Annotated in this window: 54 protein-coding genes (2 of these 54 running past the window's edge); 5 read left to right on the plus strand and 49 right to left on the minus strand. The window is 43.3% G+C overall.

What is annotated here, in order from left to right; translation table 11 throughout:
* Nucleotides 1-1,107 carry the 3' portion of an eicosapentaenoate synthase subunit PfaD gene (pfaD, locus tag CXF80_RS07575; protein ID WP_101032306.1) on the plus strand. The gene continues 519 nt to the left of window position 1, outside the view, so only the last 1,107 of its 1,626 coding nucleotides appear in the window; its start codon lies beyond the left edge, outside the window; it ends in the stop codon at nt 1,105-1,107.
* A gap of 50 nt (nt 1,108-1,157) precedes the next feature.
* Nucleotides 1,158-1,415, plus strand: a complete 258-nt coding sequence (locus CXF80_RS07580) for a hypothetical protein (protein ID WP_101032307.1) — start codon at nt 1,158-1,160, stop codon at nt 1,413-1,415.
* A gap of 303 nt (nt 1,416-1,718) precedes the next feature.
* Here the strand turns inward: CXF80_RS07580 and CXF80_RS07585 are convergent, their stop codons facing one another.
* Nucleotides 1,719-2,411 (minus strand): fumarylacetoacetate hydrolase family protein, encoded by a 693-nt coding sequence (locus tag CXF80_RS07585; protein ID WP_101032308.1) that lies wholly within the window; start codon nt 2,409-2,411, stop codon nt 1,719-1,721.
* 664 nt (nt 2,412-3,075) lie between these two features.
* Here CXF80_RS07585 and CXF80_RS07590 point away from each other — a divergent pair.
* Complete coding sequence (locus CXF80_RS07590) at nt 3,076-5,112, plus strand: methyl-accepting chemotaxis protein (protein ID WP_232772058.1); 2,037 nt, start codon at nt 3,076-3,078, stop codon at nt 5,110-5,112.
* Between the two features lie 387 nt (nt 5,113-5,499).
* On the opposite strand, the gene CXF80_RS07595 is transcribed toward CXF80_RS07590, so the two are convergent.
* From CXF80_RS07595 to CXF80_RS07605, 3 genes are read right to left on the minus strand one after another with little or no spacing between them, the layout of a single operon-like run.
* Nucleotides 5,500-6,519: a succinylglutamate desuccinylase/aspartoacylase family protein gene (locus CXF80_RS07595; protein WP_101032309.1), complete on the minus strand. Its 1,020-nt coding sequence runs from the start codon at nt 6,517-6,519 to the stop codon at nt 5,500-5,502.
* Nucleotides 6,519-7,424 carry a 30S ribosomal protein S6--L-glutamate ligase gene (gene rimK, locus CXF80_RS07600; RefSeq protein ID WP_101032310.1) on the minus strand — a complete coding sequence of 302 codons (906 nt, stop codon included), beginning with the start codon at nt 7,422-7,424 and terminating at the stop codon, nt 6,519-6,521. The genes CXF80_RS07595 and rimK overlap by 1 nt, the downstream gene beginning before the upstream one ends.
* A gap of 3 nt (nt 7,425-7,427) precedes the next feature.
* A complete protein-coding gene (locus tag CXF80_RS07605; RefSeq protein WP_101032311.1) occupies nt 7,428-7,859 on the minus strand; it encodes an ATP-dependent zinc protease family protein in 432 nt (143 codons plus the stop codon).
* 454 nt (nt 7,860-8,313) lie between these two features.
* Here CXF80_RS07605 and CXF80_RS07610 point away from each other — a divergent pair, with 454 nt between their 5' ends.
* Nucleotides 8,314-8,985 carry a DUF2461 domain-containing protein gene (locus tag CXF80_RS07610; protein ID WP_101032312.1) on the plus strand — a complete coding sequence of 224 codons (672 nt, stop codon included), beginning with the start codon at nt 8,314-8,316 and terminating at the stop codon, nt 8,983-8,985.
* A 323-nt stretch (nt 8,986-9,308) separates the two neighbouring features.
* Nucleotides 9,309-10,691, plus strand: a complete 1,383-nt coding sequence (locus CXF80_RS07615; RefSeq protein ID WP_101034709.1) for an RsmB/NOP family class I SAM-dependent RNA methyltransferase — start codon at nt 9,309-9,311, stop codon at nt 10,689-10,691.
* 81 nt (nt 10,692-10,772) lie between these two features.
* On the opposite strand, the gene CXF80_RS07620 is transcribed toward CXF80_RS07615, so the two are convergent.
* The 45 genes from CXF80_RS07620 to flgE form a co-directional block, all read right to left on the minus strand.
* Nucleotides 10,773-11,171 (minus strand): DUF2802 domain-containing protein, encoded by a 399-nt coding sequence (locus CXF80_RS07620; protein ID WP_101032313.1) that lies wholly within the window; start codon nt 11,169-11,171, stop codon nt 10,773-10,775.
* A gap of 76 nt (nt 11,172-11,247) precedes the next feature.
* Entirely contained in the window at nt 11,248-11,742 is a 495-nt protein-coding gene (locus CXF80_RS07625; protein WP_101032314.1) for a chemotaxis protein CheW, read from the minus strand.
* Between the two features lie 2 nt (nt 11,743-11,744).
* Nucleotides 11,745-12,836, minus strand: coding sequence for a chemotaxis protein CheW (locus tag CXF80_RS07630; RefSeq protein ID WP_101032315.1), 1,092 nt, complete (start codon nt 12,834-12,836; stop codon nt 11,745-11,747).
* On the minus strand, nt 12,820-13,614 hold the full coding sequence (locus tag CXF80_RS07635; RefSeq protein WP_101032316.1) for a ParA family protein: 795 nt from the start codon (nt 13,612-13,614) through the stop codon (nt 12,820-12,822). The genes CXF80_RS07630 and CXF80_RS07635 overlap by 17 nt, the downstream gene beginning before the upstream one ends.
* Nucleotides 13,615-13,659: 45 nt before the next feature.
* A complete protein-coding gene (locus CXF80_RS07640; protein ID WP_101032317.1) occupies nt 13,660-14,124 on the minus strand; it encodes a membrane anchored protein in chemotaxis locus in 465 nt (154 codons plus the stop codon).
* Nucleotides 14,117-15,322 carry a protein-glutamate methylesterase/protein-glutamine glutaminase gene (locus CXF80_RS07645; protein ID WP_101032318.1) on the minus strand — a complete coding sequence of 402 codons (1,206 nt, stop codon included), beginning with the start codon at nt 15,320-15,322 and terminating at the stop codon, nt 14,117-14,119. The genes CXF80_RS07640 and CXF80_RS07645 overlap by 8 nt, the downstream gene beginning before the upstream one ends.
* A 30-nt stretch (nt 15,323-15,352) precedes the next feature.
* Nucleotides 15,353-17,527 (minus strand): chemotaxis protein CheA, encoded by a 2,175-nt coding sequence (locus tag CXF80_RS07650; RefSeq protein ID WP_101032319.1) that lies wholly within the window; start codon nt 17,525-17,527, stop codon nt 15,353-15,355.
* 15 nt (nt 17,528-17,542) lie between these two features.
* Complete coding sequence (locus CXF80_RS07655) at nt 17,543-18,280, minus strand: protein phosphatase CheZ (RefSeq protein WP_101032320.1); 738 nt, start codon at nt 18,278-18,280, stop codon at nt 17,543-17,545.
* A gap of 13 nt (nt 18,281-18,293) precedes the next feature.
* On the minus strand, nt 18,294-18,677 hold the full coding sequence (cheY, locus tag CXF80_RS07660) for a chemotaxis response regulator CheY (RefSeq protein WP_101032321.1): 384 nt from the start codon (nt 18,675-18,677) through the stop codon (nt 18,294-18,296).
* A gap of 44 nt (nt 18,678-18,721) precedes the next feature.
* Nucleotides 18,722-19,441, minus strand: a complete 720-nt coding sequence (locus tag CXF80_RS07665) for an RNA polymerase sigma factor FliA (RefSeq protein ID WP_101032322.1) — start codon at nt 19,439-19,441, stop codon at nt 18,722-18,724.
* Entirely contained in the window at nt 19,434-20,315 is an 882-nt protein-coding gene (locus CXF80_RS07670; RefSeq protein WP_101034710.1) for a MinD/ParA family protein, read from the minus strand. The genes CXF80_RS07665 and CXF80_RS07670 overlap by 8 nt, the downstream gene beginning before the upstream one ends.
* A gap of 4 nt (nt 20,316-20,319) precedes the next feature.
* Complete coding sequence (gene flhF, locus CXF80_RS07675) at nt 20,320-21,705, minus strand: flagellar biosynthesis protein FlhF (RefSeq protein ID WP_101032323.1); 1,386 nt, start codon at nt 21,703-21,705, stop codon at nt 20,320-20,322.
* 29 nt (nt 21,706-21,734) lie between these two features.
* Entirely contained in the window at nt 21,735-23,834 is a 2,100-nt protein-coding gene (flhA, locus tag CXF80_RS07680) for a flagellar biosynthesis protein FlhA (RefSeq protein ID WP_101032324.1), read from the minus strand.
* A 134-nt stretch (nt 23,835-23,968) separates the two neighbouring features.
* Entirely contained in the window at nt 23,969-25,102 is a 1,134-nt protein-coding gene (gene flhB / locus CXF80_RS07685) for a flagellar biosynthesis protein FlhB (protein ID WP_101032325.1), read from the minus strand.
* Nucleotides 25,103-25,111: 9 nt separating this feature from the next.
* Nucleotides 25,112-25,915 (minus strand): flagellar biosynthetic protein FliR, encoded by an 804-nt coding sequence (gene fliR, locus CXF80_RS07690; RefSeq protein WP_101032326.1) that lies wholly within the window; start codon nt 25,913-25,915, stop codon nt 25,112-25,114.
* Nucleotides 25,916-25,918: 3 nt separating this feature from the next.
* Nucleotides 25,919-26,188 (minus strand): flagellar biosynthesis protein FliQ, encoded by a 270-nt coding sequence (gene fliQ / locus CXF80_RS07695; protein WP_101032327.1) that lies wholly within the window; start codon nt 26,186-26,188, stop codon nt 25,919-25,921.
* 12 nt (nt 26,189-26,200) lie between these two features.
* Nucleotides 26,201-26,962 carry a flagellar type III secretion system pore protein FliP gene (fliP, locus tag CXF80_RS07700; protein WP_164839508.1) on the minus strand — a complete coding sequence of 254 codons (762 nt, stop codon included), beginning with the start codon at nt 26,960-26,962 and terminating at the stop codon, nt 26,201-26,203.
* Complete coding sequence (gene fliO, locus CXF80_RS07705) at nt 26,962-27,342, minus strand: flagellar biosynthetic protein FliO (RefSeq protein ID WP_411741710.1); 381 nt, start codon at nt 27,340-27,342, stop codon at nt 26,962-26,964. Before fliO ends, fliP begins: the two co-directional genes overlap by 1 nt.
* 118 nt (nt 27,343-27,460) lie before the next feature.
* Nucleotides 27,461-27,844: a flagellar motor switch protein FliN gene (fliN, locus tag CXF80_RS07710; RefSeq protein ID WP_101032328.1), complete on the minus strand. Its 384-nt coding sequence runs from the start codon at nt 27,842-27,844 to the stop codon at nt 27,461-27,463.
* 10 nt (nt 27,845-27,854) lie between these two features.
* Complete coding sequence (fliM, locus tag CXF80_RS07715; protein WP_101032329.1) at nt 27,855-28,883, minus strand: flagellar motor switch protein FliM; 1,029 nt, start codon at nt 28,881-28,883, stop codon at nt 27,855-27,857.
* 45 nt (nt 28,884-28,928) lie between these two features.
* Complete coding sequence (gene fliL, locus CXF80_RS07720; protein ID WP_101032330.1) at nt 28,929-29,444, minus strand: flagellar basal body-associated protein FliL; 516 nt, start codon at nt 29,442-29,444, stop codon at nt 28,929-28,931.
* A 102-nt stretch (nt 29,445-29,546) separates the two neighbouring features.
* Nucleotides 29,547-31,133 (minus strand): flagellar hook-length control protein FliK, encoded by a 1,587-nt coding sequence (locus CXF80_RS07725; protein WP_101032331.1) that lies wholly within the window; start codon nt 31,131-31,133, stop codon nt 29,547-29,549.
* Between the two features lie 405 nt (nt 31,134-31,538).
* Entirely contained in the window at nt 31,539-31,985 is a 447-nt protein-coding gene (fliJ, locus tag CXF80_RS07730) for a flagellar export protein FliJ (protein ID WP_101032332.1), read from the minus strand.
* Between the two features lie 5 nt (nt 31,986-31,990).
* Nucleotides 31,991-33,331: a flagellar protein export ATPase FliI gene (gene fliI / locus CXF80_RS07735; RefSeq protein WP_101032333.1), complete on the minus strand. Its 1,341-nt coding sequence runs from the start codon at nt 33,329-33,331 to the stop codon at nt 31,991-31,993.
* Nucleotides 33,303-34,463, minus strand: a complete 1,161-nt coding sequence (fliH, locus tag CXF80_RS07740) for a flagellar assembly protein FliH (protein WP_101032334.1) — start codon at nt 34,461-34,463, stop codon at nt 33,303-33,305. The genes fliI and fliH overlap by 29 nt, the downstream gene beginning before the upstream one ends.
* Nucleotides 34,464-34,629: 166 nt before the next feature.
* Nucleotides 34,630-35,685, minus strand: a complete 1,056-nt coding sequence (fliG, locus tag CXF80_RS07745; protein ID WP_101032335.1) for a flagellar motor switch protein FliG — start codon at nt 35,683-35,685, stop codon at nt 34,630-34,632.
* Nucleotides 35,678-37,354, minus strand: a complete 1,677-nt coding sequence (fliF, locus tag CXF80_RS07750; RefSeq protein ID WP_198554816.1) for a flagellar basal-body MS-ring/collar protein FliF — start codon at nt 37,352-37,354, stop codon at nt 35,678-35,680. The genes fliG and fliF overlap by 8 nt, the downstream gene beginning before the upstream one ends.
* 62 nt (nt 37,355-37,416) lie before the next feature.
* Nucleotides 37,417-37,758: a flagellar hook-basal body complex protein FliE gene (gene fliE, locus CXF80_RS07755; protein ID WP_101032337.1), complete on the minus strand. Its 342-nt coding sequence runs from the start codon at nt 37,756-37,758 to the stop codon at nt 37,417-37,419.
* 253 nt (nt 37,759-38,011) lie between these two features.
* A complete protein-coding gene (locus CXF80_RS07760) occupies nt 38,012-39,361 on the minus strand; it encodes a sigma-54-dependent transcriptional regulator (protein ID WP_101032338.1) in 1,350 nt (449 codons plus the stop codon).
* Nucleotides 39,354-40,571: a sensor histidine kinase gene (locus CXF80_RS07765; protein WP_232772060.1), complete on the minus strand. Its 1,218-nt coding sequence runs from the start codon at nt 40,569-40,571 to the stop codon at nt 39,354-39,356. The genes CXF80_RS07760 and CXF80_RS07765 overlap by 8 nt, the downstream gene beginning before the upstream one ends.
* Nucleotides 40,572-40,960: 389 nt before the next feature.
* A complete protein-coding gene (locus CXF80_RS07770; protein WP_101032339.1) occupies nt 40,961-42,391 on the minus strand; it encodes a sigma-54 dependent transcriptional regulator in 1,431 nt (476 codons plus the stop codon).
* A 430-nt stretch (nt 42,392-42,821) separates the two neighbouring features.
* On the minus strand, nt 42,822-43,226 hold the full coding sequence (gene fliS / locus CXF80_RS07775; RefSeq protein WP_101032340.1) for a flagellar export chaperone FliS: 405 nt from the start codon (nt 43,224-43,226) through the stop codon (nt 42,822-42,824).
* Between the two features lie 6 nt (nt 43,227-43,232).
* Complete coding sequence (locus tag CXF80_RS07780) at nt 43,233-43,577, minus strand: flagella biosynthesis chaperone for FliD, FliT (RefSeq protein ID WP_101032341.1); 345 nt, start codon at nt 43,575-43,577, stop codon at nt 43,233-43,235.
* 81 nt (nt 43,578-43,658) lie between these two features.
* A complete protein-coding gene (gene fliD / locus CXF80_RS07785) occupies nt 43,659-45,023 on the minus strand; it encodes a flagellar filament capping protein FliD (protein ID WP_101032342.1) in 1,365 nt (454 codons plus the stop codon).
* A 65-nt stretch (nt 45,024-45,088) separates the two neighbouring features.
* Nucleotides 45,089-45,559 carry a flagellar protein FlaG gene (locus tag CXF80_RS07790; protein ID WP_101032343.1) on the minus strand — a complete coding sequence of 157 codons (471 nt, stop codon included), beginning with the start codon at nt 45,557-45,559 and terminating at the stop codon, nt 45,089-45,091.
* A gap of 254 nt (nt 45,560-45,813) precedes the next feature.
* Complete coding sequence (locus CXF80_RS07795; protein WP_101032344.1) at nt 45,814-47,289, minus strand: flagellin; 1,476 nt, start codon at nt 47,287-47,289, stop codon at nt 45,814-45,816.
* A 246-nt stretch (nt 47,290-47,535) separates the two neighbouring features.
* Complete coding sequence (locus CXF80_RS07800; RefSeq protein WP_101032345.1) at nt 47,536-49,014, minus strand: flagellin; 1,479 nt, start codon at nt 49,012-49,014, stop codon at nt 47,536-47,538.
* A gap of 152 nt (nt 49,015-49,166) precedes the next feature.
* Nucleotides 49,167-50,378, minus strand: coding sequence for a flagellar hook-associated protein FlgL (gene flgL / locus CXF80_RS07805; RefSeq protein ID WP_101032346.1), 1,212 nt, complete (start codon nt 50,376-50,378; stop codon nt 49,167-49,169).
* 10 nt (nt 50,379-50,388) lie between these two features.
* Nucleotides 50,389-52,308 (minus strand): flagellar hook-associated protein FlgK, encoded by a 1,920-nt coding sequence (gene flgK, locus CXF80_RS07810; protein WP_101032347.1) that lies wholly within the window; start codon nt 52,306-52,308, stop codon nt 50,389-50,391.
* The gene (gene flgJ, locus CXF80_RS07815) at nt 52,308-53,492 is read right to left on the minus strand and encodes a flagellar assembly peptidoglycan hydrolase FlgJ (protein WP_198554744.1); all 1,185 of its coding nucleotides are present in this window, start codon (nt 53,490-53,492) and stop codon (nt 52,308-52,310) included. Before flgJ ends, flgK begins: the two co-directional genes overlap by 1 nt.
* A 17-nt stretch (nt 53,493-53,509) precedes the next feature.
* Nucleotides 53,510-54,616 (minus strand): flagellar basal body P-ring protein FlgI, encoded by a 1,107-nt coding sequence (locus CXF80_RS07820; protein ID WP_101032349.1) that lies wholly within the window; start codon nt 54,614-54,616, stop codon nt 53,510-53,512.
* Nucleotides 54,617-54,626: 10 nt separating this feature from the next.
* On the minus strand, nt 54,627-55,301 hold the full coding sequence (gene flgH, locus CXF80_RS07825) for a flagellar basal body L-ring protein FlgH (RefSeq protein WP_101032350.1): 675 nt from the start codon (nt 55,299-55,301) through the stop codon (nt 54,627-54,629).
* Between the two features lie 9 nt (nt 55,302-55,310).
* Nucleotides 55,311-56,099 (minus strand): flagellar basal-body rod protein FlgG, encoded by a 789-nt coding sequence (flgG, locus tag CXF80_RS07830; protein ID WP_101032351.1) that lies wholly within the window; start codon nt 56,097-56,099, stop codon nt 55,311-55,313.
* 15 nt (nt 56,100-56,114) lie between these two features.
* A complete protein-coding gene (gene flgF, locus CXF80_RS07835) occupies nt 56,115-56,855 on the minus strand; it encodes a flagellar basal-body rod protein FlgF (protein WP_101032352.1) in 741 nt (246 codons plus the stop codon).
* A 265-nt stretch (nt 56,856-57,120) separates the two neighbouring features.
* Nucleotides 57,121-57,671, minus strand: partial view of a flagellar hook protein FlgE gene (gene flgE / locus CXF80_RS07840; protein WP_101032353.1) — the 3' end only. It continues 826 nt past the right edge of the window; the window shows 551 of its 1,377 coding nt (coding positions 827-1,377); its start codon lies off the right edge, out of view — the gene reads right to left on this strand; it ends in the stop codon at nt 57,121-57,123.

The raw sequence follows: 57,671 nt of genomic DNA on the forward strand, positions 1-57,671 counted from the left end.
CATAAAGTGCGTACCGTCGAAGCCTCTGCATTTTTGGGGTTAACCCCTCAAATTGTCTATTACCGCGCAGCAGGCTTAAGCCGTGACGTTCACGGTGATATTCAAATCGACAATAAAGTGATCGCTAAAATCAGCCGTACTGAAGTAGCGATTAAGTTTATGCAACCCGCACCAGTAAAAATGCTCCAACAACTGGTTGATGACGGTTTGATTACGCCTGAACAAATGGCATTAGCGCAATTAGTGCCAATGGCAGATGATATTACCGCAGAAGCCGACTCTGGTGGCCATACCGACAATCGTCCATTAGTCACCTTACTGCCCACTATTTTGGCACTAAAAGATCAAGTGCAAGCGCAGTACAATTACAAAACGCCTCTCCGCGTCGGTGCTGGCGGTGGTGTGGGCACCCCTGATGCTGCATTGGCAACATTTCATATGGGCGCTGCTTATATTGTTACCGGCTCCATCAACCAAGCCTGCGTGGAAGCCGGCGCCAGCGAGCATACGCGTAAATTACTGGCCACCACAGAAATGGCCGATGTGACGATGGCGCCAGCCGCCGATATGTTCGAAATGGGCGTTAAGTTACAAGTGGTCAAACGCGGCACATTATTTCCCATGCGCGCCAACAAACTATACGAAATTTATACTCGCTATGACTCAATCGAAGCCATACCAAGCGACGAGCGTGAAAAACTTGAAAAACAAGTATTTCGCTCAAGCCTTGATGATATTTGGGCCGGCACTGTGGCACATTTTAATGAACGAGATCCCAAACAGATTGAACGCGCTAAAGACAATCCAAAACGTAAAATGGCATTGATTTTCCGTTGGTATTTAGGCTTATCAAGTCGCTGGTCAAACACGGGTGAAGTGGGTCGCGAGATGGATTATCAAATTTGGGCAGGTCCTTCGCTTGGAGCATTCAATGCGTGGGCTAAAGGCAGCTATTTAGATGATTACACTCAACGTCACGCCGTCGATTTGGCCAAGCATTTAATGCACGGTGCAGCCTATTTAGCTCGAGTGAATTTATTAACGGCACAAGGTGTTAGCCTTCCCGTAGCATTACAGCGCTGGCGCCCAGTAGACCAAGTTAAATAATAGGCTTATCACGCTTCACCGCGAGATAAGTGATAAAGATAGGAACTAACATGAGCGATACCCAAAAACTCGATTTTTCGGCGGTTAACGACCCGACACTTGCGTCGTTTAACCAGCAAAAAAACCTGATTAAGCGCATGCTAAAAGGCAACAGTGCGACTTGCACCGACTGCAATAAACCACTAACACTTCTATTGCCGCCTAATACCAAAAAGGCACAAAAAAATAATAAAGCCCCAGGGATTTATTGCGCTAAAGGCTGCACGGACATCGAGCTAGACATGGAAGCTGTGGCGCTAATGAAATAGCGTTGATGACATAGCGTTGATAAAATAATGCTACCGAAATGGCCCAAACTATCTTTATCTAAAGAGGGTTTGGGCCATTTTATCTTTGCAAGTTAATGATTTGGCAGTTTGCGCCGCAATGTAATACAAGCCTGAGTGATGACATGAAGTTGTTCTACATGAGTAAGCGATCACAAAAAAAATCACAAACGCAGCCAGCGTAAACAGCCCTGTTAAATCTCTGCTCGTGATAATAAACGGTTATGAAATAGACCCAATATTCTGCTTTTGGCTAACGTATCCCACCCCTAAACCAAGTTGGGGTTATTTAGCGTGCCAGCGCGCCACAATATCAGCGGCGCCAGAGGATTGCGCAATTGTGTTGTCTCCGACTAAAGCGGTTTTAAAATCACTAAATGGCATACTAGCCCACATACTAAGCTCAAATTGGCTATTGGCCGCCACCTCACCTACGCCTTTAGGTGTTCCTGTCATCACAATGTCACCATCGTTTAAGGTCATAAATTCACTAATGGCGTTAACAATAGCTTGTGGTTGATACATCATTAATTGCTGATGCCCCAATTGAGTCACAACGTTATCAATCGTTAACTGAAAACACCCATTATGCATACCTTGAGTAATTGGAATAAAGTCACTAAACAGGGCCGAACCATCAAAGGCTTTAGCTCGCTCCCAGGGTAGACCTTGTTTTTTTAACTTAGCTTGCAGTTGCCGCTTAGTCATATCAAGCCCAACACCAACGGCACTAAACTGGCCATTACTTACCATAAAGCACAACTCGGCTTCATAATGTAAAGGCTCATCCAAATGGCTCCGTAAGGTGGTGGTAATAGCTGAATTAGGCTTAAGAAACACCACCATATCATCAGGTATTTCGTTGCCTAGTTCGTGAATATGTTCTGCATAATTACGCCCAATACAAATAATTTTTGATGGGATGATATGTCGAACTTGGCCATTAACTTGTGTTAGCGTTACTGATTGTCGATCCACATTAACCTCGAATGATTAGACATATTGAGAACAATTAACCGCTTTAGCAACAAAAGCATCACGACGTTAACACATCAAGCCTAGTATGATCGCTTGTCTATTAATATGTAACCTCAATTAAGGATGATAGACGGTTATCAACCAGCCCATTGTTCCGCTATCGAAGTGGTATCGAAGTGCTATCGACTGACAATAGGCCCGCGATTGACGCTTCAATACGCCTTGATAGCAAAAAACCGTGGCAGGTTTGATAATATGACTAACTTTAAATAACCCCCTGTTTACGCCAATACAGGTAAAGGCTGATATTGCAGATCTGAAATAACCCCCTGTTTACGCAAAGACAGGCCAAGTTTGATATTGCAGGCCTGAAATAAGCCCCTGCTTAACGATTTAGTCACTCTCTTATTCCGAGTTGAAGTTATGTAAATAACCTCTCTATATTAGCGCCTCGATTTCAATCAACGAGCACCAAATTTTGGTAAGCCCCTTGATCACAATAGTAAATATCACTATAAAAACAATGATATATTTATATAATTGTATTTACATTTTTTTAACAACGAACTAGTCTAGGTCTGTTGTACATAGACAATAAACCTGTTTCATTAACGATTAATACAGTAAGAATGACTGTCAGAAAAATAATAATAAGAGAGACTAAATGACAATGTTCGAATTGACAATTAAACAAAAAATAGCGTTAGGATTTGCCTCTATTGGCTTATTACTGCTTGTTGGAAGTAGTTTTTTTTATCATTCTCTCGATCAAATTCAAACAGCAAATACTAATATTGAAACCTTAGCGGTACCCGTTCAAAATAAATCAAATGCATTGCAAATTACCTTATTAAAAATGGCAAAAACAGATAGCTTAGCTTATTCACAAACCGGTAATGACAGTATCAATCTCAGCTTCAAACAATTTAATCTATTACAGCAAGAATTCAATAACGTATTAACGACACTATTAGTCAAAGTAGCGGATCATCCCACTATGCACCAGTCGTTAATTCAAGCAAAAAGCTCCTATCAGCAGTACGTAAAACAATCGCGTACCATGTTCAGCACTAAACTCGAAATAGAGCAAACCCGCACCCACTTCACTACCTTAAAGCAAGAGTTTGATAATGCGCGTATCAGCGCCAGTAACAATATGATTGATTTGGAACTTATCGAAGCGCCAGTTGATGAAGCACCGTTATTAGCAGAAGTCATTGGCGGCGGAGTGCGTATCGACGACATGTTGTTCGCACTTGGCAATACAATAACGGAACTCGGTCGATTAACTTCTGCCGATACGATTAATATTCATAAACAAGATGTTTCGATGTTATTAGTTAATATTACGGTTAATGGCAACTACTTAACCCAACAAGCTGACCCCTTGGGTGCAACGTCGCTATTTGCCGATTTTGACACCAACTTACGAGCCATTAAACAGTTCACAGATGAACCTGGCACCTTGTATCTCGCGCAACACAATGTCGTCAATAAGCAACGCTTAGCAGAGCAAAGTCATCTACAAGCCAACATTTTTTTTGATGCTACGAATCATCAGTTAGATCAATTAGTGACACTCGCGAACGAAAGATTCAACCAGTTACAAATGGTGGCCATAGATGAAGTGAATACAGCACAAACATTGGCTATTTCAATGGCGGTGATATTTGTATTAATGGCGATCTTTATCTATTACTTCACGTCAAAAGCCATGTTAGGCCCTCTGCAAGTCATTAACCGAGCATTATCACGGATCGCCAGCGGTGATTTATCGGGGCGATTAACCAAGACAAATAATGATGAATTTGGAGCCTTGATGGATAACATCAATAAACTTTCTGACGACCTGACTCATTTATTACAAGCCATTAGTCGTGATGCGCATTTGCTCGATGAATCCGCGATTCGCTCACAAGAGCAAAGCGAAAAGATATCCCATTCAGCCTCAGGACAAATTAACAGTATTAGCCAAGCAAAGCTGCTCGCCGAACAAATACATCACAGTTCTACTCAGGTCAGTGAGCAAGCCGCGGAATCTGAACAACATGTCAAATTAGCCTCTTTGCAAGGGGTACAAATAAAAAGTATTGCTAATAATAATCGCCTCCGCATTGAGACCTTATCAACCAGCTTGCATGACTCAGTTAAGATCATGACAAAACTTAATCAACACAGCGATAATATTGGTGGAATTTTAACGACCATCAGTGCTATTGCCGACCAAACTAATTTGTTAGCCTTAAATGCGGCTATTGAGGCGGCAAGAGCGGGTGAACATGGGCGTGGCTTTGCCGTCGTTGCCGACGAGGTACGATCATTAGCGTCTAGAACGCAATTATCAACCGCCAAAATTCAAACCATGATTAACGCCCTACAACAAGAAACAACGAATGCCGTCAATGCCATCTCACAAGGACAAATGCAAGCCAGTGAATGTGTTGAACAAAGTCAGTCGTTACACGATGCGATTAAACAAATAGAAACAGCATTGAGTACCATTAATGGCATGAGCCAAAGTATTACTCATTCGGCCAATGAACAAGTAAACCATAGCCAATTAATAGAACAAACAATGACTCAAACGGCAGATTCAGCCCAACAAAATGCACAAGAATCAACATCAATGACCAATCGAAGCCAACAATTAAATCAATTAGCCCGCTCGCTTACCACCTCCGTTGAACGTTTTAAGCTATAACCATAACGATGATCATTGACGGAATGATTATTGGGTCATTTATGCGGGGTCAGCAATATCAATAATGTGCTGATTAATATTCTCTGCCAGCATACTGCGCTACTAGATACTAGGACGCTGCGCTGCTAGAACGCTACGCGGCTAGATACTATAAAATCTTAGCAGCGAAGCGACACTAGCAGGACGTAGTCCGCCCTAGCAGCGAAGCGATACTAGCAGGACGCAGTCCGCCCTAGCAGCGAAGCGACACTAGCAGGACGCAGTCCGCCCTAGCAGCGAAGCGACACTAGCAGCGAAGCGACACTAGCAGCGAAGCGACACTAGCAGGACGCAGTCCGCCCTAGCAGCGAAGCGACACTAGCAAGACGCAGTCCGCCCTGCTGTTTATTAGGCATATTCTTGCATAAAATCGTCAAGATTATCGTTGATGATTTCTATTTCATCGCTGCTAAATTGCGCGATATGAAACAAGGCTTCGCCTTCATTCGTCACTGGAATATTACTGTTGCCCACAATAATGCCGTCTGTCGGCGCCAGTAGTTGCGATGGCGATCCTCCAAATGGATTAACGATAGTGGCTAATACCTGGCCTTTAGCCACACGTTCACCTAACTTCAGTTTGATATTCACCAATCCATCAGATTCACTGCGCACCCAATAACTGCGGCTTGCATTGACACTGGTGATTTTGGTTTTGGTTTTAATTTTACCTTTGGTCATGTTTAAATAACGGATCACATTGATAACACCATTGAGACCAGACTTAATCGACATATCACTGAAACGTAGCGCTTCACCCGCCTCATATAAAATACAAGGAATGTTCAAGCTATTAGCATAAGCACGCATTGAGCCTTCGCGCGCTTTTGAGGACATAATGACTGGCGCCCCAAAAGCATTTGCCATATCGAGCATCACTTCATCGTCTGTGTCACAGCGGATCTGTGGCAAATTCTCTCGATAGATAGCACCAGTATGCAAATCAATAATATGGGTCGCTCTTTCAACCAAAGAATGAGCAAACAAATACGCTAAACGACTCGCCAACGCACCTTTAGCAGAGCCCGGAAAACAGCGATTTAAATCGCGGCGATCCGGTAGATAACGAGATTGTTGAATAAAACCAAATACGTTAACTATGGGCACTATTAACAAGGTTCCGGTTAAGGTTTTAGCATTAACACGACCGAGCAAACGTCGACATATTTCAATACCATTTAACTCATCACCATGGATCGCTGCGCAAACCAATAAAACAGGTCCCGCTTTAGTGCCGTGAATAACTTCAACGTGCAGATCCATCGGGGTATCGTTATACAGTTTTGCTGCGGGCAATTTGACACTTTTTTGAGTGCCTGCCAGTACGCTAACATCACCAATAACAAATGGTTCGTGCTTTCTTGGCATTAACCAGCTCCTTTCGTTTTCGGGCTAGTCGATTTAACGTTTTTCTCAATAAACTGAATTATTTTTTCCGCAACATCAATCCCGGTGGCTTTCTCAATACCTTCAAGACCCGGTGATGAGTTAACTTCCATCACTAATGGACCGTGTTTAGAACGTAAAATGTCGACACCCGCTACATTGAGTCCCATTGTTTTAGCCGCACGCAATGCCGTTGAACGTTCTTCAGGGGTTAATTTGACAATGCTAGCAGAACCACCACGGTGTAAATTAGACCTAAACTCACCCGCTAATGCTTGGCGTTTCATCGCGGCAATCACTTTGTCACCAATCACGAAACAACGAATATCTGCGCCACCCGCTTCGGCAATATATTCTTGCACCATGATGTTGGCTTTTAAGCCCATGAATGCTTCAATAACCGATTCGGCCGCTTTACGGGTTTCAGCCAAAACAACCCCAATGCCTTGAGTACCTTCAAGTAGCTTGATCACACAAGGGGCACCACCGACCATATCCAATAAATCAGGAATGTCGGCAGGTTTGCTGGCAAAGCCTGTCACGGGTAAACCGATGTTCTTACGTGACAATAGTTGTAATGAGCGTAATTTATCCCGTGAACGAGTAATGGCAACTGACTCGTTTAGTGGATGCGTTCCCATCATCTCAAACTGGCGCAATACCGCTGTGCCATAAAAGGTGACCGATGCGCCAATGCGCGGAATCACCACATCAAATTTTGGCAACTCTTCACCACGGACATGAATACTGGGTGCGTTCATGTTGATATTCATATAACACTTTAATGGGTCAACAATGTTTATGACATGACCACGAGCTTCTGCAGCTTCTTTTAACCGACGGGTTGAGTATAAATTTTTGTTTCTGGACATAATAGCAATATGCATTTGTTATTCTCCTGCTAGAAATGACTCTGCTGAATTAACCAAAAAGCGCCCTTGTAATGCTCGGCGTCCCAATAACATTCTAAATTTCATGTGATCTCTATTGGTTAAGGTCAGTTCGATATCAAAAAGTTGTTCTCCGATAATAATCGGTGTTTTTATCACGTAGCGTTTTGTTACATGACCACCGGAGTCACTGACATCTCGGCGATCAAATACAGTAAATTCACAGATAATTTCACGATCTGAATCTTGATCTGGATGAAGCCAGACTCGAACCCATTTTTGGTTGTTTTTTTGAAACGGTTTTATTTTGAACGCATGTAAACAAGATGTTTTTGCGCCAGTATCCACTTTGATTTTGACTCTTTCGTTGCCAATATCAGGAAAAGTACCCCATTCACGCCAACCCACAATACCGAGGGAATGTTCAGTCATGGTCTATCCTTGCTTGTAGAGGAATATTCATTCCAAATGTATAATCTTTCAATAGAATCGATACGTAGCGCGTCTACAACTCGCCTGTTTATTGCACGCTTTAATTTTTAACACCACGCAAACCCGCTAAGTTATTTGCAAAACAACCCTACTTTAGCCAATTTTAACACCAAGGCTTTATTTATATCAAACTAACATTAACCAAATAAGCAAAAAAAATCTCTATGTCAGTAAGTTACAACAATATCCCGCCCACTTCCAAACCACTAAAAAAGCACATCAACTCTAGCTTTAAACATGAAAAATACAATTGAAAAATAAATTTGTTCGAATAACACTCACAATATTAATGAGTTAAAAATGCGATGGCTATTTAACTCTACATAAACATTGATTAACATGTAGGCAAATTATCACATCATTATCAGCATCGCTATTGTTAAAAGGTTATGCCATGTTTACTCAACTCAGTTTCAACTTTTTAAACCAACTCAGCACTAACAACGATAGAGAATGGTTTAAAACCAATCAACAGCAATATGAAGATCAAGTCAGAACACCTGCATTACAATTTATTGAAGCGATGCAAGGACCCATTTTGACCATATCACCACGATTTACCGCAGTAGCCAAAAAAGTCGGCGGCAGTTTAATGCGTCCGCAACGCGATAGTCGTTTTAGTAAAAATAAAACCCCTTATAAAACCAATGTAGGCATTCAGTTTAGACACTTTCAGGCAAAAGATGTGCATGCCCCAGGTTTTTATGTCCATATCGCCAATGATGAATGCTTTATTGCCGCTGGGATTTGGCATCCAGAATCAAAAGTACTCAATGCTATTCGTCATTGTATTGATGAAAACCCCAACGGCTATCAAAAAGCATTAGCACAATTATCTCGAGCAGGATTTGAATTATCAGGCGACAGTTTAATACGCCCGCCGCGAGGATTTGCTAAAGACCACGCCATGATCGAAGAGCTAAAACGCAAAGATTTTATTGCCATTAAATCGGTAAGTATAGAACAAGTTTGTCGCAATGATTTTGTCGATTATTGTGCGCAACAATATCAGCATACACTGGCATTGATGGCCTATTTATGTTTTGCATTAGATCTCGACTTTTGATCCCAAAGAAACATTACGACGCTATCATGATGGTGACGTCACTAGGGCGTGTTGATCTTGGAAGATGAATGTTAACCACCAAAGAAGACGGCTCCGATTAACACGGCTAATTAACACGGCTAATGAACAACGCTTTTCAATACGACACTCATGGCATCACCCCACTAAAGTCGGGTTGCGTGATAAATAGTGGCTCACATGTTAGCTGTTTTATTTCATCATTAGAGTTTTAAGTCATCATTTAGATGAGCCGTGTTAAACTAGCAAAAAATAATTTAGTACAGCAAGTTGTTATTTGCTGTCCGGAAACATCAGGTCAATTCATGAGCCATAATATTCCCGCCATGTCTAACGCAACAACATCTGGCGAGACACATGCGCAAGAAATCGCGGCGACAACATCAGCCCAAAAACGTGCCCTAAGCTACTCGACAACCATTGAGAAACTTTTTAATCAGGTCATGAGTACCAAGATGCCTGCAGATAGAATTATCGGCCAATATTTTCGTGATCATAAAAAGCATGGTTCCAAAGATAGACGCGTGATCCGTGAAACTTTATTTGGTCTCTTTCGATGGTGGGGCTGGTTAAGCCAATTAGATTCAAGTCAAAAGCACACGACTTGGTTTCAACAACTAAGTACTTGTGCGATGTTAGAACAGCATAAGTGGAATGACATCACTCAAGCTTGGAATGATTTTGCTGATTGGCCTCAAGCCCGTGCCGATAAGACTCTGCTGGAAAATAATGCATCATTAAATGGTAAATTAACTGCCTTTATTGCATTAAGTGGCATCGAAACCAGTCAAATAAGCCAATTATTACCACAATGGTTTTGGCAACGTTGTCCTATAGATGCGACTGAACAATATGCGGTTGTAAACGCCATGAGCAGCCGACCGCCTATCTGGGCTCGAGCGCAAACATTATCAACAGAAAAGGTGATTGAGTCTCTTCGCCAAACGGGTGTTGAAGCAAAAGCGAGCGGTTACTTTTCTGATGCCATAAGTTTGGGCCATAAGAGTATTAACCTAAATGAAATGGATGCTTATAAACAAGGTTATATTGAAATTCAGGATTTAGCCTCCCAAGTCATTGGCCAAATTTGTCAGCCAAACAACCATGAACTGTGGTGGGATGCTTGCAGTGGCGCTGGCGGTAAAAGCCTGCAGTTATATTCATTAATGTCGCAGCAAAGCTCAGCCTTTACGGGCAGTATTACCGCATCAGATATTCGCCATAAACCGTTGGAAGAGCTGCGTAAACGTGCCAAACGAGCAGGCTTTGATCATATTAATGTCGCACCTTGGAAGGGTGACATATTACCGGTCGACGCCAATGCTTTTGACGGTGTGTTAGTCGATGCCCCATGTAGCTGCACGGGGACTTGGCGTCGAAATCCAGATATGCGATGGCTTGATGATGTTAGCGCTATCACAGACAAACCAAAACTACAGTTAGCGATTTTACGTCGCAGCGCTGCGGCAGTAAAAGCAGGTGGCAAGTTGGTTTATGCAACGTGCTCCTTATCACCGAGCGAAAATGAACAAATTGTAAAAGACTTCTTATCTGCAACATCAGAATTTGAACTTGAACCGGTCACACATCCTTTTACTGGACAGCTATGTGATATGTTAACCATTTGGCCTCAGCAAGCTGACAGTGATGGTATGTTTGTCGCCAAGATGCGTCGACGTAACGCTTAAGCCACTAAAAAGAATGATCCACTAAAAAGCCATCATATCGATGGCTTTTATATTATTGCGGCACAGACGAACACTGTTGGGCTATTTTCTGTGTAGACGAAGTATTAATTCAGCTTCTGCTTTAGGTAATTCGCACTCTTGCATTAGCTCTTCAATTCCCGCACCTAGACCGACCATTTTGACAGCTCGTGAATATAATTTGGTTTGAGGATCTTGTTGACTCGCTTCTTCGATCATATCAAACTGCTTAGCGAGTTTTTGTTCTAACTCGACCACACGCCTACCCACACCAATAGTGCCACTGCGTAACTCATGTAATTCCCTTTTAACGGCTTCACGCTGACGATCACTTTCTTTAACTAATACGGTAAGTGCGGCGACTTTAGATTTTAATTTACTCGACTGCTTAAATAAATAAAGAAGCAGACCAAGACATGCAATCACGTACACTAAAGCTGCAATTAGAAATTCATCACCCATTAATATACCTATGCTGCTGTTACTCAAAAGCAAAGAGCCAACAGTGACTCGGTTGGCTTTCTTAATAAGACCGCGACTAGATTTGTGTTAACTCTACCCACTCTTCATCAGACAATAACTTATCCAAATCAACTAAAATCAATAGCTCATTCTCGCGATTACTCACGCCTTGAATAAATTTAGCACTTTCTTCGGTGCCCACATTAGGTGCGTTGTCAATTTCAGAACGACGTAAATAAACCACTTCTGCAACGCTATCAACCAAAATACCAATGACTTGTTTTTCAGCCTCAATAATCACAATACGAGTTGAATCGTCGATTTCAGCAGACTGCAAACCAAAACGTGAACGAGTATCAATAACCGTTACTACGTTACCGCGTAGGTTGATAATCCCCAATACATAATAAGGTGCGCCTGGCACAGGAGCAATTTCGGTATAGCGTAATACTTCTTGAACTTGCATTACGTTAATACCGTAGGTTTCATTATCTAGCTTAAATGTTACCCATTGTAATACTGCATCGTCTTTACTTGCAGCAACCGCTGCTACACTTCTAGAATCGCTCATTGTTAACCTCGGTCAATCGAATCCTGACAACCTAAACCTGCATCAAGCATTTTAATTAATGCTTGAACATTTAAAATGCCACACATTTGTTGTTTTACTACCCCAGCAAGCCACGGACGCTTACCCGGTTTTTCACGCCAATTGACGTGTGATTTATCTATTTTAACAGCGTTAACTAGCGACTCGCACGTTAACCCCCATTGACTATCTTCAAGCATCACAAGAAATTGATAATCGACTGTTTGTGCTAATTCTTGCGAATATTTGTCAGGCATAACCCAAGCACACGTATCAACCACATTTACGTTGCTGTCACGATGGGTTTGCACCCCCATAAACCAAGATGGCCGACCAATAAGATGATTTATCTTATCAATTTTAATAATCCCACCTAAGCTAACAAGTGGAACCGCCAGCGTTAATCCTGCTATCTTAAAGAATAACACTTGAAATTCATCATCAAGTACTTCTTGTAAATCATGGGTAATACTAGGCGGTTGATCCCCGACCTGAGTTTGTGGCCCTGTATGATCTTGCGCCGCAGAATGCTCTACCCACTGATCTTGCTTAATGATAACGTCTTTTATATCAGCATGTGAACTTTCGTTATTGTTTATATCGACTAACGACTTGATTTCTTTATCCGTTAGTTCTGTTTGTTGTGTTTCTGTATTATTCACAACCGTTTTAGGCTCAATATGAGTAATGGCCTGTCGAACACGCTCTGTACTGGCTTTAATCTGTTGCGATAAATCGGTTTCTGCTCTAGGTTTAGATACTGCAGATAATAATTTTTCAAGCGCGAGCTTATCGACACTGGTAGTCGGCTCTGCATATTGCCGTTGGTTAGCAATAACAGATGAAGCCTTAGACAATATTTGTTGTGAATAATGAGCAGATATAGGTGCGGCTGGTGTGACTGTTCCAGTCGGCTTTTCCTCGGTAATATTTGACACGTTATGGCCAATGTCATTAACTGGATCCACAGCAATACGTGGTTTTACCTCAAGGCTTTGTGCAGGAATCGATTTAGGCTGTTCCTGTAATAAAAGACTGAAATAATCAAAAACAGTTTCATCAACCGATTTTGACATGGGTAAACTCCTGAGAAAATAAAAAATCCAGCAGGCGATTATATGCTTTTACACCTCGGCTACTGGCTGAATAATGCGAACCGGGTAAATGAGCCAAGCTTGCGTCTCTAAATTTAGTATCAACCGGTATCACGTCATTAGGCCAAAGTGTTGGACCATATTTATCCTGCAAAAATTGTAATGCTATAGGGGAAGCTTTAGTGCGCTTGTCATACATAGTCGGTAATACGGTAAAGCTATAACGGGTTTTCTTAGAGCGGCCCATAATTTCCATGGTTTTCACCATACGCTCGAGTCCTTTTATAGCCAAAAACTCAGTCTGGACAGGAATAATAATGTGATGACTCGCGGCTAATGCATTCACCATTAACACCCCTAACACTGGCGGACAATCGATAATAGCCACATCATATGTATCTTCAAGCAATGCCAATAAGTTGCGCAGCACTAACCCCATGCCTTCTTGATGGCCTAATGACCGATCAAGTGTTGCTAACGCCATATTAGCCGGAATAATATCGAGGCCCTGTATTTGAGTAGGAATCACATTTTGTAAAATAAACTCTTTAGTCAGTTTCTGATGATTCAAAAAAACATCATAAAGCGAACAAGGCACTTCGTCTGAATCAATACCTAAGTAATAGCCCAATGAAGCGTGAGGATCAGTGTCAATCATCAGCACTCGTTGGCCACGCTTAACCAGTGCTCCGGCTAAACTGGCTACAGTGGTGGTTTTACCTACGCCACCTTTTTGGTTAGCTACCGTCCATATTTTCAAAAAAGCCTCTCAGGTCATTATAATGATGCTGTTATGGAATACTGACTAGTGTTTGTCTTGTTTATCATCGCGGGTTGTTACACGGATCCCACCGTTAGGTAAACGGATAACCTTAACCCCTTGATCATTTTCTGACATAACGACCTCTTGATCCTTCCATTTAGCAGGAGTATCAATATCGTACTTAACCTGATCAACTTCAATCAGCTGACCACCATCTAAAGCACCCGGCCCAAACAACGCACTTTGCGCGAGTTCCTTGCCAGCCGACGCTATAATTGCTTGAGTTTGTTCAGGATGCATAGTTAGCCAATCAGCAATATTCGCTGCTTGATCTTCTGGTACCATCAACAACACTTGAGATGCGGTTAAACGGGCGACATCTTGTTGTAATGAAGCCACTTTTTGATGGGCATCAACATATAAACCTGCTAATACGAAGATCATTATGAAGGATAAAAACAACCCTAGCATTTGCTTAGTCTTTAACGAGTACTCAGGCTTAGCCACGACTAGACTCTTTTAAAATGGCTTCAGCCATATTGTCTAATGAAATAGAGTGAGTCGCGATACCTGTTGAAAACACCGCTTGAGGCATACCGTATACCACACAACTTGCTTCATCTTGTGCCCAAATAGTGGCACCCATAGACTTTAACATTCTGGCCCCTTCTCTACCGTCAGCCCCCATACCCGTTAACACAACAGCCAAAACATCACCGCCAAAAGCTTTAGATGCTGAAGCAAAAGTAATATCAACGGACGGTTTATAATTCATTTCATGGGTTCCAGAGACGATTTTCAACCTGCCAGTCGAACCATTTCGCTCAATCATCAGTTGCATGCCTCCGGGTGCTAAATAAGCACAGCCAGGACGCATAACATCGCCATTTGCGGCTTCTTTCACATCAATTTTGCACAAGGTATTTAAGCGTGCCGCAAAGGCTGGGGTAAACGCCGCAGGCATGTGCTGGATCAACACAATAGGATGAGGATAATTGGCTGGAAATGCCGTTAACACCTTCTGTAATGCGACCGGCCCACCGGTTGATGTCCCAATCAATAATGCTCTATATTGCTTACCGCTGGCGCGAATAGACGATACTGAAGACGTTGTTGGATTGGCGGTTTGGCGATCAGCGGGTGCACTCGGTGCACTCGATAGACTGGAACGGGCTGCAACTGGTGCGGCATGTGGGGGCAAACGACTACTTAATGGTCGATGAGAGGTATGGGTATCTGCGGCAGTCGTCGTTGCTCTTCGAGGTTGCGGTAATGATGTAGTCGATAACGAGCTGGAACGATACATCCTGCGTCGACCTAATGCTTTAATTCGTTGTTGTAACAACAGTATCGCATCGTCTTTATTCGTCGCAATATCCTCAAAGCGTTTTGGCAGAAAATCCAATGCCCCAGCGTCTAACGCATCCAGTGTCGCTTTAGCGCCATCATGAGTTAATGATGAAAACATCAAAATAGGGGTAGGATTATTCGCCATGATTTCACGAACAGCCGTTATCCCATCCATCACAGGCATCTCAATGTCCATCGTAATGACTTGAGGCTTTAATTTTGCAGCCATCTCAACAGCTTCTTTACCATTAACAGCAACGGCAACAACTTCGAGATCAGGATCTTGATTGACAATCTCACTGACTCGACGTCGAAAAAAGCTAGAATCATCTACAACTAGTACTTTTATGGCCATTTAATTCCTTAAATAATGGAACTTTTATTATTACTTTTTACTTTTAGCGTAGTGTTTTAGCAGCCCTGGCACATCTAAAATAAGTGCAATGCCACCATCAGATGTAATTGTCGCACCCGCCATTCCAGGCGTACCTTGTAACATACTGCCAAGTGGCTTAATAACAACTTCTTCTTGTCCAATCAATGCATCAACAACGAAGCCAATCTGCATGGTACCAAGCTGAACAATCACAACATGACCATGCTTCTTATCACCATGCTTAAAGGTTGATTTTTTGCTGTGTAACCATTTTTCTAGATAAAATAATGGCACGGCCTTATTACGGAAAATAACCGTCAATTGACCATCAACAATATTGGTTTTTGTTATATCTAAATTAAAGATTTCATTCACACTCGTTAACGGCAGTGCAAAGACTTGATTGGACACTTCAATCATCAATGTCGGCATAATCGCCAAGGTTAATGGCACTTTGATTTCAAGTATGGTGCCCTTACCTTTCATCGAATCAATATAAACCGTACCGTTAAGTTGGTTGATGCGGGTTTTCACCACATCCATACCCACTCCACGGCCTGAAATATCTGAAACTTCAACTTTGGTTGAAAAGCCTGGAGCAAAAATCAGGTTATAAGCTTCGTTATCGGTCATTCTCGCGGCGGCATCTTCATCTAACACACCACGACTTATCGCAATCTGTTTTAGCTTCTCAGGGTCCATTCCCGCGCCATCATCCTCAATTTTAAGTAGGATGTGGTCACCTTCTTGGCTAGCCGATAAGGTAATCGTGCCCGTTCGAGATTTGCCACTTGCTTCACGAGTAATCGGCATTTCGATACCGTGATCGACTGAGTTTCGCACCAAGTGGACCAAAGGATCGGCTAACGCCTCAACTAAATTTTTATCAAGATCGGTATCTTCACCAATCATGACTAAATTAATTTCTTTATTTAAGGTGCGGGCCATATCTCGAACAACACGAGGGAATCGGCCAAACACTTTCTTGATAGGCTGCATGCGGGTCTTCATCACTGCGCCTTGCAAATCAGCAGTGACTAAATCAAGGTTAGCAAGAGCCTTAGACATTTCCTCATCTTCACGATTAATGCCTAAGCTAACCAGTCGGTTACGAACTAAGACCAACTCACCGACCATATTCATGATGTCGTCTAATCGAGCGGTATCAACACGAACGGTTGTCTCACCTTGCGGAACAGAAGGCGCTTTAGGAGCAACTGCCGGGGCAGATGCCGCTACCGGCTTAACAACTGGCGTTGCCGTCGGTTTTACCACTGGGGGAGCGACCACTTTATTGGACTCTACAGCGGTAGTTGATTGTGGTTTAACTACCGGCGCGGTACCTTTACCGTGTAATTCATCTAAAAGACGTTCAAATTCATCGTCAGTGAATTCATCAGAATCAACAAGAGGTTCAGCAACAGGCGGGGTAGCTGGCGTAGCTGAAACTACCGCTTCTGATTTAGCTTTAAACGATCCTGAGCCATGTAATTCATCTAACAATGCTTCAAATTCATCATCAGTAATGTCGTCACTACTATTGGTTACCGCAGACGTTGAATCGATATTGGCTTTTTTACTATCAGAAGCTTTAGATGAAGCAGGACTTTTGCCTGTACCATGTAAAGCATCAAGTAAAGCTTCAAATTCAGACTCATCAATTTCATCAATACTGCCTGAGCCGGATGTTTGCGCTGAGGGCGTACTCATTTCTTCGATGGATTCAGGCTGGTTAAACTCAACAACATTTTCAATTGGTTCTGGCTCTCCTGCCGTCATTTCTGAAGGCAATGGCGCACCTGAACTTAATAATTTGAGTTTAGCGAGTAACGCAGGATCAGCGGAGTCTTGTTGCTGTCCCTGCTGAGTTTGAGCAAACATGGTATTAATCGCATCAACCGCTTGCAAAATAATATCCATTAACTCTGAATTTACGCCGCGTTTGCGGGTGCGTAAAAGGTCGAAGGTATTTTCAGCTTCATGACAAACATCAACCATTGGACCCAGACTTAAAAAACCAGCCCCACCTTTAACGGTGTGAAATCCACGGAAAATAGCATTAAGTAAATCACTGTCATCAGGATTATTTTCAAGAGTAACGAGCTGCTCCTGTAGAAGCTCTAAAATCTCACCAGCTTCAATTAAAAAGTCCTGGAGTATCTCTTCATCAACATCAAAAGACATTAAATTGACTCCTAATTAGAAACCCAGACTTGATAGCAGATCATCTACTTCATCTTGACCAGTTACCACATCTTCACGCCGTTCAGCATGCATAATGGGACCTTCTGCTTCTATTTTATTATCGTTTATAGTAGGCAATAATTCGCTAGCATTATCACCAAACACTGTTAGCATTGAAACCAAATTAGTTTCTACTTCACGAACTAAATCAATCACTCGACGGATCATTTGACCGGTCAAATCTTGAAAGTCTTGCGCCATTAAAATTTGATTTAACAGCTCGCGAAGGCGATTAGAGTCATGCTCGCTATGCGACATAAACTGTTGAACATCATGACAAAGTGACTTAAATTCACCCAATTCTATATCACGACGCATCAATTTATCCCACATGGGCGTCACTGATTGTATATTGCTAATGATGGTATCGGCCAAAGGAAGACATTCTTCAACTGCATCCATGGTTTTATTTGCAGCTTGTTCTGTCATATCGATAACATAGTTCAACCTTTCTTTAGCATCCGGTATTTCGGTATTCGCTAATTCAGATAAACGGTTATCAACTTGGAAATCTTTTAGTGCACTGTGGAGTTGTCGAGTTAACTTACCGACTTCTTCAAAAAGCTCACGCTGCAATGGCGTGGCAAGCTCTCTGATGTAATCATCAGCTTTTTCTTGATTACCCGAGGTAAGTAATTCAACAAGTTCTTGGGCTTGTTCAAGAGTGACCAAGCCCGATATTGATGCCTGCATGACTAATCCTTGGTTATGCGAGTCGTTCAAAGATTTTATCTAGCTTTTCTTTTAACGTAGCGGCGGTGAAAGGTTTTACTACATAACCATTTACACCAGCTTGCGCTGCAGCAATAATTTGTTCACGCTTAGCTTCAGCGGTTACCATCAATACAGGTAAATGCTTTAACGAATCATCAGCACGAATGGCTCTAAGTAAATCAATACCTTGCATTCCAGGCATGTTCCAGTCTGTTACTACAAAATCAAAATCGCCTTTTTGTAACATTGGTAGGGCTGTTGAGCCATCATCTGCTTCTTGAGTATTATTGTATCCCAAGTCTCGCAACAAGTTCTTAATGATACGCCTCATTGTTGAAAAATCGTCAACAATAAGAATCTTCATATTCTTGTCCAAGGTTTCCTCCGGTGAGCTGACTCTCGTTCGCTCTATATAAGTTATTATTCTTGTGTCCAATGCTTGAGTTTGGCTTTTAACCTGAGCATTGCCTGACTTAATATCTGGCTTACTCGCGATTCGCTAACTTCAAGGATTGCACCAATTTCTTTTAAATTTAATGCTTCGTCATAATATAACGACAGCACTAACGCATCTCTTTCTGGCAATGTCTTAATTGCTTCAACCAATGCAGATTGAAATTGAATTTCAGCAAGCGAGTCAAAGGTTTCATCTGGCGATTCGTTGTCTGTGATTAACACATCTTGCGCAACACCAAGATCTTCTATACCGATGATTTTACCAACAGAAACATCATTTAAGATGTGATGGTATTCATCAAGCGACATATCAAGTTTTTCTGCAATTTCAGTATCATGAGCATCACGTCCAAGCTTCTGCCCTAATTCATCAATCACTTGTGCTACACGACGATTATTACGATGAACTGAGCGTGGAACCCAGTCACCTCGGCGAATTTCATCTATCATTGCACCACGAATTCGGATACCAGCAAAGGTTTCAAATTTGGCCCCTTTACTATCATCAAATTTTGATGAGGCCTCAAGCAACCCCATCATCCCAGCTTGTAATAGGTCATCGAGTTGCACCGATGCTGGTAATCTTGCCAGCATATGATGAGCAATTCTTTTAACCAGCGGTGCATACTGTTCAACAATAGATGTTTTGTTATCGAACTGAGTATACGCTGCGGCTTTATTCACCCGTTCTTCCTTCTTGTATCGGCTTACGTTGTACAAGACGTTCAACAAAGAATTCTAAATGGCCGCCGGGCTGTTGTGGCACCGGCCAGGTCATAACTTTATTGGCTAATCCATGGTAAGCAATAGCTGAAGGAGATTTAGGATACGCTTCAACAACTAACTTTTGCTTACGAACCGCTTTACGTAAATTCTCATCAAAGGGTATTGTTGCAACCAGCTCTAAAGCAACATCTAAAAATCTATCGGTCACTTTACTCAGTTTTGCAAATAATTCCATACCTTCTCGTAAACTACGCACCATATTTGCCACAATTTTGAAGTGGAACACACCATGCTCGCGACTTAAAATTTTAATCAGTGCATAAGCATCGGTAATCGATGTCGGCTCGTCGCAAACAACAATTAATACATCCTGTGATGCACGAGAAAAACTCAGCACCATATCTGATATTCCGGCAGCAGTATCAACAATTAAAATATCGAACTGAGTACGCATTTCACTAAATGCACGGATAAGTCCGGCATGTTGTGCTTGCGTCAATTCAACCATCGCTTGAGAACCTGACGTAGCAGGAACAATACCGATCCCTTTGGGTCCGCGCACAATGATGTCATCTAATTCGGCATCACCGGACAAAACATGAGATAAATTTTTCTCAGCGCGGATCCCCAGCATGACATCGACGTTGGCTAACCCTAAATCGGCATCAAGTACTAATACGCGTTTGCCTTTTTCAGCTAATGCAACGGCGGTATTAATTGACACACTGGTTTTGCCCACTCCGCCTTTACCACCGGATACGGCAATTACTTTAACTTTATCGTTATTTGGTTGATTCATCATACGTAAACCACTTGCTTGATCCCGTGTCATAACTTTACTCAAATGCATAGGCGTTGTCATTAGACCACGCTGTGTCTTGTGACGATTGTTGTTCTGTTTCATTTAATGCCGCCAGAGCCTGCTTAGCCAACTCTAGGGTATCAGCCACTTTCATGTCCTCAGGAACACGTTGGCCGTCAGTAACATAGCTCAATGGTAACTCATTTTGAATCAATACGCTCAAAGCACCTGCAATTGATATTGATTCATCTAACTTGGTTAAAATCGCACCCGCTAATGGGATCCGTTTAAAATGTTCAACCGCATCTTGCAATACGCGACGTTGACCGGTCGCCGACAAGACTAAGTAGCTCCTAATTGGAATTCTACTATTGGCTGTTAAATTATCTAGTTGCTGATATAAACGCATATCTCGCTGCCCCATACCCGCCGTATCAATTAACACTAACTTACGATTTCTAAACTGATAAAGAATTTGTTCTAATTCAGTTAAATCATGAGCTTGTTTAACCGGACAGCCCATTATTTTGCCATAAGTGGCTAATTGCTCATAGGCGCCAATACGGTAATGATCTGTGGTAATCAATGCGACCTGCTCTGGTCCATGATGGGCGGCAAATCGGGCGGCAATTTTAGCTAAAGAAGTCGTTTTACCAACACCCGTAGGACCCACAAATGCCACAACACCACCCCGTTTGACAATATCATCGCCTTGGTTGTCGAGTAAGTTGGCTAAACTTTGCGGTAATGCGCGCACTAAATCTGCTGGGGTGTAATGTTGGCTTAATCCCGCTAGTTTAGCAGCTACTGCCGGAGAAAACTCTGCGGCAATCAATTTACTTTCAAGCATTGCTCCCACAGGATCGGTCCGCTTTTTTTGGTCTTTCATTAACGATGAAACTTGATGAGTTAATAAGCTACGTAATGAAGCCATTTCTTCACGCAGATCATCCATATCGCCTGAGTGGTTTTTATTATTTTTTGTTGGTTTGTCAGAGACGGATTGCGGTGGCAAGTTCGACGCGGGTTTAGCCGACTTTGCACCTTGTAATTGGCGGGCCCATTCAGGTAACTCTGGCTCGTCTTGTTGCACGGACATTTGTTGTGTCATGCGATTGTGTTGTTTTTCAAGTAATGCCTGTAACGAATCTGCTGCCGCAGGAGGATTGACCTTCGATTGGGCTTTTATGGCAGGTTTAGCGCCTAAAGACACCTTGTCTTCGCTCACATCCATAAAACCCGTGGTCGGCGCTTGTGAAGCGATAGCGGCTTTAGGTTCGTCATAATCTACAGCAGCGACAATCTCGATTCCGCCAGTGACTTTTTTATTCGACATAATGACAGCGTCAGAACCCAACATTTCTTTTACTTGAGCCAATGCCGCGCGCATATCTTTGGCAAAAAATCGTTTAATTTTCACTTATGCACCTCTATAAACTGACGTTATCACTATTGGCCTACAGCAGAAACAATTCTAATTTGTTTCTCGTCCGGTATTTCTTGGTAAGAAATCACGCGTAAATTTGGAATAGTGTATTTAACAAATCGTGACAGCGTTGACCTGAGCATGCCAGATGTCAATAAAATGGCTGGTTGCCCTACCATTTCTTGCTTCTGTGCAGCGTCTAATAATGACTGTTGCATACGCTCTGCAAGACCCGGTTCAATATTAGGACCTTCACCGCCGGTCGCCTGCATAGACTTATGCAACATCTGTTCCAACTCTGGCGCCAATGTAATGACAGGGATTTCAAGTTCTGGTCCAGAGATTTCTTGCACTATCATACGTTTTAGCGCAATCCGCACTGCTGCGGTTAATACTTCGGTGTCATTACTCTTAGTGCCGTATTCTAACAAGGTTTGCACTATGGTGCGTAAATCACGTACCGATACCCCTTCGTTAAGTAGGTTTTGCATCACTTTAACCACAGATCCCAGCGGCATAATATCGGGGACAAAACCATCGACTAATTTAGGTGAATTTTTGCCCAACATGTCTATTAACTGCTGCACTTCTTCATAACCTAATAGCTTGGCTGCATTATTACTGAGTAATTGGCTGATATGTGTCGCCACAACCGTTGCGGTATCGACGACGGTATAGCCTAATGTTTGTGCCTGTTCACGTTGCTCTGGGGTTATCCATACCGCCTCTAAACCAAAAGCGGGGTCGCGAGTTTCAATGCCATCAAGCTTACCGTAAACTTGGCCTGGATTAATCGCTAACTCGCAATCATGTCTCACTTCTGCCTCACCGACCACCACGCCCATTAACGAAATGCGATACGCATTAGGGGATAAATCCAAATTGTCACGAATATGCACCGCTGGCACCAAAAAACCTAACTCTTGTGACAATTTCTTACGTACGCCTTTGATCCTGCCTAATAATTCACCGCCTTGAGACTTGTCTACTAATGGAATTAGGCGATAACCAACCTCAAGCCCTATGGTATCAACATGGCGTACATCGTCCCAGCTTAACTCTTTAGGTTCTTTATTCTTAGTCTCAACCGGCCCTTTTGTGGCTAAGGTAAGTGCAGCTTGTTTATTGTCAACATTACGCTTGTAAACAAAGTACGCGGCAGCTGCGGTAATGGCTGCGAAAGTCAAAAACGCGAAATGAGGCATACCAGGCACAACACCCATGACAAATAATAACCCAGCAGCAATGGCTAATGATTTATGACTGTCAAACATCTGACTGAACATCATTTGGCCCATATCGCCTGACTCGTTTTGACGAGTCACCAATAAAGCCGCGGCAATGGATAATAATAAACCGGGGATCTGCGCGACCAAACCATCACCAATGGTTAATAACGTATAAATTTCTACGGCGCTAGAAAAATCGAGATCGTGCTGCACAATACCAATAATAAAGCCACCTAAGATATTGATGACTAAGATCATAATACCGGCGATAGCATCACCTTTTACAAATTTTGACGCCCCGTCCATCGCACCATAAAAGTCAGCTTCTCGGGTCACTTCTTCACGGCGAATACCGGCTTGTTCTTGGGTCAGCGTACCGGCATTTAAATCGGCATCAATGGCCATTTGCTTACCAGGCATGGCATCTAAGGTAAAGCGAGCGCTTACCTCAGAAATACGCCCCGCACCTTTGGTCACTACTGCAAAGTTAATGATGATCAAAATAAGGAATACCACTAAACCGACAGCATAGTTACCCCCAATCACCACTGAGCCGAACGCTTCGATCACTTTACCTGCGGCATCACCACCATTATGGCCTTCGAGCAATACAATCCGGGTAGAGGCAACGTTAAGGGCAAGCCTTAATAACGTAGCCACCAGTAATACGGTAGGAAATGCAGCAAAATCAAGAGGTCTATCCGTATAAATGGCAACGAGTAGTACGACTAAAGCTAAAGCAATATTGAATGAAAATAGGATGTCGAGCAAAAAAGCAGGAATGGGCAACACCACCATTCCAAGCGCCGCAAGCACGATTAAAGGCGTACCAATGCCCTTAAATGTCGACGGTCTTATTTGTTTAAATTGCCCGAAAGCGGCTTTTGCATCCATTGAGGTCAACCCTTCATGTAGTCTATTGCGAAATAATGTACTGTTATTTGACGCTAATAGACTGACGAAGCAAAAACTAAGCCAAAACTAAGACAGAGGTAGTCATTTAACGACATAAGCGAATTGAGTGGCGATTAATGCTTCAAATCATCAGGAATGGGCTGACTAAGTGGGATAGCTTTAGGACGACGACCTTTACCTTTTTGATATTGCCTAAGCTGAAATACATAGGCAAGTACTTGTGCGACCGCGGTAAATAAGCCTTCTGGCACTTGTTGATCAATCTTAGTGGTGTGGTAAATAGCACGAGCTAATGGCGGGGCCGATACAATAGCAACATTATGTTCGCGAGCAATTTCACGTATTCTAAAGGCAACGTCATCGACACCTTTGGCGATTAAAAATGGCGCAGAAGAGCGACTTACATCGTATTTTACCGCCACAGCATAATGCTCTGGGTTAACCACAATCACATCAGCGTTAGGCACTTCGGTCATCATACGCCGTTGCGCCATCTCCTGCTGCATTTGTCTAATTTTGCCTTTAACTTCAGGCTTACCTTCAGAATCTTTATACTCATCTTTAATTTCTTGCTTGGTCATTTTTAATTGTTTCTTGTGATTCCAAATTTGAAATGGCACATCTATAATAACAATCAATAACATCGAACTGCAAAGTACGATAAACATCCAAATGAGCAACTCTAAAGAATGATAGATATTGCCAGGTAGGTGATCGCTAGACAGGGTCAAAATATCAATGAAATAAAATTTTAGTAGGAAGTAAGCGGATAATGCCACCACCACAAATTTAGCAATACCTTTAGTCAGTTCAACCAATGCTTGGGTACCAAACATACGCTTAAAACCGTTCATGGGGTTTAACTTACTGCCTTTAGGCATAAAGGCTTTGACTGAAAAAGAGATCCCACCTAAAACAATATTGCCCAAAAAAGCCACAAATGCCAGTAAAGCAATAAAGCTAATTAACGGCCCAGCAAGCTCGTTCCCCACGACGCCCCATACACGAAACATGGAGTTGGTATCAAAAATTTGGTCGCGTTCCATGGTAAATAGTTGTTTCATTATGGTATGGAGACCTTTGGCAATAGCCGGCCCTGTCATCGAAAATCCAACCGATGCGGCCAATAATACTGCTGCGGTACCTAATTCTTTAGAACGGGCGACTTGGCCTTTTTCACGGGCTTGTTCAAGTCGCTTCTCGGTGGGCTCTTCATCGCGTTCTTGACTACTGTCATTTTCTGCCATCTGTGCCCCCTAAAATACCACTGAACTATCACGTTGACATTCAAGCTGCAGCACATCACACATAAGTAGCTGCGCAGCCGACCAAACTTCATCAAAATGCGCCATAATCGGTCCCAATGTTAACCACAAAATCAGCAAACCACAGACCATGGTAACCGGGAAACCAATAGAGAAAATATTCAACTGCGGCGATGCGCGAGTCATTACACCAAAGGATAAGTTAATTAATAACAAGGCAGTAATAGCTGAGATTGACATTGTCAGCGCAGCGCCAAACATGAAACCGCCCCAATCGGCAAGGGCGCGATAATTGGCGATTGATATACCTTGATTTGATATAGGAATGGTTTCAAAACTCGCCACCAGCATCCGAAACATCAATAAATGGCCGTCAACTGCCAAAAAGATAAGCGTTGCCAATAACAAAAATAAGTTACCCACTACGGGTGTTTGCGCACCAGAACCAGGATCAACCATTGAAGCAAAACCTAAACTGGTCTGCATACCAATAATTTGCCCTGTTAACACAAAGGTTTGCATGGCCATTAAGGTCACAAAACCCATTGTCACCCCAATTAATATTTGCTGAACAATCACAAAAACGGAACTTAATGCCAGTAATTCGACATTTACAACTGGGGGTAAAATAGGTGCAACAGCCACGGTAATGGCCACGGATAACAAGAGTCGAACCCTAGCCGGCGTGGTATTTGCGCCAAAGACCACCATCACCATGAGCATGGATGAAATACGAAAAAACGGCAAAAGATAAGCAGCAATTGTTTGACTGATTTCATCAAACAAAATATTCATAACTTACCCTATCACTTGTGGAATGAGATTCACCATCTCGAAAAAGAAATCCATCATGGTTTGCACCAGCCAATGGCCTAAGTACATCAACGCGAATAACGTCATCATTAAACGCGGTAAAAAGCTTAAGGTTTGCTCGTTAATGGAGGTCGCGGCCTGAAACACCGCCACAATTAAACCGACAAATAAGCCGGGCAAAATAATCGCTGCCACGATCAGTACGATAACGGACAATGCTTCTCGAAAAACATCAACTAGCGATTCTGGAGACATAACTTTAGCGCCTTATATTCCAAAGCTGTTCGCTAAAGTCCCCATGACAAGACCCCAACCATCAACGAGTACAAACAACATAATTTTAAACGGTAATGACACGATCATCGGTGACAACATCATCATACCCATAGCCATCAAAATACTGGCGACAACCAAATCGAGGACTAAAAAGGGCACAAACAACATAAAACCTATTTGAAATGCCGTTTTAAGCTCGCTGGTGATAAATGCAGGGATCACCACACTAATAGGCGTTTGTTCTGGAGATTGAATATCTTTATATCCGGATATTTCGATGAAGGTTTGTAAATCGGTGGTCCTAACTTGCGACAGCATAAATGATTTAATCGGCTCTTTGCCAACATCATAAGCCTGAGTTAATGTTAACGTTTCATTAATATAAGGCTCTACAGCTTCAGCATAAATTTTATCGAATACCGGCGCCATAATAAAGAAAGTCATAAACAAACTAATCCCAATCAGCACTTGATTCGACGGTGTTTGCTGTAACCCTAAAGCTTGTCTTAATATCGATAACACCACAATTATACGGGTAAAGGAGGTGAGCATTATCACCATCGCAGGGATAAAACTCATTGCTGTCATTAGCAATAAAATCTGCATGGTTACCGAATATTCAGTTGTTCCATCTGCAGCTGTGGTGACCGTTAATGCAGGTAACACCCCATCTTGTGCCATTGCTGAGGGCGATAAAACCAATGCCACTAGCGCCATCACCGCCAACACCAACACGCTTGTGTACTTATTCATTATTGCTGTTCCTTGGCTTGTTTTAGGCGACTGGCAAACGAAGAAATAGGAACATCGACGGAGGTGGCTAACTTATCAATAAGATTAATCTGTTGCGAGGTCACACCAAGAAGATATTGCTGGCCGTTGACCTCCACCAGTACGACTTTCTCACGCTGGCCTATGGGGGTAACGGCAATTGTTTTAATCACACCGCCATTTGAAGGCACTAATTTAAGCCGTTTGACAATGTAAGCTAACAAAAAGATAAGCGCTAATACGGCAATTAACCCACCAACCATATTGGCTAATGTTGCGGCATTAGACACTTCAGAGGGATGAGCTAACGGGTTATTCGTTAGAGTGCTAGACACTTCAGGGGCGCTCAATGCCTCACTCATGACGCTGAGCATTAGTATCACATTAGCCACTGCTATTCCTTGTAATGTGCAACCAAATCAGCAAAGATCAACACTATCCCAACCTTTGCTATATTATTGTTTTATTTAGTTAATCAAGTTATTTAAGTTTTTTGATTCGTTCTGTCTGGCTAATAACATCCGTCAAACGGATACCAAACTTATCATTAACGACCACCACTTCACCATGGGCAATCAAGGTTCCATTGACCATGACGTCCAGTGGCTCACCCGCTACACGGTCAAGTTCGACCACCGAACCTTGATTCAGCTGAAGTAGATTACGGATGCTGATAAAACTGCGTCCCACTTCCATAGAAATGGTCACCGGAATATCTAATATGCCATCTAACTTTGCCGCTTCTTCTTTAGAAATAGGTTTGGAATCATCGACTAACTCATCAAGCTCAACTTGTTCCGCTTCTTCTATAGCCTGCTCAGCCATTGCGGCAGCCCAGTCATCGCCTGTATCTTCTGTGCTCATTCACTTCACCTTATAACTCTGAAATATCACGCGACTTGCCTTTGCGAGTCACTAATTGCAGCTCTGTTTTAACCGTTTCTGGCCGTGGGATTTTTTCACTGATTTTTACCGCTAAATTATCGCGCGATTTGCCCATTTTACAACGATAAGTCGGCAAATCCTCAATTTTCATCATAATGTGTTCAGGTAATTCAATCGGGATTATATCGCCCGCTTTAAAGCCCATAACATCGCGTAATGTCACTTCATGTTCAACAACGTTGACATCAATGCCCACTTTCACGTCCATAATTTCATCACGTAATGCTTGCGACCAGCGCATATCCGTATCTTGTTTATCACTTTGAACACCGGCATCGAGTAATTCACGGATTGGCTCAATCATTGAATACGGCATTGTGATGTGAAAATCACCGCCGCCACCGTCAACTTCGATGTGAAATGAGTTAATCACCACCACTTCGGTCGGACTGACAATGTTCGCCATGGCAGGGTTCACTTCAGAGTCGAGGTATTCAAACTCCACATCCATTACCGGCGACCATGCTTCTTTGTAATCTTCAAAAATAATTTTGAGCAATAACTGTACAATTCGACGTTCTGTTGGGGTAAATTCACGGCCTTCAATTTTGGCATGAAAACGACCATCGCCACCAAAGAAGTTATCGACAAGAATAAAGACTAATCTTGCTTCCATGGTGATTAACGCGGTGCCTTTAAGTGGACTAAAACGCACCATATTTAAACTGGTTGGCACAAATAGAGTATGCACATACTCGCCAAACTTAAGCATTTGTACGCCATTGATCGACACTTCGGCTGCACGGCGCATCATGTTAAACATACTGATGCGTAAATGTCGTGCAAATCGTTCATTAACGATTTCAAGCGTAGGCATACGGCCACGCACAATTCGGTCTTGAGATGAGAAATCATAAGACTGCGCATCAGCACTATTTTCTTCTATCTCATCATCATCGACATCATCAACACCATGTAATAGCGCATCAATTTCATCTTGGCTTAATAAATCACTCACATCATCGCCTTAGCAGTTAATGTTTTTTTGGTTATTGGTTATTGGTTATTGCATTACAAAGCCAGTAAACAGGACCTTTTCAACGACTGTCCCCCCCGTTACTGGTTGCAATGTATTTTGAACATTAAGTAACGCTAGCTGACGTAACTCATCTTTACCGGCTTGGGTACTCAGTTTTTGCACATCAGCGGCACTAAAAGTGGTTAATAATGCATCCTCAATCAATGGGATATGTTTTTTTATAAGCACGCTATCATCTTCGCCACGCACCATTAATTGGACTTTAATTTCAACCAGTCTCGCGCGATCAACACCCGGTAAATTAAACAGAAAAGGTCTTGGCATGCCAACATATTCAGCTCCTGCACTTACTGTTGGTGCTTCTGTTTCAATAGCGGTATCTGCGGGAGAAGCAGGCTCGCTTGAACCCATAAAAAACCACAATCCGCCCCCAATGAGCAAAACCAACACTAAACCAATACCACCAAAGATGATCAGCTTTTTGGATTTATTACCGCTTTCTGGGACTTCGTTTAATTCTAATTCTTGTTCAGCCATCATGGTCCCAAATCAACATTGTGATTAACATTGTAATTAACATTATAATTTAGCTAAATAACTCGCTATTGTTACGAAGTCATATTGTTGCCATAGGTTACCTGCTTAAGCATAATAATCTATAGCTGAATGTAAACTCCTTGATGGATTTGTCAGCAAGCTGACCTCTTGTGTTGAAATTTCATCCAATTGGCGGCCTTCCCCACTATGATCTCCTGATTGTTCATGCTGCTGTTCGCTACCGCCATCGCCTTGGGACACATGACTGTCGGTCAATTGTAATCCTTCTTGCGCAAGCATCTCGCGTAATCGTGGCATAGCTTGCTCAACGATATCTCGGGTTTGCGACTGGGCAACATGAAACTGCACTTGAGTTTGATCGCCTTGGATTTGAATTTTAATCGTTAAATGTCCGAGTTCGGCTGGATCAAGCCGAATTTCAGCTTGTTGAACACCATTACTTACCATAGTGATTAACTGCTGTTTCATCACCGGAGAAAAACGCTGGATCATCTCTTGCATCTGAGCGCCAGCTTCTCCTTGCGGTCTTATCGATAACTGGAATTGCGGCACATCACTTTTATTGACCGAGGTAAAGCTATTGTGATTTTGTAAGGTCTTATTGTCAGTTTCACTGACATCAGCCACAGCATCGAAGCCAAAATTAGCTGGGGTTAAGTGGGTTGAAGGCTCACCGGAGGAGCGCTTTATCGCTAAGGAGTCTAATACCACTGAAAAATCAGCTTTGGCCAGTACTTTGGCATTATCAGTATCTACTTGAACATTGCTATTAATGCGATCGTTATCACCTAAAATAGTCTTGGGATCGACGTTCATCGCTGAAGTCGCTTCAACTGAAGCGGCAGAACGACTAAGCCCAGAGCTTAAAGGACCCGTCATATCTGATTTAACGGCTGCAGAATTAAGTGCAGAGTTAACATCGGTAGCACTCGCTTTACCTTGGATCGCCACGCTGGTGGCGACTGATTTATCAATTTGGTTTTGTTGTTCACTATTAAGCTTGCTGTCTGGAGATTCATCACTGCTGTCTATATCAGCCTCCACCATGGCTAAAATAGACTCATCAATAACCGGTGCTTGTAGATTAAAATCACTAATTAATACGTTTAAGGCTTGAGGGTCTAACGCTTGTAAGTCTTTTACCGATAAATCAGCAAATGCCATTAAATTGTCTAGTTCTTCAGCGCTAAGCTGAGAAATAGCCTCTTTGGTAGTGATAGAATCTGCCGGTAAATCAATAGTATCAGTAAATAACTCACTAACACCGACATCATTATTGGTCTTTTCAACAACAGCACTGTTTGGCGCTTCTGTCGAAAATGTGGTGTCAAAATAAACCTCAGATTGTTCGACATGTGGCAATTCTTTTCCGCCAGAGGAATGACGTTTATTGATTGAATCCGCCATATTAAGTTGAGCAAAAATCATTTCAACATCAGCATTTTCGTCTGTAGACAGCTCACTTGCGATGCCAGCATTTGCTTTCCCCGCTTCAGCATCAAACGACACCTGCGCCGTATTAGCGTTATGCCGTAAAATAAGACCGGATTCGCTCGCTTGATTAAAAGCAGATAAAAATAATTTATTTTCAACATCTTGCACGTTTACCTTCGTGCTCGCATCGGCAGGTTTACTGCTATTGCCAAGTAAGATATTGTTCATCTGCTGCATAATCTGCTCCACTCAATTAAACAAGGTTAGGTGATATATCGTCTAAAAACAGCTAGGTCATCACCTCCATATACGTCACATATTTGTCTGTTCAATTATATGTGTAAGGTGATTGCAAAAGCCTCGTAATAAGCTCGCCACCGTCGCTTCACTGACGATTTGTATTTCAATTAATAATATTAAGCAATTTAAGTGCCAACACATGGTTGTTCGATGAACTTTGCATAATAGATAACCAAGCAAAACATCAGCGAACCAGCAAGCGCATCATGATATTTTGATGTGTGCAGATCGCGACTTGTCAAACTTGCCATTTTTTGCGACTAAGGCGTCTTCACGAGTTAATAGAAGCGTCAATAGTGAGTCTATTGCAAGTCGATAAATGGTCATTAACAAGACAAAGGGTTATTTAAGTTTTCGGCGAAAATACTGTTGCATCGCAAATTCATCTGAGTTTTTTTGTTCAAGTTTAGCTTCTATTGCCATAGCCTTCTTGGCTTTTTGCTTTAATAACATGTCGACCGCTTTACGTTTTTGTTGTGTTTCTTGCCAATGAACTTGACGATAGCCAACTTGTTTTTCGGCATCTTGAACCGCGCCAACCTGCTGTGTTATTGCATTATCCACTTGACGAATAAATTGATGGAATTGATGGTATTGGTTTGCGCGTAACGTGGTTCCTGTGTGTCCTTCCATCTGTTTCATATAATCTAAGCGATAGTTGTTTAATGCATCCAGCTGACCTTGGCGTTTTTGCTTTTCAAATTGAGCCGACTTAAGCTGTAAAGCAGCTTGATCTTCGGCAGAAGTGGCTAACTTCAATACCGTCAATAGTGGATCAGTTCGAGTCATTTACTTTATCCCTGACACTGCGCGGCTATTTGAGTCAACATGACTCGACTCTCTTCAAACGTCACTGGTTCTTTAAATCCCTGACGCAAAAAGGCATTCATTGCAGGTTGTAAGCGGATCGCATTATCAATCCTAGGATCGCTGCCCTGAGAGTAGGCGCCAATTGAAATAAGGTCTCGATTCTGTTGATACAGAGAATACATCTGTTTAACTCTGCGCATGGCTTCTAGGTGTTCATCACTGATCACCATAGGTGCTACGCGGCTAATTGATGCTTCCACATCGATGGCAGGATAATGACCCGAATCGGCAAGTTGACGAGATAACACAATGTGGCCATCTAAAATAGCGCGAGAAGCATCAGCAATAGGATCTTGTTGATCATCACCTTCAGTCAATACCGTGTAAAAAGCCGTAATAGAACCTTGCCCAGCACCGCCATTACCCGCCCGTTCAACCAGGCGCGGTAACTTAGCGAATACCGAAGGGGGATATCCTTTGGTTGCTGGCGGCTCTCCTACCGCAAGAGCCACTTCGCGTTGTGCTTGTGCATAACGCGTCAAACTGTCCATTAGCAACAAAACATCGTAACCTAAATCTCTAAAATACTCAGCAATACGAGTGGACGTTTCACAAGCCCGTAAGCGCATTAAGGGAGACGTATCTGCCGGTGCGGCCACAACAACTGCGCGCGCACGACCTTCTTTACCCAAAATTTCTTCAATAAACTCTTTAACTTCACGACCACGTTCGCCCACTAAACCCACCACAATAATGTCGGCTTTAGAACCTCGCGTCATCATGCCAAGCAGCACACTTTTACCCACACCAGAACCGGCAAACAAGCCCATACGCTGGCCTTTACCGACCGTTAACATCGAGTTGATTGCACGAACGCCGACATCTAAAGGTTCGGTAATCGCTCGTCGAGATAATGGGTTAATGTAAGGGCCATGACGTGAAGCATATTGATCAGTATTAAGCGGTCCTAAACCGTCTAATGGCAAGCCACTTCCGTCTAACACTCTGCCTAATAATGATAAGCCAACATTTAATCCAGATTGTTCACCTAACGGCTTAACGCGCGCGCCGGGCAACACCCCTCTGAGTTCTTCAATAGGCATTAAGTACAGTAATGTGTCATCAAACCCGATAACCTCTGCCACCAAATCACCCACCATGGTTTCGATAGAGCATAAACTACCAATAGGTGCACGACATCCGGTCGCCTCGAGCGTTAAACCAACAACCCTAACTAACTGCCCGCTTGCCACTGGTCGCAGCGGTAATACGTGCTTATGATGCACAGCAAATTTGTTAAGTAGTCGATGTTGACGAGTGCTCATCGGTATTTCCTTGGGATAGGTCTTTCGTCTGTTGCTGAGTATCATCCGCTTTATCTGTTGGGACAGTATCATCCGCTTTATCTGCTGGGACAGTATCAGCTTGTGCACTTGTGTCGAGCGTTACACTTGTCTGTGGATCGACAATGGGATCTGGCGCATCAATGTGTTGAGTCACCGTTTCAGCATCCGTATCAACAGTATGACTTTGGCTATTCTGGTCATTATCAGCACGGTTGGTACTGTCGATGGTGTCGTTAAGCTCAAGGGGTTGTTGATGTTCACTCAAATTATCGACTGATGTGGTTTGATATTGTGAATGAGTTGCTTTTTGTTGTTGCACATTCTTAGCTAACTGATTCGACTGGGCGTCTAATTCACTAAACACTTGGTTAATACGTTGCTCAACACGTAAATCGACAGATGAACGCACACTTTCAATGATACAGTCACCATTTGATAATGACGGATCGATATCAATTTGCCACTGATTTTTGTCCAGTTGTTCCGCACTGTAACATTGGTTAACTATTTCAGCATCGGCTTGATTCAAGCGCAATTTAACCCGTTGTTCTTTCAGTGGCAGAGCATCAACACCTTGACGAAATGCCAATAATATATGTTCTGGATGCGTCTTAAGTTCATGGCCAATCACCGACTTGGCTAAGCTTATTGTCATTGCCAACAGTTCAGCTTCAATTTCGTTATCTAATATAGAGAGTGGCCGCTCAAATTGGTTAATAATTTGATTAAGTTGCTCAACAAGTTCATTAACTTTCGTTTGCCCGGCCTCCAATCCTTGCTGCTCGCCTTGAGCGAACCCTTGTTGGTGACCTTGCTCCAGTCCCTCTAAGCGCCCTTGCTCTAATCCTTGTTGATGGCCTTCTTGTTTGCCTTGCTCAAGCCCTTCTTGCTCCGCGGCTGCGCGAATGTCTTCAATTTGCGCCATGGTCGGTGGTGCCATAGACTTCTCGGCACCAGCAACTGGAGTCGGCGTGTGCGCCTCAGAAAACTTACCAAACATGTTTGACGGTTCTAAACTACTATCTTTAGTCATATCAGGTAATTGCCAATGCCTAAATGCTTGCTCATCATCCGTATTGAGCGTATTTTTAGGCGATTTTGATTCTGGCATAATTCATCACTTATGTTGTTGAAAACATTGTTCAAAAGCAAGGTTCAAGGACCTAGGGCGGACTGCGTCCTAGAACCGAAGCGTCCTAGAACCGAAGCGTCCTAGCAGCGAAGCGTCCTAGCAGCGAAGCAGCGCTCTCGGTAATGGCTTGGATATAGATACTGAGTTACAAGAACTCGTCGCCACCAGTTCCGCCTAACATGATTTCACCGCTGTCACTGAGGCGGCGAGCAATAGCCAGAATCTCTTTTTGTGCCACTTCTACTTCACTAATACGAATTGGCCCCATGGCCTCTAAGTCGTCACGAAGTAATTCTGCTGCACGTTTAGACATATTACCCAGAATTTTCTCTTTCAAACCTTCATCTGCACCTTTAAGTGCTTTCATCAGAATATCTTGCTGCACTTCACGTAACAGGGCCTGAACGCCACGGTCATCAACGTCAATTAAGTTCTCAAATACAAACATCATGTCTTGTATTTGTTGCGCCATTTCTTCGTCAGACTCACGCATGGTTTCCATTATCTGGCTCTCAACACCCGTATCGAGATAGTTCATAATATTGGCAGCCGCTTTTAGGCCGCCCATTTTGGCTGCTTGCGTTCCACCTTGACCCGCGAATTGTTTTTCCATAATGTCATTCAACTCTTGCAAAGCCGCTGGCTGAACCTCTTCAAGGTTAGCAATACGCATCATCAAATCTAAACGGGTATTTTCTGGGAACTGGCTAAAAATCTCAGCGGCTTGATCTGGGTCTAAATATGACAACACAATGGTTTGAATTTGCGGATGTTCGTTTTGGATAATCGTCGCCACTTGGCGGGCATCCATCCATTTTAACGAATCAAGCCCTTTAGCCCCGCTGCCCATGATAATTTGTTCAATCAAGTTGCCCGCTTTATCTTCACCTAACGCCGCGGTTAACGCTTTACGAACGAACTCTTCGCTGTTAAAGCCAATTGACGAGAATTTTTGAATATCATCTAAGAATAACTTGTGAACCCCAATGACTTTATCTTGACCAAACTCATCCATCGCCGCCATCGCCATACCCACTTTTTGCACCTGCTTAGGTTCTAAGTGTTTTAAAATTGACGCCGCATCCGCTTCATTCAAACTGAGCAGTAAAATGGCAGTTTTCTCAACACCAGTAACCGAATCCAGGTCAAATCCCGTAGCTTTTTCTGCTTTTTCTACGCTTTCTTTTTTTTCATTAGCCATTGTCTTGTAACCAGTTCTTAATTACTTGCGTGGAAAGCTCTGGCTCATTGGCCACGATTGCTCTAATTGCTTTAATCATATCATCATCTTTATGCAGATTAGGTATATGAATTGACCCATCATCGGCATAACTGTATTCCGCTTCTTTAGTATTAAGCATACCTAAGGTATCGGCTGCATACTGATCTTCAATTTCAGCTAACTCATGTCCAGGATGAACATCATCGGGCATCTTAATCCCATTAGGATTGGTTAGCTTCTTCAGCATAGGTCGAACCACGGCCAGAATAAGCACTAAAATAACAATCGCACCTAAAGCCAGTCTAATCGCACGCCAAAACCAAGGCTGCTCCCACATATCCGGTTCTGGTAACGCTTCAATTAACTGATCCATAAAGGGAACCGTTACCACTTCAAGCACATCACCGCGTTGGGTGCTAAAGCCTACCGCGCCTTCTAAAAGACGACGGATATTGGTTAATTCTTGTTCGGTTCTCGGCACGCGAGTGACCTGACCATTTTCATCCGTTTGCCCGGGTTTAAAGTTAATCGCAACTGACACACTGACGCGGCGAACCACACCAATTTGCTGACGAGTGTGGCTAATCGTGGTGTCTAACTCATAATTACGCGTGGCTTCTTTTGAAAAATCACCTGACACAGTTGAGCTTGTCGCCTCACCCGCCACTTGCGGAATATCGGACTCCGTCGGCGGTTGATTGCTTAACGCACCAGGAATACCGCCAGAGCTTTGACCCGATGAGTTTCGCTCAATGGTCATTTCGCTGCGGATAGCGGGTAAGTCAGGAGAATAACGCTTTGCAGTTTGCTCTACTGCGGTAAAGTTCATGTTGACATCGACTTGAGAAGTAAAGTTCTCAGGTCCTAAAATAGGCATCAATATTGATTCAATTTTTTTACGGTATTCTGCTTCTTGTTGTTGCACGAGATCTTGTTCACGACGGGCTCGAGCAGAGGTGCCATCTTGACTACCAGAATTAAGTAAACGACCATTTGAGTCCGTCACCGTCACGCGAGAAGGCACCAGTCCTTGCACCGCAGAGCCAACAATATCAACAATCGCATCGATCTCTTCTTGGCCTAATCCACCACGACGAACGCTCACCACCACGGTTGCACTTGGCTTAGAGGCATTACGAGCAAAAACGTTTTGTTTTGGTAACGCTAGAATAACTTTGGCACGACTAATACTTTTTAATTCTTCGATAGCCCGAGCCAAGTTTAATTCTTGGCTGAGTTTTAAGCGAGCTTGCTCCATGCGTTGGCTGACACCAAATCCGCTATCTTGGCTTAAGTAATCATTAGCTTGGGTGTTACTTTGAACACCTGCTCGGCTGAGTAATAACTTAACATCTTGATATTTGTCTTCAGGCACTTTCACCACATCGACATTTATTTGATAATCGATTTGATTTTTATCAAGTACATCCAAGACTTGGATCATCTCAGTTGTTTCCATTTTACCCAGTGGACGATACTCAGGCTCTTGGGCCCACATCATCACAAAAACAGCCATAGCAAGACATATCGCTAATGCCAAGATCATGATCACTTGGCGCATCATATCGGCGCCACCAATGCCGCCAAGAAGCCCAGACGGGTTCTCTTGCCGTACGCCGGTATCAGCGGTTGAATTTGAACCTACCATTAAGTCTGTGCTCACAATACTTACCTGCTATATCTGATGTTGTTATTTTATTTGATCTGCGACTAAACAGGCATATTCATGATTTCTTTATAAGCATCGACAAGTTTATTACGTACCTGCACCGTTGCTTCAAAGGCAACGCCAGCTTTTTCACGCGCAATAACCGTATCAGACAAGCTAACCGTGGTGTCACCCATATCTAAACGCGAGGCTAAACTTGACGATGCTTGTTGTAGTTCATTGACGCTACCCACCGCCTGAGACAACAACTGGCTGAAATCAGCACCGGTAGTGTTATTGACTTGCTGGGTTAAATTAGGACGAATTGATGAACCAATAGAAGGGGCTATTTCGCCACGAAGTGACTGCATTTCTTGCATTAATGGATTTGCGCTAATCTGCACGATGTAACTCCCTTTCGTCGGCTTTTTGACGACAACAATAACTGATAATGATTTATAGCAATTTAGATGCCAATATTACAATTAGTAGGCGATAGGTAGAAAACAATTATAAAACGATTAGAAAACAGGCAGGCGAAAGTAACCTATTTACCATATAAAATAGGTCACCTTTTGTCTTAATGATAAAATAAGATAGTAAAATCAATCAATTAAATAAGCTTGAACAAATAATCAATTCGCACATGCATTGGCACTAAGCAGGTAATTGGATCCCCATATCGCGCATTTTTGCCATTTTATAACGTAACGTACGAGCACTGATCCCGAGTTTTTCAGCGACCATTTTCCGACTACCCTGACATTGATTTAGGGTTTCTAAAATAATCACATGCTCTTGGGCTTTTAATTCGCCACCTAAGCCTTCTAATTCGGCAGACTTATCAGTGTCAACATATTCTGGTGCCACTAACGCCACATCGCCAGAGTCTAAAATAATATCATTAACGCCAATATCATCATTAACCCGCAATATCAGTGCCCGTTGAATAACATTGTCTAACTCTCGCACATTACCCGGCCAGCGATGGGTTAATAAACGCCGAGTCGCACCGTCATCCAGCTGTGGTACTGAGGTCATATTAAGTGCTTTAGCATGTTTAATAATTAAATGCCGCGCCAGCGGTAAAATATCGGCAGGGCGTTGATGCAGCGCAGGCCACGTTAACGGGAATACATTAATTCGGTAATATAAATCTTCTCTAAACTCACCCGAGGTGGCCAGCGCTTTAAGATCGCGGTTTGAGGTTGCCAGTACGCGAACATTCAGTTTAATGGTTTTACGGCCACCTAAACGCTCAACCTCACGCTCTTGTAACACCCGCAATAACTTAGCTTGTAACCCCAGCTCCATCTCAGATATTTCATCAAGTAATATGGTGCCGCCTTGGGCTTGTTCAAACTTACCAGGGCATGCCTGATAAGCCCCAGTGAACGCGCCTTTTTCATAACCAAACAAGGTCGCTTCCAACATATTCTCGGGTATTGCAGCGCAATTAATCGCAATAAACGGCTGGTCATGGCGTTGGCTATGTTGGTGAATATAACGCGCCAGCACCTCTTTACCTGAGCCACTCGGCCCCATGATCATTACCGATGCATCAGATACTGCCACACGCTGAGCCAGCGACAACAAGGCTAAACTTTTCTCATCGGCAACCACAGGCTTATCGTGGTTTTGCTTTAAGGGTAAATAGCGGGACACCTGATTCAACAACACTTCAGGCGCAAATGGTTTAGCAAGGTAATCCACCGCGCCTAATTTCATTGCACTAACCGCACTGTTAATAGTGGCATAAGCGGTCATTAATAAGACTGGCAGTTTAGGTTGGTGCTGCTGTAAATAACCCAGCAACCCCATACCACCAATACCGTCCATTTGCACATCGCTAATCACCATATCAAAATGGGTTACTTTTAAGGCCAAAATAGCCTCTTCAGCACTGCCAACATCAACACAGTCGTAATGGGCGAGCATTAGCGTATCGAGTAATGCCTCACGTAAATCAGCATCATCTTCAACTAATAGAATATTGGCTTCAGCCACGCATCACCTCCTGATCACTTGCTTTGCTAATGTGCGGAAAGCTCAATCGAATATGACAACCCATTCCAGGTTTACACGACAACTGTATTTGTCCGCCATGGTTATGCACTACCGACTGAACAACCGCTAAGCCCAATCCTGTACCTTGACTTTTAGTGGTAAAAAAAGGTTCAAGTATTTGTTGTTGCATTGACGGTTCGAGCCCTTTGCCATTATCGATAACATCGAGTAATAGTCCTTCAGGGGTTTCACTCGCGCTGACTTTTATTTTTGTTGCGCCCGCTTCAATGCTATTCATCACCAAATTGTTCACTGCTGAACTGAGTGCATTAGCATTGGCAAGCATCAATGAATTTGAGGTGTCTTCAGCCACAAGCTGACAGTGTTTTTTATCTGCAATAGGCTCGCAATTGGCCATAACCTGTCCAATAATCTCATCCATTGTAACCGATTCAGCCATTCCCTCTTGACGTCCCTTTGCCATGAGTAACATGTCATTTACTTGACGCTCTAGCTCATTTAATCGGTCAACCAATTTAGATTGAAACTTACTTCGTGCTGAGTCCGATAATTTGGAACTGCCAAGATTAGAGGCATACAGCAAAGCCGCAGATAATGGGGTGCGCACCTGATGTGCTAATGTCGCCACCATTTTGCCTAACGCCGATAAACGTTGTAAATGAGATAAGTTTTTCTGCAATAAGCGGGTTTCGGTTAGATCAGTTAATACAATCAACTGCCCCGGCTCTGGTGCTAATGGGGTAATCGCTAATTTTACCCGGCGACCATTTTTAAGGGAGACTTCATGTCCATCATCATCTTGTGGGGCAAACGCGCGATGGATAATATCAAACCAACGTGCCCCTTGGAGTGGTCGCCCGAGAAGTTCGGTTGCAACAGGATTAGCAAGCGTTACCACACCGTCGCCATCAATGATCACCACGCCAGATGGCATGGCTTGAAGAATATGCGCCATTTGATTAGACATATTAGCGGCCTTACTAGAATAAGGGCTGATAACAGGAGTAGCAACAGCCGCGCTAGAATGGGCAACGCCTTTACGAAGCACATTAGCTTTTCGTTGTAGCACTGAATAAGCGCCAATAGCAGACGATTGAATCTCTGCATCAGTTGTGATGCTAGACGAAGCTGACGCAGACAATCCAAAATCTGGATTATCTGTATGTGTTAACGCTCGTGCTGAATACATGGTCGCTCCGTCAAAAGAATAACATTTAACTAGCTTAATGCATTTACTGTGCCAAACAATTTGTTTGCTGATTACTGACGAATAGTGTGTGAATACTGAAAAGATCTGAACTGAACTGAACTGAACTGACATTAACCTAACAATAAAACCAAACATTAAAAACAAAAAAAACACACTCAATGGTGTGTTTTTATGATTTAGGTCAATGGTATAGTTTTGATTATTGTTTTTAGCTATGGTTTTTAGCTATGGTTTTTAGCTATGGTTTTTAGCTATGGTTTTTAGCTATGGCTTTTAGTTATGGTTTTCAGCTATGGCTTTTACTTATGGTTCTCAGCTATCGTTTCTAGTAATAGCGTTTACTAATAGTAAAAAACAATAGCCTTTAGTTAGTCTTTACCTAAACCATATTTACGCATTTTTTCAACTAATGTGGTACGACGAATACCCAGCATTTCAGCGGCTCTTGCCACAACACTATCTTGTTGTTCAAGTGCTTGACGGATCATGTCAATTTCTAATTCCGCCAGTAAGTCTTTTAATTTAACCCCTTCAGGCGGTAATTCACTCGGAAACCGCGTTTCAGGTATTTCAACAGGTTCTTCATCGCTGAATATCGACGCTAACGCATCCCGCTCTAACTGCTCTTCACTGACTTCTACACAGTATTCTGGTACATCAATATAACGATACTTATGCGGTAAATCGTTAACATCGACCAATCCGCCAGGAAACAAAATCGTTAACCGCTCAACCAAGTTCGATAATTCACGCACATTACCAGACCAATTATGTTCTTTTAGCGATTCAATGGCTCGTTGGGTGAAACGAACCTTACCACGCCCCTCATTAAATACTCGACTGACTAACTCATGAAGTAATAAGGGCACATCATCACGACGCTCGCTTAGTGCAGGCATCTCAATTGGAAACACATTGAGTCGATAATATAAATCTTCACGAAATGAGTTGTCTATAATCATGGTTTCAAGATTGCGATGAGTCGCCGCAATAATACGAACATCAGCGGCAATCGTTTTGCTACCGCCAACACGTTCAAAAACTCGCTCTTGTAATACACGCAATAATTTCACTTGCATTTGCAGTGGCATATCACCTACTTCATCTAGAAATAGCGTGCCACCTTCAGCTAATTCAAAACGGCCTTTACGGGCTGATATCGCCCCCGTAAAAGAGCCTTTCTCATGACCAAATAACTCGCTTTCAAGTAACTCAGCGGGGATAGCACCACAATTAACCGGAATAAACGGCCCATCACGTCGTTCAGATAAATAATGGATATTACGCGCCACCACTTCTTTACCTGTACCCGATTGACCCAGCACGATGACGGTCGCATCAGAACTTGACACCTGGTTAATCAAATGGCGAACTTTAGCAATGCCTTCACTGCGGCCCACTAAGCTGCGAAATAACTTGGTTTGATTACCACTGGTTAAGGTGTGTTGTCTTTTTGCTTGGCCAAACACTTGACAGAAATGCAGCAGCTCAGTCAATTGTGGATAATTTACCGGTTCCTCAATAGTCCCGAGCAGATTTGATAAATTTGCATCGGTATCACCCAGTAACAACATAGGTTGCCAAGGCACAATGGCGGCAATATTTTTGATACTGTCTGAGACAATGTCATCCGTCAAAATAACAACGGCGCGATAGCGAGATTGCTCGATTAAGGTTGTAAAAGATTCATTAGAGACAATTTCGCACTGCTCGCCTAAAAATTCGAAAATGCAGCACAAACGAGTCACGCGCTCTGATGGGGTACCGACAATTAAAATACTTTGTTCTATTTGCATCATTCAGAAGGCCAAAAGCTCTTGTTATAGGTATTTATTCGGGATGATTATGCCGCACACAGCAACAAAAACCAAAGTACATTGTTGCCATAAAGTTGCCACAAATACTGGCAACAAATACAACACGGGGGCTATTCTAGCATTTTTCCTAAAACAGGATCGTTAATCTGTTAAATACAGTTAAGAAAAACGAACTCGGTCATAAATATTGTATTATCAGCTCAGCATAAGCAAGCATCAGTTACATTTTATCTACAACAGATATCATTTTCAGCTAAGAGCGATGCTTTTTTAACCACAATTAAGTTTGGACCACGTTAAAATAACCAATATGATAAACCCAAACCCACTAAACGTTAACGCGTTCATTTTACCCACACAACAAAAAAGACGCTAAGCGTCTTTTTAGTTTGATACAGCATTATAGCCATTTTTAACTGGCTTCAGAGGTTAACTCATGCATGTCTTGCGGAATGGCATCCCAGCCTTCTTTAATGGTTCTGAGTAAAGCAGAAACCTCTTCGAGCATATCCACATCATTAGCCACATTGGCCTCAGATAATCGTCTCAACATATATTCATAAAGTGAGTCTAGATTAGCAGATATTTCGGTGCCAGCATCCATATTTAAGCTACCACTCAGTCCAGCAATAATACTAATTGCTTTACCGATATTTTCTCCTTTTTGCGCATGACTTTTCTGCTGAATGGCATATTTAGCTTGTGCAATACGCTGCAATGCGCCTTCAAACATCATTTGTATAATGCGATGCGGTGAAGCCACCGCAATTTCGCTTTCTAGCGAAACTTTTCGATATGACCGTAGCGAGCTTCTCATAAATACCTACCTATCTGAATCTATACTTTTATAAACATCAAGTTGACGTTGGTTTTTCTTTCCTAGATGTATCTCAGAATGCAAATTATTCAACACTAACTTTGCTTTCACCTCAAGACTCAATGTTAGCTCTAATTGGTGTTCCAAATAATCTCTTTGCGTAAACGAATAGTCGGCAATCAAAACATTTAATAAATTTTGACGCTTAACAATCAAATCCTGCAAATTTAATACCAACTCATCAAACTCTTCTAGATCATTTTTGCTTTTTAACCTGTTCAATACCGTCTTGCATTGTTCGCTAATGGCATCCAAATTATCAATTAACACTTGTTGTTCTGTGGTCGTCATATAATTGTCTACTCGCTGTTCTCTTTTAAACAGATTGATTAAACCGGTAGCATTCGATTAAACATTGGATTAAACATTGGATTAATCATTTTGTCTCACAAGCCCAGGGAGAGAATCCAGTCGCGATTGTAAATTGTCACTTTGGGTGCTCAATTGACCGACAATCATGTCCATATAGTTATACTGTTTAAATAAGCGGTCTTCAAATGCTGACATTTTTCGCGCAAATGATTCTCGCTGATCGCTCAAGCGATCTAAGCTACGATCAAGCGAGCTATCACGGCTATCAATAATAGATCCAGTGCCAACATACGAATCAAGGTAACCGTCTAACTTTGCCGCCACCCCGGTATCTTCAGTGGTAAACATTTCTTTAATGCCAGCAACATTATTTTTTAACGCTTCGGTTAAAATATCATCATTAATTTCTAATGTACCACTGCGCGTAGTGGTAATGCCGATAGAGGCCAGTGACAAATTACCATTGGAGGTTGAAAATGCCGATGAAATCACCCCGCGTAATTGGCTTTGGATCCCGCGAGGCAAGGAGTCGCCTTGCAGTACGGCGGCTTTTTGTGTGTCAGCATTGTAACTGGTTAAATCACTAATGGTTTTTGACATCGCGTTAAAAGACTCAACAAATGCTTTTATACCTGTTTTGACTGAGCTGGTGTTTTGAGCAACCGTCAATGTGGTTGGCTTAGCAATATCGGCATCTTTAAGATTAAGGGTCACACCCGCAATTGCGCCCTCAACTTTATTACTACTTGAGGTGAGCTTTAAGCCATCGATATAGACTATCGAATCTTTAGCGGGTTGTAGTTCGGTCATGGCAAAAGTATCGGCAAGCACAGTGCCCGCGCCAGTATCGGTTGCGGTGACACTCATATTATTAGCGGTGCCGGTTTTGTTGGAGGTGAGCACTAACTGGGCGCCGGCATCACTGTTCACTATGGTGGCGGTAACACCTACATTGTCGTCAGCCGCATTTATTTTAGTCACCAGCGATTGCAGGGTATCGTCTGCGGTCACCGCAATATCAAAGCTTTCACCATCAACGGCAAAGTTTAACGAGCCTTCATCTAAAGGCGCAGTGACATCAGTTACGGCTAAAGAGCCAATTTTTTGACTTTGGGCTATCTGCTCAACGGCAACATTATAGCTGCCAGACACAGCATCATTACTCACGGATGCACTTAAATAAGTACTTTGTGAAAGTTTCACGCTCTGACTATCGAATGAATCTGTTTTGGACAGAAAACTTAAGCTATCTTGAAATTCCGACAACGCGCTTTTTAATGAGCCTAACGCTGATATTTCAGCCGTTATTGCGCCCTGTTTCGAATCAAACTGAGCTACCTTAGGGGCCTGCTCTGAGCTAACTAAAGCAGATACAATACCGTTAATGTCTAGGCCTGACCCTAGTCCAACCGATGTTAACCCCATGCTCACCTCAACTTATCTTATAAAAAGCGTAACCGATTTTTCAATCAAACCATCAGCCCTATCATTTATGCTTGTGTTTTCAGCAACAAGCCTTTTACATCTTGCAACTTTTGCGCCAACTCTAAGGCCTCATCGCTGGGGATCTGGCGTATAATTTCACCGGTGTCAATGTCCATCACTTTAACAATCGCGGAGCCGGAATCTTCGTCAACCGAAAATGCGAGGCCTTTATTCATTAGTGTCACCACCTCAGACAACTGCTCAACCACTTCAGCCAATACTTCAGCCTCGGATTGCTCATCTTTAACCGCAACGGATTGTTCAGTTTTAGTTACCGTTTCAGTTAGCGCCTTGGCCTGCGCCACTTTGTCGGCTTCTGCCACATAAGTGCTTTTTTCAACCGCTAACAGTGCAGTAACACTTGTATCAGATGTAGCATCTAATCCGGTTTCAGGCCTATTGAGGGCAACTACAGGCCTATTTGTTGCAGAGGGGCTTACAGGTGAATGTGTAATACCCAGTAAATTATTATCCATAACATCCTCTCTAATCATTGTACTCCCTCTAACGTGTTTCACGTTGGGACTACTTGGTCAACAAAGCAACTATTACTCCTTCACAAGAGTTACCACCCTATATAGCGCTGTTAATCGCCCTAGATCTGTAATTTATATGCGTAAGTAACAAAAAGGAAGATCCAACAGTGTGAATCTTCCTTTTCCATTTGACGCTATTTTACTGATCCACTCAGTCAATTACTATCAAGCTGCTATTCACTATACTAGCTAAATTACAGTAGCGATAACGCCACTTGTGGTAACTGATTCGCTTGCGCAAGCATTGAAGACGACGCTTGTGACAGAATTTGCTGCTTACTGAGTTCAGCACTCTCTGAAGCAAAGTCCACATCTTGAATACGGCTACGCGCATCTGACACGTTATTTTGAATACTGCTCAAGTTGTTAATGGTAAAGTCCATTCTATTTTGCACGGCACCCAAATCAGCTCGATTTCCATCGATTTGAGCTATTGCAGCATCAATAACAGTAATAGCACTCTGAGCACCCGTTGATGTTCCAATATCTACATCAGCTATCTCTGAAAGCGCTGAACCGGTTATATTCACAGTCGCCCCAGTCGTAACATCGCCCGCTTGAGTATTGAACTTTTGAAGAGAGTCAAGTTCAACCTCACCGGCAACTTTAATTGAGTCAGTAGCAGCACCACCTGTAAGGGCAACTGCAGAACCATTATCTGCACCATCTGCACCTACCGCTGTTACGTTTACGGTCTTATCGGTTCCACTATTGGCAAAATCTAGGATGGTCATGTCTGCGCCAGTATCATCCACTAAAATTAACGCGCCAGCATCATCAATTGATGCCGTAACACCGGTATCTGATGTCAAATCATTAATGTTAGCAGCCAAGCTGCTCAAATCTGTCTTATCTGAAATCGTTGCCGCCACAGACTTACCGTTTAACGTAAAACTAATATCGCCAGGGTCTCCTAGAGTATCTATTTTCAGCGATGTCGTCGCGCTAGCTTCTACGCCTGTCGCATCAGACTCTGCATTAATGCTAGCTGCAATCGTTTTAGCTGAATCGCCGCCTGTAACGGTAATGTCTTTGGACACAGTACCATTAACCTTCAAAGTTGAACCAGTCACGCCGTTAGCTGCTGATACGTCAGCTGCTCCTGCTGCATAACCACGGCCTAAACCAACGGAGCTTCCCGATAGAGTTTGCGAGTGACTACCCAGTTTGTCTGCTGATACATCACTTAGCGATAGGCTAATCGTCTCATTTGCCTCAGAGCCCACTTGGAATTTCTGGGTACCATAACTGCCATCAAGCAACTTCTGACCACCAAATGAGGTAGTTTCAGCAATACGGGTTAATTCATCTTGCAACGAGCTAACTTCCTTTTGCATTGCGGCCCTATCCGATGAAGAGTTTGAGCCGTTAGCAGATTGCAAAGACAAGTCACGCATACGTTGTAAGATATTAGTTGACTCACTCATGGCGCCTTCAGCGGTTTGCGCAATAGAGATACCATCGTTAGCGTTACGCATCGCCACACCAATACCATTAATTTGGCTGGTCATACGGTTTGAAATTTGCAAGCCGGCAGCATCATCTTTGGCGCTGTTGATGCGTAGACCCGAAGCAAGGCGTTCCATAGAGGTTGCAGTGGCGCTTTGGGCTTTATTTAGGTTGCCCTGGGCTTTCATAGAAGTGACGTTAGTATTTACTGAAATAGCCATGATTTAATTCCTCGTATTCCTGACTGTAGACATTGCCTGTCTTTACTTAGCCAGGCGGATCATTTAATGGGTTACAATTAAGCTAACGGCAAGGTAATGAGGAACTTTAGTTTTTTTTTACCACAGCACAAAACTAAATCTATAGAAACGCAATAAACAGCTATTTTCAGTAAATTAACCTTATAAAGCAAAAAACCGCCACTAAATAGCGGCGGTTTTTAATATCGTATTAATTGACTCAACTTGTTATTGCAGTAGCGATAACGCCACTTGTGGTAGCTGGTTCGCTTGCGCAAGCATTGACGATGAGGCTTGAGACAGAATTTGCTGCTTACTAAGCTCTGCACTCTCTGAGGCAAAGTCAACATCTTGAATACGGCTACGCGCATCGGTCACATTGTTTTGTACGTTACTCAGGTTATTAATAGTGAAATCCATCCGATTCTGCACCGCACCCAGATCAGCTCGACTTCCATCAATTTGAGCTATTGCAGCATCAATAACATTAATAGCACTCTGAGCACCCGTTGATGTTCCAATATCTACATCAGCTATCTCTGAAAGCGCTGAACCGGTTATATTCACAGTCGCCCCAGTCGTAACATCGCCCGCTTGAGTATTGAACTTTTGAAGAGAGTCAAGTTCAACCTCACCGGCAACTTTAATTGAGTCAGTAGCAGCACCACCTGTAAGGGCAACTGCAGAACCATTATCTGCACCATCTGCACCTACCGCTGTTACGTTTACGGTCTTATCGGTTCCACTATTGGCAAAATCTAGGATGGTCATGTCTGCGCCAGTATCATCCACTAAAATTAACGCGCCAGCATCATCAATTGATGCCGTAACACCGGTATCTGATGTCAAATCATTAATGTTAGCAGCCAAGCTGCTCAAATCTGTCTTATCTGAAATCGTTGCCGCCACAGACTTACCGTTTAACGTAAAACTAATATCGCCAGGGTCTCCTAGAGTATCTATTTTCAGCGATGTCGTCGCGCTAGCTTCTACGCCTGTCGCATCAGACTCTGCATTAATGCTAGCTGCAATCGTTTTAGCTGAATCGCCGCCTGTAACGGTAATGTCTTTGGACACAGTACCATTAACCTTCAAAGTTGAACCAGTCACGCCGTTAGCTGCTGATACGTCAGCTGCTCCTGCTGCATAACCACGGCCTAAACCAACGGAGCTTCCCGATAGAGTTTGCGAGTGACTACCCAGTTTGTCTGCTGATACATCACTTAGCGATAGGCTAATCGTCTCATTTGCCTCAGAGCCCACTTGGAATTTCTGGGTACCATAAGAACCATCGAGCAAATTCTGGCCACCAAATGAGGTAGTTTCAGCAATACGGGTTAATTCATCTTGCAACGAGCTAACTTCCTTTTGCATTGCGGCTCTATCCGATGAAGAGTTTGAGCCGTTAGCAGACTGCAAAGACAAGTCACGCATACGTTGTAAGATATTAGTTGACTCACCCATGGCGCCTTCAGCAGTTTGGGCAATTGAGATACCGTCGTTGGCATTACGCATGGCGACACCGATACCGTTAATTTGACTGGTCATACGATTGGCGATTTGCAAACCGGCGGCATCATCTTTAGCACTGTTAATGCGTAGACCCGACGCTAGGCGCTCCATAGAGGTTGATGTTGCGCTTTGGGCTTTATTTAGGTTGCCCTGGGCTTTCATGGAGGTGACGTTGGTATTAACTGAAATAGCCATAATATTGAATCCTCTTCTTAGTTGAACGCCAAGACTCGGAGCTTGGCTAAACGGTTAATCATTAAACTGTTTAAGGTGTATGAACTTATCGATAGATACTGACTTAAGGCCAAGCAAAACTGACCAAGCATAAGAACCTATCTACATTATGTTTATATATAATCAAATAAACTGGTCGAGCTGATTTTACTGAACACACTCGATACTGCATTGAGCGCTAATTGTTGCTTTTCAAATTCGGTAATGGCCGAGGCAAGATCTAAATCTTCTAGTCTTGATAATGCCGAGGTGTTAATCAATTTTTCATCAGTATGATTGTCGCTATACTGTTGCAGCGCTTTAAGGCTGTTGCCCGTAACGCTGCGCTGCTGACTCATTTGATTGACGCCACTATCAATGTTATTCAATAGTTGTGCCAACTCTGATTGACCGGCAGGGGTTTGTGCCTTATCGCCAGCTTCAAATAATGCGATAGCCTTGCTGAAAGTGTCGAATATACTGACTTGTGGCTGTTGTTCGATAGTAAACGAGTCACCAATTTTAGGCTCACCATCTAATTTGACTTCAATACCGTTAACGCTCACCGGCACCGAAGCGTCAAAAGGGGCAACTGTAGTGACAATGCTTGCCGGAACCGCACTGTCGCTCACCTCTAAATTCATGGCGCCTGCACCGTCATCAACAAAGTTAAAACTGTAGGTGTCAGGCACATGAGTTGCTGTGTTAGTGATTTTGGCGCTGGACACCACAAAATCACCCTGCTGGGTTGACGAATAATTGACGCCGTAATCGCCCATGGCATTGGCGGCGTTCATAAATGCCGCATCACCAGCCACATTGGTATTAACTTGCACCCCTGCGGCAATATTGCTTTTACGAGTACCTGAGTCACCGCTGTACACCACTTGATCGTTATTATCAAAGGCAAAGGGGGCGCTATTGGTTTTATTGCCAGCGAAAATATAATTGCCTGATTCATCTTTGGTGTTGGCAATGGACATTAATTGCTCAAGACTTTGACGCATGTCATCGGCAATCACTTGCCGCTCGGCAGTCGTCATGCTGCCGTTGGCGCCGCGGAGCACTAACTCTTTCATGCTGCCAGCCAAGGTATCCGCTTGGCCTAACTGGCTTTCGGCTTGTTGAATATGACTGGTGGCGTAATCAATGTTTTTTACAAACTGGTCTACTAAAGCATTTTTTTGCTTTAAGTTATCAATACCAATGGCAGCGACAGGGTCATCGCCGGCGGTGTTAACCCTTTTGCCGCTGGAAATTTGCGCCATGATGGTGTTGGTGGCAGATTGTTTTTCTAAAATACTGGCAGTGTTTTGTTGAAACATTTGTCCGGTAGAAATTCTCATGATTTATCTCCTAGCGAACCGAGCTGAATAAAGTATCGAAAATGGTTTGGGCTGTTGTCATAATTCTGGCGGAGGCTTGATAAGATTGTTGGAAGCGCATTAAGTTTGCGGCTTCTTCATCAAGGTTGACACCTGACTCACTTTGAACACGGTTGCTAGCTTGTTGATATATGGCCGTGGCGGAGCTAACGCGCACTTCAGCAGATTTAGTTTGGCTGCCGATATCGAGTTTAGTATTTTCAAATACGCTGGTTAATGTGCCCGTGCCGTTATTCATTAGTTTGCTGTTTGATAAGCTCGCCATTGCTACCGCATTGCTGTTGTCGCCTTCGGCCAATGACAAATCAAACGTAAAGCTGTCGGCAGTAGCGGTACCATTACGGGTAATATCGAAATCCATACCAAAAGCGTTGATATTGTTATTTGTGATAGCGCCTGTGCCTAATGAGGCACCAGCGGCATTAAAAGCTTCATATGTGTTCGCGGCAGTATCAAGTTGGAAGGTAATAGATGATCCGATACCTTGAAAGCCACCAGCGGATGAATCCATGCTATTTAAGCTAATTGCCGTGTTACCTGAGTTAGCAGTGGCTGGTGTTAAGGTCGGCCCCGCTGCGGCAATACCTTTAGGGTCGGTCATCACCACTTTTAAGCCTGCAGCGCCACCGGCGGTAGGACGAATTTCAAACTTGTCGCCATCGGCAATTGGACCATTGGTAATATCAACATTAATACTAAAACCGGCATCGCTAGTTAATTGACCTGACGTTAACGTTAGTGCAGTTTGCTTACCGGTTTGGTTATCTTTTAGTTGATAGCCATCTGCGGTGGTAAAGCTCAACTCATAACTGCCACCCGATAATGCGCCAACATCATCAATATTGGCTGACATTAAAGCATCACCTGTATTGGTTGAAAACGCCCCTACTCGGCCTAATGCCATTAACGGATCGTTAATATCAGCAAAAATGTTACTGCCAACCTCACCATTTAAATCAATTCCTTTTGATTGCATGCCATTAAAGGTGTCTGCCACCCCAAGTGCTAATTGGCCAAGTTCAGTACTGGCGGGTATTAAGGTGTCGTCCCGAAAAGAAAATAATGCGCCTAATTGGCCGCCCAATTTAGACGGGTCGACATTAAGGGTTTTATCGCCAATGGAGGCATTAATGCGCGGCTCATTAGGATAAGGGTCGCCGGCACTCACGCCCATCGACATTGACACTTCACCCGACACCAACATCATTGAGCCGCCAAGCATAATGGACTTGGCACCTGTGTCTAACGGGATCACATTGACCTGGGCATATTCGCTCAGTTCTAGAATGAGAGCACCTTGCTTGTCTAGCACTTGGCTGTCTTGATCTTGAGATTTCATCAACTCTACATTGAGGCTACCTAGCTCTTTACCAATCTCATTAATACGAGTAGTAATGGCTTCAATTTGGCTATTGGTTTGTTTCACCTGGCCATCAAGTTGTGATTGCATTTGATTTAGGCCATTGGCCAACTGCTGCGCCGAACTAAGGCTGCTACTGCGAATACCAAGGTCGCTGGGTAAATCGGCGACACTATTAATGCTGGCAAAAAAGTTATTCAAATTTTCGGGCACCATTTGGCCCACTTGAGCATAAATTTGGTCTAGTTCGCTTAACTTACTGTAAGAGGTTTCAGCCGCGCTCATACTAGTTTGGCCAATCCGTAACTCACGTGCGGCAAATTCGTTATAAACACGTTTAACATCAGATACATACGTGCCGGTGCCATAAAAATTATTGCCCAAGCGTTGAGATTGTGATGACGCCTGAGTCGCGACTTGTCTGTTATAACCTTCTGTATTGGCATTAGCGATGTTATTACTGGTGACGCCTAATTGTGCTTGGGATGCTTGAATACCTGTGCGAGCGATATTAAGTAAGTCAATCGACATTATTGAGTCTCCACAGGTAATACAGATTTAAGGCCTTCTTTTACCGACTTCATCACATTGATGACTTTATCGGCATATTGAGGGTCGGTGGCGTAGCCGGCTTTTTGCAACGCTTTAATAAATTGAGTCGGCTCAGCGGCCACTTTGCGCGCATCTTGATAACGATCGCCTTGGCTAATAAACGACACAAAGTCATTAAAGCTCTGCTCAAGGTTGTCATACATTCTGAAATCCGCTTTTTGTTGCACCGCAATGCCCTTTTCAAATTCCAATGTATTGACTGAGGTTTTCTCACCTTGCCAACGTTTGTCTGCTTTGATGTTAAATAAGTTATGACTCATGGTGCCGTCGTTACGACGGACCACTTTTTGGCCCCAACCCGTTTCTAACGCGGATTGAGCAATTAATACTTCTGCAGAGGTTCCCAACGATTTAGCCGCTTTTTCAGCGTGGGGATATAACACTGAGATAAAATGCTCAGGGCTGGTAAATTGACTCACCATAATGCCTTTATCTTTTGGCACAGTAACATCTGCCTGCGGCAAACCTTTGCCTGCTTGCGCAGCTTGACTGGCTAATTGTTCACCGCGTAACACACTCGCTAATTGCTCACGGTCTAACACACTGGATAACGGTTTAGCCTCTAACGCATTAGAAAGCTGGGTCGACATAGGTCGCATAGATTCGGCGTTATCTATAACAGAATGGGCAATAACAGAATGGCCCATAATAGAATGCGATGCTGCTATTTGATCTTTTGGCGCAATGGCATCAAGGGTGTCGTTATCTAATGCCGTTGGCGGCGCTGCAAACATACTCGGATTAACTTTATAATCGCTATTGCCACGCAATACCGATGCTGGCGTAACGGCGCTATCTTCAGGGTCTAGTTGCTGCATCATCATCTCTGCGAGCCCTAGCATGCCTTTATTTGATAGGTCGACCGACATTTGCTCATCGCGCATTTTTTCAAAAAACGCGGTGGTTTCACTGTTCATTGGACTGTCTGACTTAAACGCGGCATTGGCATCTCGCATGCTTTTCATTAGCATTTGAATAAAAATACCTTCAAATTGCTTAGCCGCTTCTTTAAGTGCCCCCTTCTCGTCTTTCTGGGCCTGGACGCGAAGTGAATCTAGTCCTCCTAGATCCAAAAAGTTCGATGAAGCTGACAACTTATCCATAGTCATTCCGACAATTATTAGATGATGATGAGTTCACCATGCAAAGCGCCTGCCATTTTTAACGCTTCGAGTATGGCAAGGACATCAGATGGGGCTGCGCCCACTAAATTCACGGCTCTGACGAGTTCATCAAGTGTGGTGCCGGGGTTAAACATAAACATGCGACGATCTTTTTCTGACACATCAATCGTACTGTTAGCGGTAACAACCGTATCGCCGCCCGCTAATGCGTTAGGTTGTGACACTTGGGTGGCTTCGGCAATGGTGACGGTTAATCCGCCGTGGGTCACCGCGGCTGGTAATAACTTAACGTTTTGGCCAACCACTATGGTGCCAGTACGTGAGTTAACAATCACTTTGGCAGATTCTTCTGCCGGTATAACATCGATGTTTTCTAATACCGATAAAAATGACACTCGCTGTGATGCATCCCGTGGCGCACTCACTTGAATAGAGGTGGCATCAATGGCCTTGGCCATATCGGGGCCGAGTAAATTATTAATCGCATCTGCGGTGCGTTTAGCGGTAGAAAAATCAGCACGACGTAAATTGAAGGTAAGGTAATCACCGCTGGCAAAGGGACTGACGACACTGCGCTCGACAATGGCGCCACTGGGAATGCGGCCGACCGTTGGGGTATTTTGGATCACCAATGAGCCATCAAGCCCTTCAGCGCTAAAACCACTGACAATTAAGCTGCCCTGAGCAATGGCATAGACATTATCATCCACCCCTTTTAAGAAGGTTTGTAATAAGGTGCCGCCACGTAAACTTTTTGCTTGGCCTAAACTGGACACGGTAATGTCAAGTTTTTGACCCGGTTTAATAAAGGCTGGCATTTCTGCATGCACCGCAACGACGGCGATGTTTTTTGAGCTAGCACGAACCGAATCAGGTAAATTGATGCCGAAGTTTTTCAGCATGGTGCTAAACGTTTGTTCGGTATAACGGGTACTTTCCCCCGTACCAGGCAAACCGACCACCAGCCCATAACCGACTAATTGGTTACTTCGCACCCCTTGAATACTGGCGATGTCTTTAATCCGCTCTGCATGTGCCGGCGCGGTTAACATTAATATCGACGCTACTATCGATACCGTCGCAACAATCAGTTTAGTTTTCATCCATTACTCCTTAAAAAGGCCACCACTCACTCATAAAGAATGAACTCAGCCAACCGACTTTTTGGGCATCAGCAAACGTACCTGTGCCGCTATACTGAATGCGAGCGTTAGCCACTCGTGTCGAATCGATAGTATTATCTGGGTTAATGTCTTCGCTGCGGATCATCCCTGTGATGCGAATAAACTCATCACCGTTATTGATCGAAATCCATTTTTCGCCACGGATCACTAAGTTGCCGTTACTGAGCACCTGAATGACATTGGCTGAAATACTGCCATTTAAACTGTTTGATTGGTCAGCATCAGACTCGCGTTTGGTATTCATGCTGTCGCCGTAACCCAAATCAATTGGGACGCCGCTTATGGAAATATTTTTGCCGCCGGCATATATTGGTTCAACGCTTAAATCAGTGTCTTTTTTGATTTCGTTATTGGCACTTTTCGATGCTTGGGTTGATTCTTTTAAGGTCACCGTAATAATGTCACCGACGCGATGAGCACGAATATCGGAATACAAGCTTGATGCTTGGCTATCAAGATAAATAGATCCCGTTGCCGCCACTTGTGTCGGTATCGTATCTGGGTATACCGGCGCATAAAAGGGGTCATCTTCAATGGGTTTCTTGGGCGTAGAACTACAGCCAATTAATAACACCATTGACGCTAACGCAATGTATTTAATCATCTTAACGCCTTAGAGATTCTGATTAATATAAGACAGCATTTGATCAACCGCCGAGATCACTTTGGAGTTCATCTCGTAAATACGTTGTCCTTGAATAAGGTTGACCAATTCCTCAGTCACATTGACGTTAGAGGTTTCCAGTGCCCCTTGGCGAATAGAACCTAAACCGTCTTGGGATGCCGTACCTTGGATAGGCGTGCCACTGGCACCCGTTTCGGTATACAAGTTTTGTCCTAGGGGATCTAAACCTGACGGATTAATAAAATCGGTCATGGTTAACTGGCCAATCACCTGACTAGCTGCAGTACCTGGCGTTTGCACTGACACTTCACCCGATGCGGATACGGTAATACTGGAGGAATCATCGGGAATAGTGATCGGCGGCTGAACCACATAGCCTGAACCTGGGGTAACAATCTGACCGGTATCATCCAAGCTAAACTGACCATTACGGGTATAAGCAGCAGTACCATCTGGCATTTGCACTTCAAAAAAGCCTGAACCTTCAATCATTAAATCTAATGAGTTATCGGTGGTGAGCATGTTGCCTTGGGTAAACATTTTTTGGGTAGCAACAACCTTAGTACCGGCACCAATATTTAAGCCATTGGGTAACTTGCTGTTGTCTGAGCTAATGCCACCGGCTTGATTAACGGTTTGATAAAGTAGGTCTTCAAATACCGCTCGGCTTTTCTTAAATCCGACAGTACTGGCGTTAGCCACGTTATTAGAAATAACCGCAATGTTGGTTTGCTGGGCATCTACACCTGTTTTACTTATCCATAACGCTGGATGCATAATAATTACTCCTAACTAGATTCTCATCAAAGAAGCTGACGCCTTATCAATTTCTTCAGCGTTCTTCATCATTTTGACTTGCATTTCATATCGACGTTGAATATCGATCATGGCGACCATTTCTTGCACTGAATTGACATTACTGCCTTCAACTGCGCCACTGACAACTTCAACTCCGGGGTCCTTTGGCGCATCGCCACCGGTAATCAGGCGGAACAAACCATCTTCGCCGCGCATCATGTTCTCGTTACCAGGATTAACTAATTTAATCCTCGCCACTTCTTCGACCACTTCGGCCGTCGCCCCTTGGGGCCTAACTGAAATAATACCGTTGGCGGAAATTTCTACTTTTTCAATTGGGATAGGCAACACAATAGGACCGGAATTGCCCATCACAGGACGATTGCTGCTATTTAATAGCAAACCGGTACTGTCAAATTTCAAACTGCCTGCACGGGTGTAAGCTTCTGAACCGTCAGCCGCTTGTACGGCAACCCAGCCATCGCCTTTAACTGCGATATCAAGGTCGCGACCGGTGGTTTTAATGGGACCGCCGTTAAAGTTACTGCCGGGGCTTTCCATCATCGCAAATACTCGCGTAGGCAAGCCTTCACCAAAGGCCTGCATTGAACGGGCTTGGACCATGTCAGCTTTAAATCCATCAGTATTGGCGTTGGCAAGATTGTTAGCACTTACTGCTAAGGCGTTCATACCTTGCTTTGCGCCACTCATGGCAATATAAAGAAATTTGTCCATTTGTTGCTCCGTCAAACTTTCTGCAAAAACAATTTATATACACAGAATAAGCAAGCATCATGCCAATGAGTTTTAAGGCGTATTATGGAGATGTAATAGATTGAATCAGTTAGGAATTAACATTAACGAATAACTCATGAGTGTCAAAAAAGCATCAAACAACACCAGGGAATAATAACGAGGACTAATAATGAGGGCGAATAATGAAGGGGTAAAGGCAAGGTGTTGCCGTAAACGGCAACACCTATCATGACGCGTGGTTAACTTAGCGGATCTGTAATATGGTTTGGTTTAAGGTATTGTTCACTTCAAGGGTACGCGAGTTAGCTTGGAAGTTACGCTGAGCCGAGATTAAATCCACCAGCTCGGTGGTTAACTCAACGTTTGACTGTTCAAGCGCAGAAGATTTTATACTACCAAATGTACCACTATTGGCCTCTCCCGCTAATGCTGCACCTGAATCGATACTGGCTTTCCAAGACGTATTCCCCACCTGGGTGAGTCCTTGCTCATTGGCAAAACGCACCAAGGCTACTCGCGATAACGGCACCGTTGAGCCATTACTGTAGCTTGCGGTCACTAAACCATCAGCGCCAATACCTACGTTAGTCAATCGGCCAACGGTAATACCATCTTGGGTTAATTTAGTCACTTCAAACGGAGAAGCATACTGGGTTGGATTATCAAACTTTATATTAAGAGTTTGAGTACCATCGGCCCCAGGGCCTAAAGCATTTGCACCCGCAGTGCCTAATGGCTCCGTGGTAATCGGATCTGGGTTACTGCCTATATTAGCACCTACTGAGTTAAAGGTAA

Origin of the sequence: Shewanella sp. Actino-trap-3, from assembly GCF_002836275.1 — a bacterium.
Lineage (GTDB): Bacteria > Pseudomonadota > Gammaproteobacteria > Enterobacterales > Shewanellaceae > Shewanella > Shewanella psychromarinicola.

What these genes read in the sequence shown, in the direction of transcription:
- CXF80_RS07580 (WP_101032307.1), top strand. Translation starts at nt 1,158, where the DNA reads ATGAGCGATACCCAAAAACTCGATTTTTCGGCGGTTAACGACCCGACA.
- CXF80_RS07590 (WP_232772058.1), top strand. Translation starts at nt 3,076, where the DNA reads ATGACAATGTTCGAATTGACAATTAAACAAAAAATAGCGTTAGGATTT.
- CXF80_RS07595 (WP_101032309.1), bottom strand. Translation starts at nt 6,519, where the DNA reads ATGCCAAGAAAGCACGAACCATTTGTTATTGGTGATGTTAGCGTACTG.
- rimK (WP_101032310.1), bottom strand. Translation starts at nt 7,424, where the DNA reads ATGCATATTGCTATTATGTCCAGAAACAAAAATTTATACTCAACCCGT.
- CXF80_RS07605 (WP_101032311.1), bottom strand. Translation starts at nt 7,859, where the DNA reads ATGACTGAACATTCCCTCGGTATTGTGGGTTGGCGTGAATGGGGTACT.
- CXF80_RS07610 (WP_101032312.1), top strand. Translation starts at nt 8,314, where the DNA reads ATGTTTACTCAACTCAGTTTCAACTTTTTAAACCAACTCAGCACTAAC.
- CXF80_RS07615 (WP_101034709.1), top strand. Translation starts at nt 9,309, where the DNA reads ATGAGCCATAATATTCCCGCCATGTCTAACGCAACAACATCTGGCGAG.
- CXF80_RS07620 (WP_101032313.1), bottom strand. Translation starts at nt 11,171, where the DNA reads ATGGGTGATGAATTTCTAATTGCAGCTTTAGTGTACGTGATTGCATGT.
- CXF80_RS07625 (WP_101032314.1), bottom strand. Translation starts at nt 11,742, where the DNA reads ATGAGCGATTCTAGAAGTGTAGCAGCGGTTGCTGCAAGTAAAGACGAT.
- CXF80_RS07630 (WP_101032315.1), bottom strand. Translation starts at nt 12,836, where the DNA reads ATGTCAAAATCGGTTGATGAAACTGTTTTTGATTATTTCAGTCTTTTA.
- CXF80_RS07645 (WP_101032318.1), bottom strand. Translation starts at nt 15,322, where the DNA reads ATGGCCATAAAAGTACTAGTTGTAGATGATTCTAGCTTTTTTCGACGT.
- CXF80_RS07650 (WP_101032319.1), bottom strand. Translation starts at nt 17,527, where the DNA reads ATGTCTTTTGATGTTGATGAAGAGATACTCCAGGACTTTTTAATTGAA.
- CXF80_RS07655 (WP_101032320.1), bottom strand. Translation starts at nt 18,280, where the DNA reads ATGCAGGCATCAATATCGGGCTTGGTCACTCTTGAACAAGCCCAAGAA.
- CXF80_RS07670 (WP_101034710.1), bottom strand. Translation starts at nt 20,315, where the DNA reads ATGACACGGGATCAAGCAAGTGGTTTACGTATGATGAATCAACCAAAT.
- flhA (WP_101032324.1), bottom strand. Translation starts at nt 23,834, where the DNA reads ATGGATGCAAAAGCCGCTTTCGGGCAATTTAAACAAATAAGACCGTCG.
- flhB (WP_101032325.1), bottom strand. Translation starts at nt 25,102, where the DNA reads ATGGCAGAAAATGACAGTAGTCAAGAACGCGATGAAGAGCCCACCGAG.
- fliR (WP_101032326.1), bottom strand. Translation starts at nt 25,915, where the DNA reads ATGAATATTTTGTTTGATGAAATCAGTCAAACAATTGCTGCTTATCTT.
- fliQ (WP_101032327.1), bottom strand. Translation starts at nt 26,188, where the DNA reads ATGTCTCCAGAATCGCTAGTTGATGTTTTTCGAGAAGCATTGTCCGTT.
- fliP (WP_164839508.1), bottom strand. Translation starts at nt 26,962, where the DNA reads ATGAATAAGTACACAAGCGTGTTGGTGTTGGCGGTGATGGCGCTAGTG.
- fliO (WP_411741710.1), bottom strand. Translation starts at nt 27,342, where the DNA reads ATGAGTGAGGCATTGAGCGCCCCTGAAGTGTCTAGCACTCTAACGAAT.
- fliN (WP_101032328.1), bottom strand. Translation starts at nt 27,844, where the DNA reads ATGAGCACAGAAGATACAGGCGATGACTGGGCTGCCGCAATGGCTGAG.
- fliL (WP_101032330.1), bottom strand. Translation starts at nt 29,444, where the DNA reads ATGATGGCTGAACAAGAATTAGAATTAAACGAAGTCCCAGAAAGCGGT.
- CXF80_RS07725 (WP_101032331.1), bottom strand. Translation starts at nt 31,133, where the DNA reads ATGCAGCAGATGAACAATATCTTACTTGGCAATAGCAGTAAACCTGCC.
- fliJ (WP_101032332.1), bottom strand. Translation starts at nt 31,985, where the DNA reads ATGACTCGAACTGATCCACTATTGACGGTATTGAAGTTAGCCACTTCT.
- fliI (WP_101032333.1), bottom strand. Translation starts at nt 33,331, where the DNA reads ATGAGCACTCGTCAACATCGACTACTTAACAAATTTGCTGTGCATCAT.
- fliH (WP_101032334.1), bottom strand. Translation starts at nt 34,463, where the DNA reads ATGCCAGAATCAAAATCGCCTAAAAATACGCTCAATACGGATGATGAG.
- fliG (WP_101032335.1), bottom strand. Translation starts at nt 35,685, where the DNA reads ATGGCTAATGAAAAAAAAGAAAGCGTAGAAAAAGCAGAAAAAGCTACG.
- fliF (WP_198554816.1), bottom strand. Translation starts at nt 37,354, where the DNA reads ATGGTAGGTTCAAATTCAACCGCTGATACCGGCGTACGGCAAGAGAAC.
- CXF80_RS07765 (WP_232772060.1), bottom strand. Translation starts at nt 40,571, where the DNA reads ATGTATTCAGCACGAGCGTTAACACATACAGATAATCCAGATTTTGGA.
- CXF80_RS07770 (WP_101032339.1), bottom strand. Translation starts at nt 42,391, where the DNA reads ATGATGCAAATAGAACAAAGTATTTTAATTGTCGGTACCCCATCAGAG.
- fliS (WP_101032340.1), bottom strand. Translation starts at nt 43,226, where the DNA reads ATGAGAAGCTCGCTACGGTCATATCGAAAAGTTTCGCTAGAAAGCGAA.
- CXF80_RS07780 (WP_101032341.1), bottom strand. Translation starts at nt 43,577, where the DNA reads ATGACGACCACAGAACAACAAGTGTTAATTGATAATTTGGATGCCATT.
- fliD (WP_101032342.1), bottom strand. Translation starts at nt 45,023, where the DNA reads ATGGGGTTAACATCGGTTGGACTAGGGTCAGGCCTAGACATTAACGGT.
- CXF80_RS07790 (WP_101032343.1), bottom strand. Translation starts at nt 45,559, where the DNA reads ATGGATAATAATTTACTGGGTATTACACATTCACCTGTAAGCCCCTCT.
- CXF80_RS07795 (WP_101032344.1), bottom strand. Translation starts at nt 47,289, where the DNA reads ATGGCTATTTCAGTAAATACTAACGTCACTTCTATGAAAGCCCAGGGC.
- CXF80_RS07800 (WP_101032345.1), bottom strand. Translation starts at nt 49,014, where the DNA reads ATGGCTATTTCAGTTAATACCAACGTCACCTCCATGAAAGCCCAGGGC.
- flgL (WP_101032346.1), bottom strand. Translation starts at nt 50,378, where the DNA reads ATGAGAATTTCTACCGGACAAATGTTTCAACAAAACACTGCCAGTATT.
- flgK (WP_101032347.1), bottom strand. Translation starts at nt 52,308, where the DNA reads ATGTCGATTGACTTACTTAATATCGCTCGCACAGGTATTCAAGCATCC.
- flgJ (WP_198554744.1), bottom strand. Translation starts at nt 53,492, where the DNA reads ATGGATAAGTTGTCAGCTTCATCGAACTTTTTGGATCTAGGAGGACTA.
- CXF80_RS07820 (WP_101032349.1), bottom strand. Translation starts at nt 54,616, where the DNA reads ATGAAAACTAAACTGATTGTTGCGACGGTATCGATAGTAGCGTCGATA.
- flgH (WP_101032350.1), bottom strand. Translation starts at nt 55,301, where the DNA reads ATGATTAAATACATTGCGTTAGCGTCAATGGTGTTATTAATTGGCTGT.
- flgG (WP_101032351.1), bottom strand. Translation starts at nt 56,099, where the DNA reads ATGCATCCAGCGTTATGGATAAGTAAAACAGGTGTAGATGCCCAGCAA.
- flgF (WP_101032352.1), bottom strand. Translation starts at nt 56,855, where the DNA reads ATGGACAAATTTCTTTATATTGCCATGAGTGGCGCAAAGCAAGGTATG.